44 protein-coding genes and 2 pseudogenes (1 of these 46 running past the window's edge) are annotated in these 57,671 nt (G+C 60.0%); 12 read left to right on the plus strand and 34 right to left on the minus strand.

Features of this window, described 5'->3' with window-relative positions; all coding sequences use genetic code 11:
• The 4 genes from IPI01_12040 to IPI01_12055 all read right to left on the minus strand — a co-directional run.
• On the minus strand, positions 1-205 hold a 205-nt coding region (locus IPI01_12040), incomplete at its 3' end, for an SEL1-like repeat protein (GenBank protein ID MBK7258507.1).
• On the minus strand, positions 169-1,782 hold the full coding sequence (locus IPI01_12045) for a sel1 repeat family protein (protein MBK7258508.1): 1,614 nt from the start codon (positions 1,780-1,782) through the stop codon (positions 169-171). The genes IPI01_12040 and IPI01_12045, both read right to left, overlap by 37 nt.
• Positions 1,783-2,037: 255 nt before the next feature.
• Entirely contained in the window at positions 2,038-2,679 is a 642-nt protein-coding gene (locus IPI01_12050) for an ATP-binding protein (protein MBK7258509.1), read from the minus strand.
• Positions 2,680-3,035: 356 nt separating this feature from the next.
• Positions 3,036-3,824, minus strand: a complete 789-nt coding sequence (locus IPI01_12055) for a hypothetical protein (GenBank protein ID MBK7258510.1) — start codon at positions 3,822-3,824, stop codon at positions 3,036-3,038.
• A gap of 561 nt (positions 3,825-4,385) precedes the next feature.
• Here IPI01_12055 and IPI01_12060 point away from each other — a divergent pair.
• Together IPI01_12060 and IPI01_12065 are read left to right on the plus strand one after the other, a co-directional pair.
• On the plus strand, positions 4,386-4,691 hold the full coding sequence (locus IPI01_12060) for a transposase (GenBank protein ID MBK7258511.1): 306 nt from the start codon (positions 4,386-4,388) through the stop codon (positions 4,689-4,691).
• 56 nt (positions 4,692-4,747) lie between these two features.
• Positions 4,748-5,640, plus strand: a pseudogene (locus IPI01_12065) (DDE-type integrase/transposase/recombinase).
• Between the two features lie 98 nt (positions 5,641-5,738).
• Here the strand turns inward: IPI01_12065 and IPI01_12070 are convergent.
• The 3 genes from IPI01_12070 to IPI01_12080 are packed head-to-tail and all read right to left on the minus strand — an operon-like array spanning position 5,739 to position 7,897.
• On the minus strand, positions 5,739-6,383 hold the full coding sequence (locus IPI01_12070) for an ATP-binding protein (protein ID MBK7258512.1): 645 nt from the start codon (positions 6,381-6,383) through the stop codon (positions 5,739-5,741).
• Positions 6,361-7,170: a transposase gene (locus IPI01_12075; GenBank protein MBK7258513.1), complete on the minus strand. Its 810-nt coding sequence runs from the start codon at positions 7,168-7,170 to the stop codon at positions 6,361-6,363. Before IPI01_12075 ends, IPI01_12070 begins: the two co-directional genes overlap by 23 nt.
• Positions 7,171-7,228: 58 nt before the next feature.
• Positions 7,229-7,897: a transposase gene (locus IPI01_12080; GenBank protein ID MBK7258514.1), complete on the minus strand. Its 669-nt coding sequence runs from the start codon at positions 7,895-7,897 to the stop codon at positions 7,229-7,231.
• 760 nt (positions 7,898-8,657) lie between these two features.
• On the opposite strand from IPI01_12080, the gene IPI01_12085 reads away from it, so the two are divergent.
• Together IPI01_12085 and IPI01_12090 are read left to right on the plus strand one after the other, a co-directional pair.
• Entirely contained in the window at positions 8,658-9,275 is a 618-nt protein-coding gene (locus tag IPI01_12085; protein MBK7258515.1) for a hypothetical protein, read from the plus strand.
• Complete coding sequence (locus IPI01_12090; GenBank protein ID MBK7258516.1) at positions 9,272-10,054, plus strand: nucleotidyl transferase AbiEii/AbiGii toxin family protein; 783 nt, start codon at positions 9,272-9,274, stop codon at positions 10,052-10,054. The genes IPI01_12085 and IPI01_12090 overlap by 4 nt, the downstream gene beginning before the upstream one ends.
• 32 nt (positions 10,055-10,086) lie before the next feature.
• Here IPI01_12090 and IPI01_12095 read toward each other — a convergent pair whose 3' ends face one another.
• From IPI01_12095 to IPI01_12140, 10 genes are all read right to left on the minus strand, one after another.
• Complete coding sequence (locus IPI01_12095; GenBank protein ID MBK7258517.1) at positions 10,087-13,098, minus strand: family 78 glycoside hydrolase catalytic domain; 3,012 nt, start codon at positions 13,096-13,098, stop codon at positions 10,087-10,089.
• Between the two features lie 55 nt (positions 13,099-13,153).
• A complete protein-coding gene (locus IPI01_12100; protein MBK7258518.1) occupies positions 13,154-14,239 on the minus strand; it encodes a hypothetical protein in 1,086 nt (361 codons plus the stop codon).
• Positions 14,240-14,450: 211 nt separating this feature from the next.
• The gene (locus IPI01_12105; protein ID MBK7258519.1) at positions 14,451-14,759 is read right to left on the minus strand and encodes a hypothetical protein; all 309 of its coding nucleotides are present in this window, start codon (positions 14,757-14,759) and stop codon (positions 14,451-14,453) included.
• Positions 14,760-14,773: 14 nt separating this feature from the next.
• A complete protein-coding gene (locus tag IPI01_12110) occupies positions 14,774-15,595 on the minus strand; it encodes a hypothetical protein (GenBank protein ID MBK7258520.1) in 822 nt (273 codons plus the stop codon).
• A 179-nt stretch (positions 15,596-15,774) separates the two neighbouring features.
• Entirely contained in the window at positions 15,775-16,338 is a 564-nt protein-coding gene (locus IPI01_12115) for a helix-turn-helix transcriptional regulator (GenBank protein MBK7258521.1), read from the minus strand.
• Positions 16,339-16,341: 3 nt separating this feature from the next.
• The gene (locus IPI01_12120) at positions 16,342-17,073 is read right to left on the minus strand and encodes a hemerythrin domain-containing protein (GenBank protein ID MBK7258522.1); all 732 of its coding nucleotides are present in this window, start codon (positions 17,071-17,073) and stop codon (positions 16,342-16,344) included.
• 113 nt (positions 17,074-17,186) lie between these two features.
• Positions 17,187-20,639 (minus strand): T9SS type A sorting domain-containing protein, encoded by a 3,453-nt coding sequence (locus IPI01_12125; protein ID MBK7258523.1) that lies wholly within the window; start codon positions 20,637-20,639, stop codon positions 17,187-17,189.
• Between the two features lie 432 nt (positions 20,640-21,071).
• Positions 21,072-23,255, minus strand: a complete 2,184-nt coding sequence (locus IPI01_12130; GenBank protein ID MBK7258524.1) for a T9SS type A sorting domain-containing protein — start codon at positions 23,253-23,255, stop codon at positions 21,072-21,074.
• Between the two features lie 350 nt (positions 23,256-23,605).
• A complete protein-coding gene (locus IPI01_12135) occupies positions 23,606-24,643 on the minus strand; it encodes an NAD(P)-dependent oxidoreductase (GenBank protein MBK7258525.1) in 1,038 nt (345 codons plus the stop codon).
• Positions 24,640-25,698 carry a hypothetical protein gene (locus tag IPI01_12140; protein MBK7258526.1) on the minus strand — a complete coding sequence of 353 codons (1,059 nt, stop codon included), beginning with the start codon at positions 25,696-25,698 and terminating at the stop codon, positions 24,640-24,642. Before IPI01_12140 ends, IPI01_12135 begins: the two co-directional genes overlap by 4 nt.
• Positions 25,699-26,019: 321 nt before the next feature.
• On the opposite strand from IPI01_12140, the gene IPI01_12145 reads away from it, so the two are divergent.
• Both IPI01_12145 and IPI01_12150 read left to right on the plus strand, forming a co-directional pair.
• A complete protein-coding gene (locus IPI01_12145; protein ID MBK7258527.1) occupies positions 26,020-27,174 on the plus strand; it encodes an iron-containing alcohol dehydrogenase in 1,155 nt (384 codons plus the stop codon).
• Positions 27,158-28,276, plus strand: coding sequence for a PAS domain S-box protein (locus tag IPI01_12150; GenBank protein ID MBK7258528.1), 1,119 nt, complete (start codon positions 27,158-27,160; stop codon positions 28,274-28,276). Before IPI01_12145 ends, IPI01_12150 begins: the two co-directional genes overlap by 17 nt.
• A gap of 69 nt (positions 28,277-28,345) precedes the next feature.
• Here the strand turns inward: IPI01_12150 and IPI01_12155 are convergent, their stop codons facing one another.
• From IPI01_12155 to IPI01_12165, 3 genes are all read right to left on the minus strand, one after another.
• Positions 28,346-29,170, minus strand: a complete 825-nt coding sequence (locus tag IPI01_12155; protein ID MBK7258529.1) for an OmpA family protein — start codon at positions 29,168-29,170, stop codon at positions 28,346-28,348.
• A gap of 89 nt (positions 29,171-29,259) precedes the next feature.
• Positions 29,260-30,138 (minus strand): lamin tail domain-containing protein, encoded by an 879-nt coding sequence (locus IPI01_12160; GenBank protein MBK7258530.1) that lies wholly within the window; start codon positions 30,136-30,138, stop codon positions 29,260-29,262.
• A 185-nt stretch (positions 30,139-30,323) separates the two neighbouring features.
• Entirely contained in the window at positions 30,324-30,686 is a 363-nt protein-coding gene (locus IPI01_12165) for a hypothetical protein (protein ID MBK7258531.1), read from the minus strand.
• A 245-nt stretch (positions 30,687-30,931) separates the two neighbouring features.
• On the opposite strand from IPI01_12165, the gene IPI01_12170 reads away from it, so the two are divergent.
• From IPI01_12170 to IPI01_12190, 5 genes and pseudogenes are all read left to right on the plus strand, one after another.
• Entirely contained in the window at positions 30,932-32,365 is a 1,434-nt protein-coding gene (locus tag IPI01_12170) for a hypothetical protein (GenBank protein ID MBK7258532.1), read from the plus strand.
• The gene (locus IPI01_12175) at positions 32,362-33,120 is read left to right on the plus strand and encodes a hypothetical protein (protein ID MBK7258533.1); all 759 of its coding nucleotides are present in this window, start codon (positions 32,362-32,364) and stop codon (positions 33,118-33,120) included. The genes IPI01_12170 and IPI01_12175 overlap by 4 nt, the downstream gene beginning before the upstream one ends.
• Positions 33,121-33,283: 163 nt before the next feature.
• On the plus strand, positions 33,284-34,441 hold the full coding sequence (locus IPI01_12180) for a T9SS type A sorting domain-containing protein (GenBank protein ID MBK7258534.1): 1,158 nt from the start codon (positions 33,284-33,286) through the stop codon (positions 34,439-34,441).
• 128 nt (positions 34,442-34,569) lie between these two features.
• A pseudogene (locus tag IPI01_12185) lies at positions 34,570-36,646 on the plus strand (hypothetical protein).
• Complete coding sequence (locus IPI01_12190; protein MBK7258535.1) at positions 36,643-37,881, plus strand: methyltransferase; 1,239 nt, start codon at positions 36,643-36,645, stop codon at positions 37,879-37,881. The pseudogene IPI01_12185 and the gene IPI01_12190 overlap by 4 nt, the downstream one beginning before the upstream one ends.
• Before the next feature lie 31 nt (positions 37,882-37,912).
• Here IPI01_12190 and IPI01_12195 read toward each other — a convergent pair whose 3' ends face one another.
• The 6 genes from IPI01_12195 to IPI01_12220 form a co-directional block, all read right to left on the minus strand.
• On the minus strand, positions 37,913-38,059 hold the full coding sequence (locus IPI01_12195; protein MBK7258536.1) for a hypothetical protein: 147 nt from the start codon (positions 38,057-38,059) through the stop codon (positions 37,913-37,915).
• A 14-nt stretch (positions 38,060-38,073) separates the two neighbouring features.
• Positions 38,074-39,531: an FAD-dependent oxidoreductase gene (locus IPI01_12200; protein MBK7258537.1), complete on the minus strand. Its 1,458-nt coding sequence runs from the start codon at positions 39,529-39,531 to the stop codon at positions 38,074-38,076.
• 124 nt (positions 39,532-39,655) lie between these two features.
• Positions 39,656-40,570 carry a ribose-phosphate diphosphokinase gene (gene prs / locus IPI01_12205; protein MBK7258538.1) on the minus strand — a complete coding sequence of 305 codons (915 nt, stop codon included), beginning with the start codon at positions 40,568-40,570 and terminating at the stop codon, positions 39,656-39,658.
• Positions 40,571-40,574: 4 nt separating this feature from the next.
• Positions 40,575-42,500 carry a bifunctional metallophosphatase/5'-nucleotidase gene (locus tag IPI01_12210; protein ID MBK7258539.1) on the minus strand — a complete coding sequence of 642 codons (1,926 nt, stop codon included), beginning with the start codon at positions 42,498-42,500 and terminating at the stop codon, positions 40,575-40,577.
• 104 nt (positions 42,501-42,604) lie between these two features.
• Positions 42,605-44,440, minus strand: a complete 1,836-nt coding sequence (locus tag IPI01_12215) for a hypothetical protein (protein ID MBK7258540.1) — start codon at positions 44,438-44,440, stop codon at positions 42,605-42,607.
• 107 nt (positions 44,441-44,547) lie between these two features.
• A complete protein-coding gene (locus IPI01_12220) occupies positions 44,548-45,618 on the minus strand; it encodes a carbohydrate-binding family 9-like protein (GenBank protein MBK7258541.1) in 1,071 nt (356 codons plus the stop codon).
• 40 nt (positions 45,619-45,658) lie between these two features.
• Here IPI01_12220 and IPI01_12225 point away from each other — a divergent pair, with 40 nt between their 5' ends.
• A complete protein-coding gene (locus IPI01_12225) occupies positions 45,659-46,099 on the plus strand; it encodes a transcriptional regulator (GenBank protein MBK7258542.1) in 441 nt (146 codons plus the stop codon).
• On the opposite strand, the gene IPI01_12230 is transcribed toward IPI01_12225, so the two are convergent.
• From IPI01_12230 to tkt, 8 genes are all read right to left on the minus strand, one after another.
• Positions 46,029-46,388, minus strand: coding sequence for a carboxymuconolactone decarboxylase family protein (locus tag IPI01_12230; GenBank protein ID MBK7258543.1), 360 nt, complete (start codon positions 46,386-46,388; stop codon positions 46,029-46,031). The two genes, IPI01_12225 and IPI01_12230, sit on opposite strands and share 71 nt — an antisense overlap.
• An 8-nt stretch (positions 46,389-46,396) precedes the next feature.
• Positions 46,397-50,440 (minus strand): PAS domain S-box protein, encoded by a 4,044-nt coding sequence (locus IPI01_12235; protein MBK7258544.1) that lies wholly within the window; start codon positions 50,438-50,440, stop codon positions 46,397-46,399.
• A 1-nt stretch (position 50,441) separates the two neighbouring features.
• A complete protein-coding gene (locus IPI01_12240; GenBank protein MBK7258545.1) occupies positions 50,442-54,140 on the minus strand; it encodes a PAS domain S-box protein in 3,699 nt (1,232 codons plus the stop codon).
• A gap of 68 nt (positions 54,141-54,208) precedes the next feature.
• Complete coding sequence (gene kaiB / locus IPI01_12245; protein MBK7258546.1) at positions 54,209-54,496, minus strand: circadian clock protein KaiB; 288 nt, start codon at positions 54,494-54,496, stop codon at positions 54,209-54,211.
• A gap of 481 nt (positions 54,497-54,977) precedes the next feature.
• Complete coding sequence (locus IPI01_12250) at positions 54,978-55,733, minus strand: ROK family protein (GenBank protein MBK7258547.1); 756 nt, start codon at positions 55,731-55,733, stop codon at positions 54,978-54,980.
• Positions 55,730-56,851 carry a transaldolase gene (gene tal / locus IPI01_12255; protein MBK7258548.1) on the minus strand — a complete coding sequence of 374 codons (1,122 nt, stop codon included), beginning with the start codon at positions 56,849-56,851 and terminating at the stop codon, positions 55,730-55,732. Before tal ends, IPI01_12250 begins: the two co-directional genes overlap by 4 nt.
• A 12-nt stretch (positions 56,852-56,863) precedes the next feature.
• A complete protein-coding gene (rpiB, locus tag IPI01_12260) occupies positions 56,864-57,313 on the minus strand; it encodes a ribose 5-phosphate isomerase B (protein MBK7258549.1) in 450 nt (149 codons plus the stop codon).
• Positions 57,310-57,671, minus strand: the 3' portion of a protein-coding gene (gene tkt, locus IPI01_12265) for a transketolase (GenBank protein MBK7258550.1). The gene runs 1,663 nt beyond the window's last position; only the last 362 of its 2,025 coding nucleotides appear in the window; its start codon lies off the right edge, out of view; it ends in the stop codon at positions 57,310-57,312. The genes rpiB and tkt overlap by 4 nt, the downstream gene beginning before the upstream one ends.

Here is a 57,671-nt window from a genome sequence, read left to right on the forward strand (position 1 = left end):
TGAACATCGCCCTAACATGTTCATTCTCAGCCGCCATAAGGTAGTATTGCTCAGCCTTTGGAATGTTCTTGAACTCGAGATGATATAACAATGCAAGGTTGAACATGGCTACAACGTCTCCAGCCTCGACTGCCTTCAGATAATACTCTTCCGCCTTGTGAAGATCCTTCAATTCACCTTTGTACAGATTCGCAAGACTACCCATGGCGTCAGGGCTTCCTTCTCAGCCGCCATAAGGTAGTATTGCTCAGCCTTTGGAATGTTCTTGAACTCAAGATGATATAGCAATGCAAGGTTGAACATGGCCGCAACATCTCCAGCTTCGACAGCCTTCAGATAATACTCTTCTGCCTTCTGAAGATCCTTCAATTCACCTCTGTACAGATTCGCAAGACCACTCATCGCGTCAGGGTTTCCCTTCTCAGCCGCCATAAGGTAATATTGCTCAGCCTTCGCGATGTTCTTGAGCTCGCGTGCATTCATCAGAGCGAGATTGAACATCGCTCGGTCATGCCCCCGCTCAATTGCCATTTGGTAGTATTGCTCCGCCTTCAGCAAATCCCTAAACTCACTTCGATACAAATTCGCAAGATTAAACATCGCGTCGACATTGCCGTTTGCGACAGCCATCAGATAGTACTGCTCTGCCCTTTCGGTGTTCTTAAACTCGCGCTCACACAATAATGCGAGATTATACATTGCATCGGTGTCCCCACGCTCGACCGCCATGAGGTAGTATTGCTCCGCCTTCTGCATATCCTTCATCTCGACACGATACAGATTCGCCAGGTTGAACATCGCCTCGACATGTTCCCTCTCAACCGCCATGAGGTAGTATTGCTCTGCCTTCTGGACATTCTTCAATTCAGTCTCGTAAAGAAGCGCGAGACCGAAAAGCGCCTTGGTCATTCCTTTAGCGGCTGCCATAAGGTAGTATTGCTCAGCCTTTGGAATGTTCTTGAACTCGAGCTCACACAGCATCGCGAGGTTGTACATTGCGTCGGTATCCCCACGCTCGGCCGCCATCACATAGTACTGCTCCGCCTTCTGAAAGTGCTTGAATTCCATATCATATAGTAAGGCGAGATTGAACATCGCACTCGTGACTCCCTTTTCGATTGACTTCAAATAGTATTGCTCAGCCAAACTGAAGTCCTTGAGTTCCCCTCTCGCGATATTGCCAAGGACGAACTCCAAGTTTGAGAGACTAATACCATCATCGAGAAGCCGTTTCCTCGCCAGATTGTACCTTGACGCCCTCAAATCGTCGACTACTTCGCTCCTAACCTCCAAGTGTGACTTTTCAATTTCTAACGCGTAGTGGCTCCCTTTGGCTTTAAGATAGTCCCTTGCCCCGGTAACCAGTCTATGTTGTAGTCCTTCAGGTATACTTGAAGCCTTTGCTAGGGCTTGGGAAAAATAGAACACGTGTCGTTCATCGAGTGATCTAATATGCAATGCCTCAAGATGCTTTTCTGCTCTCTCTGCAAGCTCTTCATCTCCACACCATATTTCCAAGAATCTTACAAGCCAAAGAACCTTGTTTCTATTCTTTCCTTTCCCCAAACGCATGAGGTAGTAGATATTGAAGAATCGTTCATTAACTTGGTAAAGGTAATTCTTTGTTGATGTAGGGATCTTCCTGATCAGTTGAGCCTTTACGAGTTGTCTCAATTGAGAAGCGACCGCCTTGCTCTCCAATCTTGTTTTTTTTGCTATCTCACCTGTGCTAATTGCATCCCAATTCTGGGCTATGGCATCGATGATCGCTTGCTGTTGCACTGAGAGACTATCAAGTCTGTGTTTGTACAAGGGGGTAACTCTATCCAAAATAACTTCGAGGTCTTTGAACGCACTCCCATCAACATCGTCAATGAAGATCTCAAAAGTAACACGATGGTTCTCGGGACTCCGCCGGTTAACCTGCGAAGCGCTTCAACCCTTGCCGGTTGCGTATCAATGACCCGGCCGATAGCCTCAGCGTGATATGTCTCTCCGAGTTTTCTCAGAAGGAGCTTTGTCTCGTTGCTGTCAAGTTCATCGAGAGTAACAACCTTGAAGAAGTCGTAAAGCGGCTCCTTGTAGTGGTGGTAAAACCTCGGGGACTCTGGACGATGCGCCAATTATCCGAAGCTGGCTGCATGTATTGAGCACCTCTCGCAGGCGTTGGTTCTCCGTCCGTGTGAACTTCTCAATTATGTCTCCAAAATTGTCGATAAGAAGGACTAATTTCTTGTTCTTGTCCTTCAACCACATCAGAAGGAGATTGAATATTTCTTCCTCAGGATGCTTCTTGTCGTAAAGTGGATCAACCAACTCTGATAGTCCTGCGAAATCACTGTAACCCGAACTGAGCGTGTCGATAACTACTGCCCAAAGTTTAGCGAGGGTGCGGACACTGTACTGCTCCTCATCAAACAACAGGGGAATGAGCCAGGGACGAAGATCAGGGTCGTTCTTGATCTCAATATTCAACCTCAGAAGGAGCGTAGTTTTGCCATACCCCCTTTGTCCCTGGATCATGAAGTGCTGAGGGGGAACAGACATGTTGTCTCTCTTGATTGCAGCCAACAACTCCTCAAATTCTCGAAGTCTGATGACGAAATTGTCTACAAGGTCATCTGAGGATTGAGATCCTGGATTGAAGATCTTCGGTGATATGAAATTAGTTGGCGACATTTCGCCTCCACCATTCACGCAATAAGGGAGAATTGAACCGGTAAGTAGATGCATTGGTTTCGTTGTTAAGATAGCCATCATACTTCAGCACGTTGAGAAGGGACACATATGAGTCTTCGACCTTGTACTCGATCGCAATATTCATGATCTCAGCAGAACTTACTGATACGCTACTCGAGGCTAGGTTCAATACCTTTTTCACGAAAGAAAACCCATTTCCCTTGTATGCTTTGCGTAGCCGGGGTGAACCAATATTCAAGTATGTTCTGTTTTTCAGGGCTTGGTTGACAGCCTCGTCAATTGTACGCGCATCAATGACAGGCATCTTGGTGCCCTGAACAATATTATATGACTCATCAAGAAGGATCTGAATATAGTATGGAATAAGCCACTCCCGTCACAGATAGTAGTCGTTCCAGGCCTTCAGGGGAAAGCGTCACGGAGGAACCTGACAAGAGCCTCTCGATTAAGGTCTGCACCTCGTCTTTGCTGAATGGGATTTGCACCGAAACGAGATCGTTGATTAGATTGGTGCAATTCAGCTCGCTTACGATATTTTCAATTCCAATAGACCCAGCATATACAAACTGGACCTTTTGCAGGAGATGCGGTGACTGCCTGAGCTCCCTCATTGTTTGAAGCAGATGTACAGCCGCTCTTTTGTCCTTGTCCTCTCTTATATTCTCCACTGTCGACGACACTTCGTCATTCAACACAACAAGCCGTTCTCCCTTCAAATCTATTGATTCAAAGAGCGACTGGACTTCAGTCCGATAGTTGATCTTGCGTTTCCCAAGCTTGATAGTCCCATCCAGCCCTAACTCGTCGATTCTCGATGTAAAGTCCTTTATCAAGGTCGTATACTTCTTGAGAGTCCTTAGTCGTTCGGTGACGTGATTAAAGAGCTTCTCATAGTATTCATTTTCGGTATTGACGGACTCACTGGTGTAGTAGATGACGATCGTATGCGCGGGGGGGTTATCAAACAGGTCAAATAGAGTTGATGACTTCCCAACTCTGCGTGGCGCCGCGAGCAGGGCATGTGATCCCTTTGTCAGAATACTCAGGATACGTTCTCTTATTAGCGGCCTCCCTAAATAGGCATCGCCTCGTGCGGCTTGACCTATGATTCCTGACGTGAGCATAGACCTCTCCTTCTCTAATTTTCACAAATGTAGACGACAAAATGATAATTGTCAAGTTATTTAGCAAATTGTCCATTGCCACATTGTATCTCGCCTGCAACTTATTAGAATACAATATATTACATGATAGCAAAGAGGCGACAGGCCAGCTTCTCTAGTTGCACATTCCTATCCGTGTCAATTCACTATCAGCGCCAAACTCAGGAAGGCAAATAGTATTCGACGTATAGACTCAATGGCCTTACCTTTCCGCTTCTCACCCAAACATAAATTCTGGCCGGAGCCCTCCCCATACCCACGAACGGCCCAATAATCTGGCCCAGGTACTTTTCACTTGGCTCTTCAGAAACGTGTTCAGATTTCATTGCAAGCCAAGACGGACTCGTTCACCTTCGACATGTATCATTATCGCCAGGTCATTGAAAACTGACATCACCGGCTCCAAAAGAACTCACAGCTACCGAAACCGTGAATAGCCCGCAGCACATTTTGTTCCGCTTCAGGTGAATTTGGACTTTTGGATGGGTAGACTATAGGAAACCCAACCAGAAGGAACTCGGTATGGAACGCAAGATCGTGACGGCTGAGGTGAAGGCAGAAATACTCTGTGAGCTTCTTGAGAGTCAGGTATCTGCCTCTGATCTCATTGAGCGCTACGGCGTGAATATCAACTCGATCTACAACTGGCGGAAGCAGCTCTTCGAAGGTGCCGCCGCCGTACTGGGGAACCGCCACGAGAAAGCATCAGAGAAGACCCAGACCGAGATCGCCAAGCTTCAGCATCAGCTTCGGGAGAAAGACGGCCTCATTGCCGAGCTTGTCCAGGACAACATCACGCTAAAACAAAGGACGATTGGTCCAAGATAACCGGATCCTGTATAGAACCTGAGGTCCGCGACGAGATCGTTCTCTTCGTGGAGAGGATTACGACACGGACCAAGATCACGCAGAGGCGAGTTCTGGCCTGGATCGGGTTGAAGAAGAACAAGTATCACCACTGGCGAGAGCGTCTCAAGGAACAGAACCACCATCGTGGAGCGGTTCCGAAGGGGCACTGGTCTCCCCACTGGGAACGAGAGGCGGTGATTGCCTTTCGCAAGGTATATCCTGATGTTGGCTATCGATACTTGTCCTACATGGTGCTTGATCAGAATGTCGTGGCGTTGAGTCCGTCGACCGTATACCGGATACTGAAGGCAGAGAACCTGCTCACCGCCTGGAATGGGCGGAAGACATTGAAAAAGAAGGGTTTTGATCAACCGGTGGCGATTCACGAACACTGGCACCTCGACATCAAATACGTGAATTTCCATAGCGCGTTTCTGTTCCCGATCAGCGTCATCGATGGGTTCTCGCGAAAGTGTTCACCACGAAGTGCGCATGACGATGCTTGAACATGACGTACAGATAGCGATCGAGCGGGCGCTGCTCAAAGCCCCCGGGTATCACCCGAGGATCATCAGCGACAACGGGTCGCAGTTCATTGCCAAGGATTTCTCGGGGTACATCACGGTGAAGGGTCTTCATCACGTGCGCACGTCGGTGAATCATCCGCAGAGCAACGGGAAGCTGAAGCGCTTTCATCGGACGATCTCTCAAGAGTGTTTGAGAGTAACGAGCTCTTTCGCTCTCTGATGCACGGGAACAAATCGGAGAGTACATCGCGACCTACAACACGAAGCGATTGCACAGCTCGATTCACTTCCTGACGCCGGAAGAGATGCTCACAGGGCAAGCTGCAGAGCGTCTCACCGAGCGCAAGGAGAAGTTGGTGCGAGCAACGAAGGTCCGTCGGGAGATGCGCAAGGCTGCCTGATATAACCGCACCTTGTGCAGCAAGCGTGTCATGATCGTGGATATGCGGGATGCACAAGGAGCCAACGGCGCCGATTCTCAGGCCACGACGGCAGGTGTTTACGATTGACAAAGAACATCACAATCAACGCTACCCCAAAAGTCTAATTCACGCTGAACCGATACATTTCTTCCGTGCCGGTCTTCCATGATTTCCAGGAGATCGCGCCGTTGTTCATCCGTGAGCGGCGAGAGCCCCCAGTCATCGAGGATCAGGAGCTCTACCTGCGCCACCAACTTGAGCCCCCGCAGGTACCGTCCCTCTCCTCGTGCAACGCCCAGTTCACTGAAGAGACGGCCGAGCCTGTGGTAGAGGACGGAGAGTCCCTCGCGGCATGATTGATGACCAAGTACGCAGGCTAGATAACTTTTCCCAACACCCGTCGGTCCCGTGATCAAGACATTGTGGTGTGATCGGATCCACTGGCAATGCGAGAGCGACGTCACGAGCGAGCGATCCAGACCGCGGTGTGCCTTCAGGTCCAGATCCTCGATGGCTGCCTGTTGCCCCAGACGGGCACGGCGCAGCCGCGCGGTCAGCGACCGATTCTCCTGTTCTATGCGCTCCCGGTCCACAAGCAGACTCAGCCGTTCTTCAAAGACCAGATCATTCCACTTCGCGCTTTGCTGGTGTTCCTCCAATGCCCTCACCATGCCGAAGAGGCGCAATGCTTTGAGCGATTCAATGGTTGGATGCAGCAGCATGGCGCTCCTCCTCCGTACCCACACGGTAGTAGTCTCGGCCACGCAGATTCTCATGCTGACATGCAGCCCGAGGCTCGGCCACGGTCATCGGCGCATGTTCCTGACCCCATTCAAGGATGTTCCTCACGCACCGGTAAGACGGGCCGCCAATGTGCAGTGCCCGGTGGCAGGCGGCATCAAGGCGTTCATCGCCCACTTTCTTCCCCAGACGCATGATTCCCAGACACGAACGGAAGCCTTGCTCCGGATGGACTTTCGTCTTCATGATCTCTTCAAAGCCCTTCGCGATATGCTCGCCGTGCTTGCGTCCCCATTCAATGATGCACACGGGCGTCCATTCACTATACCTGCGGTGCGAGGCCGGCATATGCTCCGAGAGCGTCGTGTGGCGGTAACGCTCGTGACTCCGCGCGTGGATGGCCACACGCTGCCCTCGATGCAGCACTTCCACGATCGTCTCCGTCACACGCCGCCTCACCTCGTCCTTGACCAGCTTGTGGGGCACCCTGTAGAAATGGTCATCGAAGGAAACATGGTAGTCGATGTTCACCGTGGCTTTCTTCCACTGGGGGCATTCGAACGGCTGCACGGGGAGGGGCTTGAGCGCGGGTTTGTCCAACTGCTCGTAGAGCGACTGCCGGCTTCCGGGGAGCTTCTTGAACGGACGCTGGTTCAGGATCACCAGCAACTCGGCGATCGCCTCGTTGAGCTCGCCAAGGGAGAAGAATGACCTGTTACGCAGCCGGGCCAGGATCCACCGTTGAACAAGAAGGACGGCCGATTCCACTTTGGCTTTGTCCTTCGGACGCCTCACACGCGCCGGCAGGATGGCCAGTCCGTGGTATTCAGCAAAACTTGATACGTCGGGTTGATCTCCGGTCGTAGTAGCACGGTTTTGTCACCCCGGTATTGAGATTGTCCGGCACAATGGCACACGGACAGCCCTGAAAAAAGTGCAACATCCGCACATGGGAACCGATCCAGTCGGCCAACTCTTGCGTCCATGTGGCCTCGGCATAGGAGTATCTGCTCGCGCCAAGGACGCCGACGAAGATCTCTGCTCGGCGGATCTCTCCCGTTGTGCCATCGACGACGCCCACACCATCTCCGCTGTAGTCGACGAACGCCTTGTCGCCCGCCCGGTGCGTCTGCCGCGTGCTCACTTCAAGCGTGCCGGCGAAGTGCTGATAGAGTTCACAGAACCGGCTGTAGCTGTATCCCTCCGCGTGCTCATGCCGGTACTCCTCCCACAAGAGCTGCAGCGTCACGTGCTTGCGGTGAAGTTCAGTGTGGATGGTGCCCCAGTCCGGCATCGTTCTCGCCACCTCTGCCGGCGCTTCCACGGGGAACAGCAAGCGCTCAAGGCGGTCATCGTCCATTGCCTGGACATCAGACCATGTCACCGACGCACGCCGGGCACGGAGCAGATAATCATGCACCGTGGTCTTCTTCATGTTGGCGCCGAGGGCGATCTGGCGCTCGCTGAGCGCCTCAAGGTATGCCAAGCGGAGCACTTCTTTGATCCTTCTCACGGGTTCTCGCTTTCTGGACATCGTGACTCCTTGGGTGGGGGAAACTCCAATGACATGACTTGGTACGCGAAAATCCATCGAAAGCCCGCTCCGCGTGCGGCCTCTCCCCCCCGGTCCAAACCGGCGCCGACCGGGGGCGAGCGACGATTTCGACAATCCGACCAGCAGTCCGACCGGGGTCGATTTCTGGTCGGATTTCGCCGGAATCACTGGTCAGATAACTTCGGAATACTCACCACACTCTCGATCCAGGACATCTTCGGGGCGAAGAACCCCCCAGACTGGCGCTTGGGAGGTGCTGGCCGTGGCCGGCGATCAGCTCCATAGCCTGGCGCGGGAGGTTCTGCGAATCGAAGGGCTCACTGCCACTGCTATCCCGGACCGGCCGTTTGACCGGCCCGTGAACACGGTGTGTTCTTGCCGGGAGAACGGTACTGCGTGGCTGGGGCGGGGCTGTACCAGAAGGCGAGTCTCGCCGATTCCCTGTGGCAGGGCGGACTGTTCGACGTGACACAATTCCTGCTAGAGCACATTCGTGGCACGGCGGCCAACGACGTCTACGCCGTCGGGCACTTCGGCGAGGTCCTGCACTGGAACGGAAAATCGTGGCGCTCGGACCAGAACGAGGTCGGGATCCCCGGGGGCATCCATCGCGGGGATGAGATTCCGAAAAGACACAGTAAGAAATCTATTGCATCTATTCCCGATATGCACTATATATGGTGCATATCGGGAATCAAATATGAATTGGCACCAATTCAGGACCAGGATGCTTGAGCAGGGATGCTTCAGCATTCATGAGATTTACGCCTGGGATCCAGATTTTGACCGGAACAACTTTGTACGGTGGAGCCAAAAGGGCTACCTGATCCGCTTGCGGCGGGGGCTGTATTCATTTGCCGAACTCCAGTCGGTCCCTGAGATGGCAACGTACTTTGCGGCGCGGATATACAAGCCGTCCTATATCAGTCTGCATTCTGCGCTTTCCCACTACGGACTCATTCCGGAATCGGTCTCCCGGATTACGAGTGTCACTTCGCTGAAGACAGCAGCTTTCAGGAATGAGTTTGGGGAGTACGCGTACAAGAGTGTCCGCGAGGACCTGATGTTCGGCTATGAGCCGCGGAGACTGGCAAATGGACGCGTAGCACCCTGTGCCACCCGCGAGAAGGCCCTGCTCGACCTGCTCTATCTTTATCCCTTCTACAAGACCGAGCAAGAGCTTTCGGATCTGCGCCTCGATCGGGATATCCTGCACGAGGACCTGGATCGAGCCCAATGGGAATCGATGCTGGGTCGTTTCCACTCTCGCGCGCTTGAGAGGCGCGCCCGGTTGCTTGCAAAGGTATACGAGATATGATCTCCATTGACCACATCAGGGCATTCTATCCGGACTTCATGAGTCGGAGTCAGGCATTCTCCGTGCATGTCTTGAAGGAGTATGTCCAACTGCTGATCCTCGACTATCTCGCCAGCACGCGTTACGCACGAAAGATTGTCTTCATCGGCGGGACGAACCTGCGCCTGGCAAAGGGGATCGACAGGTTTTCCGAAGATCTGGACTTCGACTGCAAGGATCTGGGCCGGGAGGAATTCGCGGCGCTGTCAGGGGATGTCGTAGCCTTTCTCCGGCGCAATGGCATGGAAGCAGATGCAAGGGAAAAGGATTCGTCCCGGTTGACCGCATTTCGTAGCAGCATCCACTTTCCCGGATTGCTCTTCAACATGGGGCTGTCCGCCCATAGGGAGGCGCGCTTCATGATAAAACTGGAGGCTCAAGACCAGGGAGTTGGTTATGAGCCGACATCTGCCTTCATCAAGGGCTGCGGACTCTTCTTTTCTTTCCCGGTGCCGCCGGACAGCGTGCTCTGTTCCATGAAGATCGCGGCCATGCTGTCCAGGGCGAAGGGGCGGGATTTCTATGATGCCATGTTCCTCCTGGCGCAGACACAACCAGATTATGACTTCCTATCGGCGCGATGCGGCATCCGCGACCTGTCAGGATTGAAATCGGCGGTTGAAGATCGCCTGCGTTCCGTCGATCTCCGGCAGAAGCAACGCGATTTCGAGCATCTGCTGTTTCATGGCGATAACAGCAAACGTATCCTGCAGGCGGGAGAGTTCTTCAAGTCGCTCTAAATTTCAAATGCACTTTCGTAGTGGGCGAGCCCCTATCCCCCCAACATCGGTTCCTCCCTGCTGCGAAACTCATACACACCCGGTTCAGGAACAAGGTAGACCGTGTACCCGCGGTCGCCCACATGCTGTTCCGGTACCCATGGCTTCCCCTCTCCTCCGACGACCCTCGTTACGACAGCTGTGCCAGGCCCCGCCAGCCGAACCCTGCTCGGCGCCGGAACATCGATGCGCACCATCAGCCCATTCTCCTGTTTCCACTCCACCGTGACCGTACCACGAGGCGTCGGCACGGTCCCCCGCGCCCACGCGAGGCCAGCCGGATGCGGCTCGATCGTGATCTCCTCCCACCCCGGTGTGCCCGGCTTTACACCAAGGATCTCTGACTGGAGGTAATATGTCGGGCCGGCGGACCAGCCGTGACAGTGACTCACATTCGGCTCCCATGTTTCCCACCACGTGGTGGCCCCCCATTCCAGCATCCGCGTCCAACGCTCCCGGATGAAATCCAGCATCGCCCTGTGCTCCCCGGCCCGCGCGAACATGTCGAGCATGTAGAAGGCAAAGTAGGGCGAACCGGTGACCACATTCGCCTGCCCATCGTTCCTGACCGCGTGCAGTAGCGTGACTGCATCGTCACCTTCGACCACGCCGAACGCCACCGCCCAACAGTTCGCCTGCTCGCTGACGTCCTTGCTCAGTACACCCTCCTTCCAGTTCTCCCGGAAGCACTTCCGTTCCTCGTCCCACAAGATCCGCTTCATGCCCGAGCGCACTTCATCAGCGATCGCTGCATATCTGCCGGCGACAACCGGTCGGCCAAGGTACCGCGCGATCCCTTCAAGAGCACGCAACGCTCCAAAATACAGCGCATTCGCCGCAGCGGATTCGCCCGTGGTGTCGATGCCTGCAGCCCAGTCCACGAACATCCAGTGCGGCATGTCCCGCAGAAGTCCATGCTCCGCTCGATATCGTTCACACGCTTCGATGACGCGCTCCATCTCAGCGAACACCTCCCCGGGGAGCGCGCGGTCACCGGCATGCTGAATGTAATCGTGCACGGAGATGATCCACAGAAGACTGAAGGTCGGCAAAATGGCGTAGGACCAGTCGGTGGGATAGATCCCCCGCGTCCACCCCTCCGCATCCTGCGATTGCGCGACACTGCGTATCCCGCGGCCGATCAGCGCAAGATCACCGAACGCGTAGTAATTCACGAGGGCCTGGATGCGCGCATCTCCCCACCACTGTCCCCGCTCTCTCCACGGACAATCCGTATACGCATCCTCCATATTCAACTGCACGGTCCAGCGCCCTACGTCCCAGATCCTGTTCAGCACTGCATCCGAGCATTCAAACCCTCCTGCATACTCCACCGGATAGGTCGAGAGGATGAGCCTGACTGCCCCGAGGCGAAGGGGTTGCTTCAGCGCACGAACGTCCACCTGCATGAAACGAAATGCACGCTTGTCAAATGTCCGGAAGCTCTGCGGTCCCGGCTTGCAGATGTACCGGTCCGCATAGTGCACCGCACCTCTGTCGCAGTTCACCACCCCCGTCAGTCCCGCCGCCGGCGAGAGCACGGTGCCATCAGGCCCCGAGAGAAACTCACTATACCCGATATCAATGATCTCTCCTCCGGCTGCACCGGAGATCTCCAGCACCGGGAACCCGGCGACCTCCTTTCCAAAGTCGAGCACCACATAGGCACCAGGTTCGTCACCGGGCACGAACGTTGCACCCGCACCGCCACCGGTCAACCCCGACGCATCGATGATGCGTGGATGCTCCGGTGCGATGCGCGGCTCCCGGCTCATCATGATCGCGGTCACCTGCGATTCCCTCGAGACCCCGGCCGTGATCCAGGGGAGAATGGTCCCGTCACTCAAGTGGACCGCTGTTGCGGGATCCCAATGATGTTCCGGCGGGTACACGGTCTCGAAGCCCAACGTCATCGACTCCGCATGCACGGGACCGAGAAGCCACCAGGGCGCCATATCCTCCTCGGACGGAGGTTCCTGACCCATGGACCGCGCGTACACGCACCGTTCGCTCCCCGGCCCCTCGAGCCGGAAGAGGAAATGCCATTGCCCCTCGTCCTGCACGACCTTGGCAAGGACAACGTTCCATCCCTGGCGCAGACGCACAGGGGCGGACTCCTGATCGGGTGCCGGCTCCCGTTTCACCAGGTGGTCGATCACAAGTCCACCGTTGAACCATACTTTCACGGCGTCCTGACTCCCCGCCCGAATTTCCAGATCCATCTCGTCCGGCGACCAGATGTATGTCCCCAGATACGCCACCCCATATCTCGCACACCAGACCACACGATGGAGGTCGACATAATGTCCGGTGACCGGCTGACCGACACACCCGGTGTCGATGACACGCACCGGGTCCAATGGAAGCTCGGTCATCGCCGGGATGCCGCGGGGCACGAGCTGTGGCCAGGGTTCCATGCCGGGGGGGCCGAGAACAACGGCGTGTTCCCACCCCGCGTCATCAGTTTCTGCCAGGGTCCACCCTTCGAGCTCCTTGCGCGCATCATACACCTCGGCAAAGCCGAGCTGGATGCTCATGCGCGGCAGCCGCCGGTCCCACGAGCGCGCAGGGCACACCCGCCATGAGGCATCCGTGCCGATGCGGATGGTCTCTCCTCCTTCATGCGTGACCGTGATGTCGGCGAGAAAGCCGCCGCGGCCGAGCATGTACGAGAATGTCCACTCCCCGTAATGATGCACGAGTGCCGCGATGACGTTCGGACCGGGCCGGAGATAGCGGGTGATGTCCCATTCATCCACGCATTGCCACCGGCGGTCGCTCCGCGCCGGCCCGAATGCGACACGCGACCCGTTCACGAACAATTGATACCGGCTGTCGGCGGTCACCGCGATGACACCCTGCCGGATACCCGCCGGAAGATCGAACGAGCGGCGGAGGTGCAGATAGAAGTTCTTCGGCTGTTCTTCTCCTGAGCACCAGATCCATTGTCCGGCAAGAGCGGCATGCATGGGACGTTGCTTCGGGCCTGCGGTCGCGTCTGTCACAACACTCTCCTCACTGAATGGATAGGGATCTTGCATGTGCTTCCCGGCTCGTCGTTCAACGCGCCGTGAGCAACAGTTCCTTCTTGTCCAGGTAGTATCGATAGTCCTCCAGCGATACGTCCGCCGGCACCCTGTGGTCCACGCATGGAATGAAACGTCCGCTCCGGACCAGGGGGAGAAGGCGTTCCAGCTCCCGGTCGATCTCCCGCTTCCCGCCGATCAGCGCACGCTTGTCCACGCCACCGAGGAGCAGCAGTTGATCGCCGAATTCCCTGCGCAGGCGAAAGGCATCGGTATGGGCCACCTCGAGCGGGAACATGCAGTTGATACCGGCTTCCAACCAGTGGGGAACGAGCTGATGAATGCTGCCGTCGCAATCGAGGATGTTCGTTGTCACTCCATGTTTCCGGAGCAGGGCGGTGATCCGTGCATACCGGGGGACCATCAGGTCACGGAACATGGCCGGCGACATCAGGGAACCGCGGTTGTAGCACATATCCTCCCACCACCACGCCATATCCACGGGGGTCACCGGCAGAACACGTTCCAACAGTGACAGGGTGAGGCACGTCAGGTGCTCCATCATCTCCTCAACCCAGTCCCGGTCCGTCACCAGTGCGCACGAAAAGTCTTCAACCCCCATCCAGTTCCGCAACCATCCGTACAGCGATCCCACGTGGACGAAGACGGGCATGCCGGATGCTTTCGCCTCCATGGCAGCCTGCACAAGGTTGCCGATCCTTCCCGGCGCTTCAGGATCGAGCCGCTCTGCTTTGAGCCGTTCCCAATCTTCCCTGGTCTGGAGGCCGAATCGCACGTAGCGCGGCATGCTTGAATCGTCGGCAAGGACCTCACACGTATTCCCCTCATGATCCAGAATGAGGGTCTTGTCCCCGCGCTCTTCGAGCACCGTATACGGGAACCGGGGGTGCAGGCCGTTGATGACCGGCACTTCGGCAAAGATGGTGGTGCCTTCCAATCCAAAATACCGTTCGGCACCGGCATCCGACGTGACCGTGCCGGGAAGCCCTTCGCCGTGCCATCGGTGTAATGTCGTTTCCCAGTACCCGAATTCAACATTGGGCAGACGGTCTGGTTGGCCGCCCGCAAAAACGGAAAGCACCCGCTCTCGGGTTGTCATGCTGTTGGAGTTCTGATGTGAGAAGAACTGTGCGGCCATTCATTGCGCCGGCCGGTACACCGTGATCGGATCTCACGGTGCGACCATAGACCGGCGAGAAGGGGCTGTGCATCGAGAGGTGGAACCACAATGAAGCAGGGTAAAGATAGGTCTCGTGAGCTACAAATTCAACTGGCACCGCACGGATACCTGGGAAGATGCGGATACGGCCCTAGCGCATCCGTGCGACAAAAAGGTACGTGAGGATCTTCTCCTTTTCTTCGGGGCTCACCTTCGCCCGGGACTGCATGGAGTCCACGGCTCGTTTCCACTCGGATTCCGTGTATTCGGAGGGAAGATGAAGACTGTGACACCCCCCGCACCGATCAACGTATTTCTGACGGCCTTCTTCCAAGGCATCCTGCGTGACCCCCGGCCATCGGGCCTCCGCCCGGCGCACATCCTCCCGCGTCACGACCGGCAACATCGATGAGCACCCTGCGAGGAGAACAAGCAGCGCAAACCCCATCCGATTCATCATATGTGATCTCCTGCTCAAAGGTGGAAGGACACCAGCAGACGGACCTGCGCCCGCTCGGATTCCTCGAGGTCCAGGCCGTCCATGGTCGCCCCCTTGAACGCCGTTACCTGGGGCAACACGGACAGCGTGGCCCACCATTCTTCCGTCGCATAGGAGAGCACCGGACCCGCGAAGAGCACGGCGTGTTCGATGCGCCCTTCCTTGAGGACGTTCCACTCCACCACTTCGAGACCGAGAGAGAAGTGGGCAGACATGCTGTAGGAGACACCCCCGCTGACCTCGAACTTCAGCTCGTTCTCTGTCTCGAGGACCCCATCCTCGAGCTCGTCCTCCCATTCCTGCTCGCCGACGAGATTGCCGGCAAGCAGGAACCGCCCGAGTTGCTTATCGAGGATCACTTTGAATTCCAACTCCCGCTCATACAGGCCCAGGGTGTATTCTCCATACAGCGCCAGGCCCAGTGGATCCGCCACACGGTCCAATACTTTGTACTTCCATTCATTCGAAATGCTTGCACTCTGCTCCGTCGTACGTCCACCCCCCGGCGCGGAACCATTCGCGTCACCCGCCTTCCACTCATAGTTCAAATAGAATGCCGTCATCAGCCGCTCCGCGACACCGAACTCCAGTTCGATCCTCTGATCCAAACGGCGGAACGAGTATGCTTTGCCGCTCCTGTACGTGTTCCAGACCTCAAGCTCCCGTGCACCCGGCGACAGCACCGGCGTCTCGTAGACATATCCGAATCGACGCTCGTTGGCCGATCCCATGCCAGGAACCATCACCGCTACCAGGCCGCCGAGTACCATCGCCCGCAGCATTCGATCGGACAACACCCTTCCCACCCTCCTGCTCCTGCCGGATCCCATCTCTCCCTCCACAATGAATGTCGTTGTATGAACTTGCTGTGGAGAATCTACGAAGCGCGATGGGGGCGAATCAATCCCCATTTGTGGGGATTCGGTGACGGGAGAGATACGTGGAGAGCGGGGAACGACCGGAGAGCAACAAGCGGTCAGCCAATATCTTTCGATGACACCAACCCGTTCAACACCGCATACATCGTGAGGCCTGATACGGTCTTGATGCCGAGTTTGCCGGTGATGTTCTTCCGGTGGGAGATCACAGTGTGAAGGCTGATCGACAGCGCATCAGCGATGTGCTTGTTGATATGACCGCCCGCAACGAGCTTCAGCACTTCGATCTCGCGCGAGGACAACGTGCTGGTCTTCGCGTTGACCGTCGAGCGGGGCCGCCTCTGGAGCTTTGCGAGGTCTTCCATGATCCCGGCCTCTTCCTGTGCTGTCCACAGGATCAGCGGATAGCGATGCTGGTCGTGCTGGAGGTTGTCCCGGGTCAGGATGATGATGGGCGCTTTTGTGGCCGCAAGGAGGGCGTGGTGGCGGATATACACGTCCGCCGAAAGAAAGACATAGTCGTACCGTGTCAGACGGGCCGGGTCCAGCATCGACGAGACCATCACGGTTGCCGGGGCGAAGCACGATTCAAGGACGGACCGCAGGCCGATCCCGGTCAACCGATCCGGGGTCACGATGAGGACCTTGCTGCCGGAGAACATGCGCTATCTCCGAACCCTGCGGAGCGCATGCTCCAGCGCTGTAACGCGTGGCATCAGGATCGTCTCCTCGATCCGCGTATGGTCCCGAATGTCCTGCTCGAGCCGGAAGATCTCGCAGATCACCGCATTGCGGACCACGGCATCCACGGTACCGGGGAGATACTTGATCAGGATGTTCTTCAGGTCCCAGAGCTTCTCATCAACGTTATTGTGCTCGCTCTCGTACGCCTCCATCGAATACGCGTGCGCGTTGCTGGGTTTCCGCGCCGCCCGGCGGGTCTGGTGCGCCCGGTACACGTTGCGAATGTAGGGAAAGGTGATCCGTTCCTCGCGGTTGAGGTGGGCGAGGAGTTCCCGTTTATACTCCTGAAAGAACTTCCGCACGACCAGGAGATCGCCTTTCTCCTTGCCGGCACGGCCGATCAGCTGGCGGAGCTGGCGTTCGATGACCGGGATCTGGATCTCCCGATAGTACGCATGGGTCTTCTGGAGGTAGGAGAGAACGACGAGCGGGTTGAACGTCAACAATGTCTTCTCCGGGAAGTAATGCGGATGGCTGAAGACATTGATGATCACGAGGAAGAACTTCTCGTCGATTCGATGGGCCCGGCACACCTCTCTGATCGTGCGGTCACCAAACCCCAACGAAACCCCGAAACGGTTGATCACCGGGATCAGGAGGTAGTTGCTGTGGATCGCATCGGCGAGCCGGGTATCGCGGGTGAACAACTGCATGTCGTGGAAGGCCTCCGGAGATGGCGCGCAGCCCGGAAGGGCATCTCCCGGGCCGCGCAAGGTTCTTTCCACTTGACAACTCTATCGCGTGACCGAAGGTTCCCGCAACGGAGTCACCGCATCAGGATCATCTTCCGGGTTTCGACAATGCCATCCGCATGCAGCCGGTAGAAATACGCACCACTCGGCAACCCTTCCCCATTGAACCGGACCGAATGCTCCCCCTCCTCCTGTACTTCATCCGCCAGCACGGCGACCGCCGCGCCGAGGGTATTGTACACGATCAGACTCACATGCGTCGCACCGATCAGCCGATACCGGATCATGGTTGCCGGATTGAAAGGATTCGGATAGTTCTGATCGAGCTGGATCTCGAGCGGGAGATCCGGGCGCTTCCCCGGCGTATCCCCCTTTGCGGCAGTGGTGAACGTCCCGGGGCTTGAGAAAGCTCCCGCCCCGCCAGCGTTGCTCGCGCGCACGCGACAATAATACGTCGTGCTGTTGAGCAGAGAGGCAGCAGAGACCAGCGTATCAGCCACGAGCGTATCATACACGGTCGTGGAGAATCCGGCGTCCTTGGCGACCTGGACCTGATACGTATCGGCACCATCGGCCTCGGTCCAACGGAGCGTGACCATCGTCGGCATGTCGGTCGCCCCCGCGGACGGGCCAACCAGCTTCGGACTTGTCGGCGCAGGCACGGAACTCACCCGCTGCAACGTGACCCCATCCAGCCAGTACCGGTCCCCGGATGCCGCATACGGCTGAAATGCGAACTGAAGACGCGCATCACTGACCGTTGATGTGAAGTTCTTCGTCTGGAAGTACACCGTGCGGGTACGCCACCCTGTCGACATCGGGAACTTCCGTCCGGGCACGCCATAATTCGTGAACGGTGCGACGTGCTGCAGGACGCCGACCGACAGGTCGTGACCGGTGGACGAATACGCCGAGAACGTCAGCTTATAATAGGAAGATGCTGCCAGAGTGATCCCCTGTTGATACAGCTGCATATTGTTCGAGACCGATGAGATCGTGACCCGTGCGGCAGCCGACCCGCTGAAACCCGGATTCGCCGTCGCGAGGCTGCCGGTGCCGGTGCCCATCGCAAGCGTCCAATCCTGGGTGCCACTTTCAAAATCATTGTTGCGGACCGCCTGTGTTCCCGTCGCATCACCATCTCCGGTACCGCCCTGGGTCGTGAACGATCTGGCCGCAGACCACGGACCGTTCCCTCCTGCATTGGCGCCGCGCACTCTCCAGTAGTACAAAGTACTGGCGGCAAGCGATGCGGGGGTATAGGTGTTGTTGGTCAACCCGCTCACATCCACGGCCGTCGTGGCGAACGACGATGCCGTTGCGATCTGCACCTGATAGGTCTGCGCCGTCGTGAGCGACGTCCAGGTGAGCGCCGGGGTGAGCGCGACACCGGAGGTACCGTTCGCAGGTGATGCGAGCTGGACCGTACCCGGGGCACTGACCGTAGGGGTGCCCTGCGTGGTGAACGACCTGGTCACAGACCACGGGCCCGTTCCACCCGTGTTCGTCGCACGGACCCGCCAGTAGTACACCGTACCGGCGGTGAGTGAGGCGAGTGTATAGGATGTCCCTGTCAACCCACTCGCGTTCGCAACGGTCGTGGCAAAGGATGAGGACGTGGAGACCTGCACCTGGTACGACTGTGCGGAGGTGATCGCCGTCCATGCGAGCGCGGGCGCCAGTGATGCGCCGGTTGCCCCATCTGCCGGCGAAGCAAGCACCACCGCTGTTGGCACAGCCACCGGTGGGATGACCGGCGGAGTGCCGGTGCTACCGAACTCGAACGCCCCGATGTCCGGAGCATTGCCAGTATAGGTGAGACTGACGCCGGCACCCGCAGTCCATGTGCGCGGTTCACTGAGCGTTATGCTGTTGCGCGCATGGTCAATGGACACAATGCGCACGGGCGCCCCACCCCCGATACGGATGGTGTCACCCCCGGTGACATCAAAACCGTCGCAGAAGAAGTACGCATCCTCCACGGTGAGCACGGTCGCGTTCGTACCGCCCGAGGTGGTCGCGGTCAAAGCACCCCCCGCGTCGATCGCCGGAGACCCCGCGGCCAGGGTGAAATCCCAGGCCGGATCGTATCCGGAGGGATAGGCGGGAACGTTGGTGAACCGGGGATCCGCTTCCACGGAGGCTGCATCCTTCCCCTTCATGTACGCATATCCACTGTGCGTCGCGAGCACATTCTTCCACTCCGCCAGCCCGACGGCCGTCACACGGTTACCATTCATCCGGTGATAGAACCTGGTCAGCGCGCCCGAGTCGAAGTAGAGATTGTTATTCAGGTCGAATTTGTCGCCCCAATCCATCAGCCAGTCGTAGACCCCGACGTTCGGCTGTGCCCCCACGATGTTATTGATGAATGCACGATCGTATGCCGGGTAGTTCCATGCCCTGATCGCTGTATGCGCGGTACCAGTCTGGTTCGGTCCCTGCCACGTCCGCCGGTTGTTGAGGATCGTGTTGCTGAAGTAGTGGTCCCCCTCCGCCATCTCCATGCCGGTCGAATGATCCCAGATGACGTTACCGCGGATGATCGTGTATCGCGTGGGAGTGTTCGGGTTCGATGTCACCCCCCCGCCGCTCCCGGCATCGTGGCCGCCGATGGGACCGTCATCATCCCCCAACGAACTGTAAATGAGATTGTGTTCAATGATGGTATGTCCGGCACCCTTCAGATCGATCGCATTTTCAGCGGCATTGCCCATCCGGTTATAGCGAACGATCGTGCCCCGGTTGTGCAGCACGCTGGTCGGGTCGCCATAATCCACCTCGAATTGGATATTGTCCTCGATGAACGAGGTGTCCAGCTGGCAGTATTCGATCAATGTCGCGTGATACTCCGTGTCGCCACCCGGGGCACCACCCACATCAAGATTGTTCTGCCCGGTCGCGTGCACCGTATCATAGCGCAGCACAACGTACCGCGGCGCAGAGCCGGCGAGCACGATGCCGAACACCTGGCCACGCACGTAGCAATGCTCCAGCGTCACGTGATGCCCGCCCACCGCGATGCCCCGCGAAATGGCGTTCTTCACGTAGATATTGTCGAACACATCGCCGTACGAGACCACACGGTTGTACCGGAAGGTGATGTAATCACCATCCAGCGTGACCCAGTACGTGGAATTGCCGAGGATCCTGAAATTGTTCTGGTTCGTGATCAGGAATCCCTCGATCACGACATGACTCGTAGGCACATCCACCACATTCAGGCCGCCCGTCGGGGACCCGTCGATCTCCGCCTGCTCGCCCGGATAACTCTTGTAGACGATGGGGTTCCCCGGACTCCCGGCATTGGAGGGGATGAACCGTTCATGATAGACACCGCCGCGAACGAGTACCGTATCGCCCGGCTGCAACCCGGAACTTGCCCGGCCCAGGGTGCGCCAGGGAGCCGCCAGTGTACCCGCGCTGCCATCGTTCCCGGACGTGGAGACAACATATGTGCGTGCCGGTGACACACTCTGCATCGCCATGAGCAATGCTGAAACTGCGATAGTCCGTATCCAGCGCATAGCCTTCCCTCCTCGATACCTCTTCGAATGCCCACCGCGTCGGACGGATCCCCGTTGGTCCACCTGAATTCTGAAACGCCGGCGATGCCACACTCTGATCGAACGCTCATGAGAATCAGTACTCCCGGATCACTTCTCTGATCCCGCCCCGACCGATCGCCGTTCGAAGAGAGGGCAACAGCTGCTGCCGTTCGCCGGTCCTTGGTAGGTGTCCTGCACACGAGTGCCCGGAACTATCAGGAAGTATTGCATAGTAGGTACGAACTGAAAGACCGAGGGGCAATCAGGACTTCGATGTATTTGACGGCTAGAGCACAGTGCGGATAAGGGTACTAGATGAGAGGGGGAGAGAAGGGAGGGATATCCTCTTCTTCCGGGTGGCGGCCACCCGGAAGAAGAGAGGATCGATCAGGTGCTACACAGAACATCCCATCAACGCAGGAGGAGCATCCGTTTCACATCCGTAAAACCGCCGTTCGCCGAGCGCGCATCCAGACGGTAGAAATACACCCCCGACGCCATACCGGCCGCATTCCATGTCGCACGGTGTATGCCCGCAGGGCGGTCCTCATCCAGCAGCACAGCAACTTCCCGCCCGAGCAGGTCGAATACGGTGAGCCGTACCCTCGCAGCCGATGGTACATGGAAGGTGATCTGCGTCGATGGATTGAACGGATTCGGATAGTTCTGTTCGAGCGCGAACTCGCCGGGGACCGATGGTTCCGCATCCGCCACGCCTGTCGCCGTCGCGTTGTTGAATTGCAGGCCCCATGCGGTCAGCCTCCCGGTATTGAAATCCTGGTCATCCGTGATGTGCAGGATCCACCGGCCCTGCGAACTCCTGCCTCCGAAGGTCTTCGCGAACGCCCCATCCGGTCTGATGCGCGGAGCGAATGTCGCGTGTATGCCGATCGCCATCGATGAATCGGCACTCTCATCGAAAATGGTGGTTACGCCGTCCGCATTATCCTCAAGGAGCCAGTCCTGATAGAACATGTGCATCGTGCCATCCGGCCCTTCCAGCGCCATATCCAGATCAGGTTCGCCCATATGATCAAGGGCCAGAAAGAGATTCACGTCACGGATGGTCACATTCTCGCCGATCATGAGGGTATCCGGGACCATATCGCCGAACATGCCCGATGCGGGGATCAGCCTGTTGGAGGATTTGATCGTGAATGCCGCGGGGAAGGCCACCCCGGTCGATCGCAGCAGAGGTGACACCGGCATATCGAATTCGCCCCCTCCGTGCGTGAACCGGGCGTCACCTCTGAACGCCAGCTGGGGACCACCGTCGGCACAGTTGTCCGTCAGCAACCCATCGAGATTGTATGCCACATTGGTGCTTCCGGAATTCGGCTCATTCCCATTCTCGATCGACTGATAGAGGAATTCGCGGATCTCCCCGGCGGTCTTCACGTACTTCGCGATGCGCACCTCATCGATATAGCCGTTGAACCCGGCAAGGGCGAATCCACCGCCTATCGTCAGGGAGTCAGTGTTCGCGGGGATCGCACCGACAGGCCACGAACCCGTCCTGACCGGTTCCCCGTCGACGTAGAATATGTAGACGCTGTCCGCAGCGTTGTAGGTGAAGGCGACATGTGTCCACCGGCCCACTTCGATATTCTTCGACGCCGAGACGAAGGTGCCATTGATCGTGGTGCGGAGGGTGTTGTTCGAGCCGCTCAACAGGAAGCTGAAGTTGGGCGTGATCCCCGGCCCTTTCGCCAGGATCGTCTGTGTCCCGGTAACGAGCGGGTGCACCCAGGCTTCCAGGGTAAGAGCCGTGGTGGGTTGCACGGCAGAGGCATGAGGACCGGCGATGTAGTCGTTCGTACCATCGAACCGCACCGCTTCATTGTAGGATTGCGTCACGGAGGGCCCGGCGCCCATATCGACGGCGGTCACGCCACGATTCATCGGGGTGTTGCCGCGCCCGGACCAATCGAAGACCGAGAACGGATCTCCGGCGGAATCGTCATCCTCGAATGTCAGAGAGAGCACGAGATCGGCATACACCCCCGACGAGGTGCCGAGCGAACTGAAGCGGTAGTGGCGGATCTCCGTGGAGGTCTGTGGCCCCCGCCAGATCCTGACGTTATCCAGGTCGCCCTGGAACGGGCCGTTGAACCCCGTACCGACGATCACGGAATCGGCGCTCGGATTCGGATCGGGAACCGTTGCTGCGGAGGACGTATCGAATGCTCCATTGAAATAGATGGTCGCGACATGCAAGACGGAGTCGTACCGCGCCGCGATGTGCGTCCAGACACCATTGGTCAATGGACGCGTGCTTACGAGGTAGGTGAGGTTGTTATTGCGGAGTGCGATCGTGCCATCGGAGTCGAGATAGATCGTGTATCCTTCCGCTGCCGAGCCGTTCCTGCGCTCGACAAGTGTTTCGGCATTACCACCCCTGGCACGCTCGGGACGTATCCAGAACTCGATCGTGTAACTGCCGGTCAGATTCAGGGTGGGGTCGGGCGGAATGGCAAGATAGCTGGATTCAGTCCCTGCGAAGTGCGCCGACCTGTTCCAGAACAACTGGGCCGATGCAGTATGGTTGAGTGTCACAAGGGCGATCACGAACAGCGTAACCGTACGAAGGCGCATGCGTGTCCTCCGGCAGATGGGATGTTGGAAAGAACAGGTTATGAGTACAAGTCAGAACCTGACTTCCTCCGACGAAGTTCCCACCCCGGAACGCACAGAAGCCCCCGGAGGGGCCTCTGTGATGCAGATCACACCATGGATCGCGGCGTCACACCCGTTTGGTCACCCCCGGTATGGCGACCTCCAGTGCCGGAAGCTCCTTCCACTCGAAATGCGGCGGCGTCAGGTCGAGTCGCGACCCGGGGCAGCACGAACACCCTGGCAAGAAGAGCCGGGATCAGAACGTATCGATATTATCGAGGAGTGGATGGAGTTGTCGCCACGCCGGGGGTATCCTCTACCCGGACGGATCAGTACTGCCGCTTGACCTCACCGAACTTCGTCGGCTTCCCCCAGTACGTCCCTTCGTTCTTCACCCACGTGACCGCCGCGGTCATGATATCGTCCACCGCGTCGATGTACGGCCCGAACCGGCGCACGCAGAAGTCATCGTTGATCACCTGGGAATATTCCGGCTCATCGCCGACCAGGATGGGTTCTTTTCCGAGCATTGCGCCAAGGCGGGATGCGATCTCGCGCACCGCATAGGGGCGCCCGGAGACATTCAGCATCGACGGAGGGTTCTCGCAGATCTCCAGCGCGCGGATGGCGCGGTCGTTGGCATCGCGCTGCGACAGCAGGTTCACATACGGGATCGAGAGCGAGATCTCTTTCCCTTCAAGGATGGACCGCACCAGATCCACCACCACGCCATAGGCCAGGTGCTGTGCGTACGCAAGCCGGTAGTAACATGCGCGTTGTTCCGGGTGGCGCCGCGCGGTGATCGCGAAGGCATTCTCCCGCGCAACAATGCTCCACCCATAGATACCCTTCGGATCGAGCGGATCCCCCTCACGGGAACCTCCCGAAGCGAACGTTGTGAATGCATAGGGATTCGCGGAGGAAAAGACGACGATCCGCGATGCAGGATACCGCTCGCCAACCAGGTACGGGAGAATGCAGTTCACATGCACCGCTTTCTCCCAATTGTCGGACGAGCCGAACTTGAATCCGGGCATATAGATCACATTCGGCATCACGGGGAGCGTGCCGAGGAATGCCGGGTCCGTGAGCTCGCCCTTCATCACCGTCACGCCGAGTTCCGCGAAGAGTTCGGCGGTCCGTTCGCGGGGATTGCTGAACGTGGAAGCGACCGTGATCTTCCGTGAAGTGCCGGCGATCGCATCAGCACGGACGATCATCTCCGTCAGCTCCGGCCCCATCTTGCCGCTCCCTCCCAGGATGAGGAGGTCGCCCGGAATGTTCCTGACACAATCGATGACGCCGGGCGTCGGCGTGGTCATGAACTCGCGCAACTGCGCGTTGGAGGTGATCTGCGCAAGGGTCACGGATGGAGTCCTACCTCTCTTTTCATGGATGCAAGGGTTTCCGACACGAATGCCCGATCACTGATCACGGGATGGTACCCGTAGGCGCGGTCGATCTCTTCCGCGAGGCCGCTCCGGCCGTTCTCATGGAAGCAGTGCGGGCCGGGTAACAACCCCAGGGACGTCAGCCGGTATTTCACACCCCACACGGAGTTGGCGAAGTCCATCCGTGCATCGAACAGCGCCCCGTTGCACATGTTCACGATGTGGGCCAGTTCCTTCTCGCTGACCGCCAGCCTCCAGCGCTTGCCTTGTTTCCCTGCGAGCACGGCACCCGCCCAGCGCACGGCAGCATGCGTGTCGGTGGCAAAATGCCCGAGCAGTCCACCCGCATAGTGCATCGTCACTGTCCGGCGCCCGACCTTGAACGGAAAACATCCGCCGAGGTCCGCAACGATCCTGTCGTCGTTCCCCGTCACCATGACGAGGTCCTTGCTGCGCGCACTGTGCGCGGCGGCCTCGAGCATCACCTGCGCACGATAGGTATTGAAGGGCGCCGCCTTCGCGCCATACACGATCGCGAAGATCCGTTCCCAGAGGGACGCATTGAATTCCCGGCTCCCCGGAACAAGCTTCTGCAGTTCGAATCCGAACACCGGGATGATGCCCGCAACATCCCGGAAGATCCGGACGACCTCGTCGTCGGAACAGTTCGTGAACGCCGTCGGCGCGAGCATCACGATATCGTACCCGGCAGCGGCTGCAAGTTCGGCCTGCTGCATGTACTGCGGGCCGCTCACCGCGGACATCAGGAACATATCCTTCGATCCGTACTCCTGCACCATCTCTTTGATCAGGCGCAGCCAGTTCCGATAGATCTCCAGGTTGCCGCCGGAGAACTCGCCCGTGTGCGCTCCGGGAACAACAGCGCGTGCGCCGGCCCTGATGTAGTACAACGTCAACAACCGTTGCCATTGCTCCGCGGGGCGCTTGTCGCCATCCAGCGCGAGTGGACTCGGGATCCACACGCCGCCCTTCTTCAGTTTTGCATGTGCCGATGCACTCAGTCTTTTCATTGACAATGTTCCATGGACTCGCGGTACTTCGTCTGGCGTGATACAGCGGAAGGTGAACCGGGGGGCGGCATGGTTTCACCCATGGCACACGACCGCCACCCCGATGATTCTGCCTAAGGTAGCCAAACAGATCGATGAAACCAAGCCCTGGCACGCAGAAACCGGTCACAGACCTCTCCAGGGCCACCAGGCCTCACATGATGCCACCGCAACCACTGTCCGGCCCCTTCTTTGCTTTTCCCACAACGGTTCCGTAAGTTGCTCACCAGAGGGGGGCAGTCCACGAGAACGCACTTCGAAGAGGCACACGTGGTCAGCTCGATGACTGTTGCGCTACGGAAATTCGTAGCACCCGAATTCATCTTTGGCAACGGAGCGCTCGAACTGGCGGGACAATACGCCAGCAATCTTCATATCCGCAAAGCCCTCGTCGCTACCGATCCCGGCGTGACCGCCGCCGGATGGCTCAGCAAGGTCACCGCAAGCCTCGCCGCACACGGTATCCCCTACGCGGTCTTCGATCAGATCTCACCCAACCCCCGCGTGGAAGAGGTCATGAACGGGGCAGAGGTATTCCTCACGGAAGGGTGCGACGTCATCGTGGCCGTTGGCGGGGGCAGCGTCATCGACTGCGCCAAGGCACTGGGGATCGTCAGCACGAATCGCCAGGCGGTCCGCACGTTCGAAGGGGTTGACAATGTTGCGGAGCCAGGACCACCGCTCATCGCCATCCCCACCACCGCAGGAACTTCCGCAGATGTCTCGCAGTTCGCGATCATTGCGGATATGCAGGAGCGCCTGAAGTTCGCCATCATCAGCAAGACGGTCGTCCCGGACGTTGCTCTGGTGGATCCTGCAACGACCGTCACCATGGATCCCTATCTGACGGCGTGCACCGGCATGGACGCCCTCGTCCATGCGATCGAAGCATATGTCTCCGAGGCACATTCGCCCCTGTACGACCTCCACGCCCTCGAGGCCATCCGCCTGATCACCCGACACCTTCAGACCGCAATAGAACAACCGGGCGATCTCGAAGCCCGTGCCGGAATGATGCTCGGCAGTCTCGAAGCAGGCCTCGCGTTCTCCAATGCCAGCCTTGGTGCAGTCCACGCTATGGCCCACAGCCTGGGCGGCTATCTCGACCTGCCCCATGGCGAGTGCAATGCCCTCCTGCTCGAACATGTCGTCGCGTACAATTTCGATGCCTCGCCTGAACGGTATACCGCGATCGCCACGGCGCTCGGGATCCCGCCCGGCCTCACGGAATCATCGTCGATACGGACGGCGATCCGGACACGCATCAACATGATGCGGACAACGGCACGGATCGGGGGTTCACTCGCCGACCGTGGACTGAAGAGCGGCGACATCCCGGTGCTCGCAGAGAAAGCGGTGCGGGATCCCTGCCTCGTGACCAATCCGCGGCGGGCCGCGAAACGTGATCTGGAGGTCATCTATGCAGACGCCCGATGACGGCGATGAGGAGCGCTCGGCCCTCCGCGACCGCATCATCGGACTGGGAGAGCGGTCATTCCGCAAGAGTTATTTCCCTCAACTTCAGACCCAACTCCTGAGGTTGGAACGGTTCCGCATGCTCTTTGATCATACGCGCGAAGGGCTCTACCTGATCGATGGTGCAAGCGGGAACATCCTCGACGCGAACAGGGTCGGGGCGGGATTCTTCGGCCGCGGGATGGACGATCTCCTGCATTCGAACTTTCCCGACCATTTTCCGCCAGCACAACGCGCGCTGCTCGCCGCTCTCCTCGCGAAGGATGCTCCGGCTGAGGACAGCACACACGCGATCACCCTCCACCGGGAAATGGCCGACGGCACCGATGCCGTTCTGGAGTTCACGATCAATGCCGTGGGATTGCAGGGCCAGCACTTCCTCCTCGTCATCGCACGTGACGTGACGGAGCGCCACCAGGCAGAACTTCAATTGCGGAGCTCGTTGCGCGAGAAAGAGGCTCTGCTCCGCGAGGTCCATCACCGCGTGAAGAACAACCTTCAGGTGATCTCAAGCCTCTTGCATATGCAGGCCGCGGAATCCACGGACCCGCACACACAAACAGTATTCCAGGAAAGCCAGACACGCGTCCGGTCGATGGCGCTCGTCCATGAGCGGTTGTATCAGTCCGGCGACTTCTCGGGTATCAACTTCCGCGACTATCTCCCCGCGGTCGGCAAGGACCTGCTCTTCTCCTACGGTCGCACGGACATCGCATTGAGGATCGATGCTGAAGACATCCACTTCGCGATCGATTCCGCAATTCCGTGCGGCCTGATCGTGAGTGAGCTCCTCTCGAACGCACTGAAACATGCGTTCCCGGATGCCCGACGGGGATCGATCACCGTGGCATTGCATGCCGTGGGAGAATCGATGGTGCGCCTGGTGGTTCGGGATGACGGTATCGGATTCCCACCCGACAAGGAACTCGCCGATATTCGTTCGATGGGGATCACACTCATTCTCGGGTTGACAGAACAATTGGACGGGACGGTGACCCTCGACCGTTCGAATGGGACAGGGTTCATCCTGGAGTTCCCCCTCACACACCGAAGGCCGGCATAGCCGGCCTTCGATCCCTTTCCACTGCGCTCTCCGCAGAGATCCCGCTCTATCCCCGCACACCTCTGGCGGTCACTGCTCCACCAGCTCCACGCGGCGGTTCTTCCCCCTGCCTTCTTCCGTGCGGTTCGTCGCGGCCGGACAGTACTGTCCGACGCCCGCCGCTTTCAGCCGGGTTGCAGCCACCCCCTGCCCCTGGAGAGCGCGGACGACGGCATCAGCACGTTCCGCGGAGAGCTTCACATTTGCGTCAGGATTTCCCTGGTTGTCCGTATGCCCGACCACATGGAGCTTCAGCCTGGTGTTCTGCTTCAACAGCTTGCCGATCTCTTCCAGCGTCGGGGCCGACTCCGGCTTGAGCACCGACTTCCCGGTATCGAAGTAGATGCCATACACCGCGACCCTTCCATCCGTGGCAATGCTGGCCCCCATCGCCGCGGCATCGGCCTGCACGTCCTGTTTCATCGCCCCGATCTCGACGATCACAACACTGTATTGCGATCCCTCGTTGACCGGCTCCACGTGCACATAGCACGTCGCACCCCCTTTGACGATCTTTCCGCCGTAGACACGGCCATCCGTATACAGCTTCTTTCCTCCGATCTTCGTCAACGCAACTTCGTAGTTGCGCTCGATCTGCGTCATGCTCGCCTGGCTCGCCCCATCCTTGATCTTGTAGCTGATGCGGGTGGTCTTGCCCTCCCAGGTAGCTTCCGACTCCGGAAGGTACGGAGAGACATAACTATCGAAGTCCTTTACTTCGTACCCTTCGATATAGTATCCCGGCATGCGGGTGAGGAGCGGATGGTCCTTCGCACCCTGGAGGTCCGTTTGTGACAACACGGGAGCGGAACAGACAAGAAGAAGCACGAGAGTGGAGATGGATCTGCGGATCATGGGGGGCCCTGTGCTGTGAAGAATGGTGTCTTGCCCCAATCTAGCAAAAACCACCGACAAACGACAGAAAAACCCGGTCCGGATGCCGCTCACCGCAGGAGAAGAATGCGTTCCACGACCCGGATCCCCTCTCCCTGGAGGACGCAGAAATAGACCCCCGACGGCGATGAGCCTGCATGCAGGATGAGCCCGGTCGTGCCGGCACGCTGATGGCCACGGGCAAGCACCTGTACCTCCTCCCCCAGCACGTTCATCAGAACAAGGGTGTAGGTGCCGGCACGGGGAAGGGTCAGACGGACGCGCGCAGTGCTATTGAACGGCGATGGATAGCATTCGATCCGTGCCTCAGCGGGAAGCGCCAGGCCCGACCCGACGGGCCTGACGCCCAGAAGCGTGGACGCGGAGGTCCGCGGTACCGGCGACCCCGTCTCGAAATCCGCGCCGTTGTTGTTCGCATCGATCATGCCACCCCCTCTGCGCAGGAGTGCCGTCTTCGTCCCCGCCGCAGGCGCGGCGGAGTCCCCCTCAAAGCACGTCGCCGACGTCCCGTATCCTACCAGATCCACGACATCGCTTCCTGTCGGACAACTCCCGGAGACCGGTGCCTGCGTTGACATGAGCACGACCTTTCCCGCCGAAGCGCTCATCGCGATCGTGCCCACCACATCCGGCGTAGGCAACGGCGTCGTCCCCGCACCTCCCGCGCCTTCCTGAACGAGAAAATAGTGCTTCGCGGGGATACTCCCGGCGAGTGGCGTCATCTGCCAGGTCGTTCCGGCCCCCGATGCATACCGGAGGCTCCACCCGGAAAGGTCGACGGCTCCCGCGCCTGTATTCACGAGTTCAATGAAGTCGTGCGTCCACACCGAACCGCTGTTTCCACCCCCTCCGTAGATCTGGCTGATACGCACCTGGGCGGTCGCAGGAACAGTGAGACAGACGAGAAGGATCACGACATTGGTCCGCATTCCACACCTCATATGGACGATCGGTGGTGAAGCACATCCCTTTGAGGCGCCTGCACGTCCGCCCCATCACTGATAGTACATGGCCACGGCCTGCTTTCCGATGGCACGTGCGATCGCCGGTGCTCATCACATGTTGCATCCGCCCCCTCAGGTCTGTACATTCCACATGCATGACCACGCGCCGCTCACGTCCCCATCTCCATTCGCAGGAGCTCACACATGCCGGCCATGACCCCACTCCGCTTGATTCCCTGGCCCCACCGCAATGCACCGGGGGCGTTCCGCCTGATGTTCCGGCGCCGGCCCGACAGTCCAACCCGCGCGATGAGCGCAGGTGCGCTGTGTGCCTCGCTCTTGCTCTCGATCGTGTCTGCTCCCTCATCGTTCGCGCAACACATGCCTGATCCCGCGATCGATACACTCGCGGAAGAAACGGTCCTGTCGATGATGGAGAGCCGGGTTTCAGCCGGAGTGCTCGGCACATTCAAGGCGGGCACGCCTGCCCCGTTCTGGCTGTTCGGCGAACACCGGCGATTAGCCGTGCGCAACAACATCGTCCCGGCGCATTGGTTCGTGAACGGCACCCAACACCACGGCATGTTCACAGGAAGCGCGCATCCCGGCGAGTTCTCTACATTCCAGATCGCACTGGTGGCAGACAGCGTTGACCTCCACGGCTGCACGGTCACCTTCGGCCCGTTACGCTCTGCGGACGGCACTATAATAGAGAGGAGCGCCTTGCGTTGCCTCTCTCGGCGGCATCACGAAGGACGGACTGCCATTCCAGAAACAAATGCTCATCCCCGCCCGCCATGTCGTCCCGCTGTGGATCGGGGTCACCATCCCCCCGGAACAGAAGGCCGGAACCTACACGGGAACCTGGAGCGTCAGGGCCGGAGAGAGCACCGTACCATTCTCGGTCCGGCTCGATGTACGTGGAGAAGCGCTCGCCGAAGGCGGCACACGGGATGCCTGGCGCCTTGCCCGGTTACAGTGGCTCGACTCTCGGATTGCGCAGGGCGATTCTTCCGTGACACGCCCCTTCACGCCGATCGTGGTGAACACCGCAACCCGGACACTCGATATTCTCGGCCGCCGGATCACTCTCGGGCCCAATGGCATACCTGAGCAGTATGCATCATTCTTCTCCGGGAGCAACACCGCGATCCTGTCGAAAGCACGTACAGCCTTCGCCGCACCGCCGGCATTCACATGCAGCGGCGTTGCGGACACACTCTGGGATCCCGGATCATTCACGTTCACGCGGACAACGCCCGCGGCGGTTTCCTGGCACGTGGTGAGCACGTCGGGTTCTCTGTCGCTCATCGTGGATGGAACACTGGAGTATGACGGCTTTCTTTCATTGCGCATGGGGCTGCGGGCCGGCGAGGCGGTCACCCTCCAGGATATCCGGCTGAGCATTCCGTGGAAAGGAGAAGTACCGCGGTATGCGATGGGGCTCGGCCTGACCGGGCGGCGCCGCCCGCAGACCATCGACTGGCGCTGGGATATAACGAAGCATCAGGACGCACTCTGGCTCGGCGATGTGCAGTGCGGCGCGATGGTACGCCTCAAGGATGAACACTATGAACGTCCGCTGATCAACCTCTACTACGACTACAAGCCCCTGCTCCTCCCACGGTCGTGGGGCACCGGCGGGGTCAGGGTGACCACACAGCCGGATGCGGTGGTGTACACGGCCTACACCGGCCCGCGCACGCTGGGGGTGGGAGACACACTCCATTTCGATGCCGACTGGTACTTCACGCCGTTCAAACCGATCGACCCCCATACACATTTCACGGACAGGTACTACCACCCGAATCAGGGCACGGGCATGGAAGACCCGGCGTGGCTCCGTGCCAACGGCGTCACAGTGATGAACATCCACCACAACAAAGAGGCGAATCCGTTCATCAACTACCCGTACAGCGACGCGTCGCTCGGCGTACTGCGGGACTACATCAGCCGTGCGCACGCTGAAAGCGTGCGTGTCAAGATCTACTATACGACGCGGGAACTCACACAGAACCTCCCCGAGTTCTTCGCCCTCTACAGCCTGAATGGCGAGATCATGATGCCGCGCCGCCCTGGCATCCCGTGGACGATCATCAATCCCGGGGGCCTCATCCCTGGCTCCGGCAGCATGTCGGTCTGGGGATCATCCCGGCATGGAAGGAGACGATCACGTTTCCCCGTTACGGAGGAAAACTCGATCTTGCCGTGATCACAACGCCCGATTCGCGCTGGAACAACTTCTATCTTGAAGGGCTCCGGTACCTCGTCCGATCGGCGAGGATCGACGGCCTGTACGTCGATGACACGGCGCTGGACCGCGTCTCCATGCGCCGCGCGCGGCGCATCCTGGATGAGGACGGCGATCCGGGCCGGCGCATCGACATGCATTCGTGGAACCATTTCAACGCCATGGCGGGCTACGCGAACTGTTCCATCGTCTTCATGGAACACTATCCGTACTACGACCGGTTGTGGCATGGCGAGATGTTCGATGCCTCCAACCCGCCGGACTACTGGCTGGTCGAGATGTCCGGGATACCATTCGGCCTGATGAGTGAGATGTTGCAGGAGGGCGGCAATCCGTGGCGCGGCATGCTGTTCGGCATGACCCAGCGCTGGCCGTGGAGCGGGGATCCGCGGCCCCTGTGGAAAGCCATGGACTCCTTCGGGATCGCCGATGCAACGTTCACGGGGTGGTGGGACCCGGAGTGCCCGGTAACGACGGATAACCCTGATGTCCGGGCGTCGGTATATGAACGCAACGGCCACATGATGATCGCTCTTGCGAGCTGGGCACCTGCAGTGACCACGGTACATGTCCGTGCTCGCGCAGGAAGCACTCTCCCCGAAGTGCTGATCGCGCCCCGGATTGAAGGATTCCAGGCGGCCGGCACCTTCGACCCCGGGGCGCCATTGACCGTGCCACCCGGCCAGGGCTTACTCCTTCTCGGCCAACGGAATTGAGAGAAGGCCTGTTCCTTTACCAAACCAGGTCAGCTTGACTTTTGCCGCCATCGGTGGGATATTAGTGTGATCGTAAACAGCGGGGGTTCCCTACCACCCCCCCCGCGATTCATCGTCGTTCGCACGACGCTCACTACTTCCTCACACCACAGGAGGATCCCGTATGTCATATCGCCACAGTGTGTACGCGTTGGCCCTGCTGATTCTCATCGCGTGCCAGATCTCCGTCGCAGCCCCCGGCTACCAGGTGAGCGTGACGCAGGCCACCAGCAGCAATACCCTGACGCTGACCTTTTGGATCGGCAATGCGGCCCCTGAATTCGTTCTGGGCACTGCAGGGTTCAAGATCGCCTACAATACGTTTGCCATTGGCTGCCCGACCAAACTCCTTGCGGAGGACGGGCCATGGGACCAGCAAACAGACCAGGACTATCAGAATATGACGCTCACGCTGCATGATGGCGGCGTCGTGGAACTCCACACACACTTCATCGGCGGCGCAGATTACAGCGGGATGCTTGTACCTGCGGGATCACTGAAGAAGATCGGCGCCATCCGGTTCGAGATCCTGAGCACCTCGGAACCTGCCCAGCTTGCGTGGGCCTCACCCTATCTGTACCGGCTGAACAGCCCGGGTGCCCAACCGTCGTATGAAGTGGCCTATACCGCCGCGGGGGATTTCATCCCGCCTGACGAGCAGCCCCTGCCCATCACGCTCTCGTCATTTACCGGAATGCCGCTGACCGACGCGGTGGGGGTATCGCTGACCTGGCGGACACTCAGCGAGATCAACAACTACGGCTTCACTGTAGAACGCCGTCCGGCAGGCGCCGGCGATTTTGTTGCGGTGAAGGACGCGTTCTTCGCCGGAGCAGGAACGACGACCGAACCGCGGACGTACGCGTTCATCGACCGGACCATTCCGGCTCCCGGCACGTACGACTACCGGCTGAAGCAACAGGACCTGAACGGCACGGTGTGGTATTCGCCGGTCGTCAGCGTGACCGCAACGGTCACCGGCCTCAACGACGTCGAGGTCCCGATCGATCCGACGCTCGTCCAGAACTATCCGAATCCGTTCAACCCCGAGACCCTGATCCGGTACGGCGTTGCCGAACGGTCGCCGGTGACGGTGGAGATCTATACGCTCCTCGGACAGAAGGTGCGCACGCTGGTGAATGCGCTCCAGGAATCCGGACGGTATCAGGCGGCGTGGGACGGCAGGGACGATGCCGGACGCGCCCTCACAAGCGGCACATTCATCTGCAGGGTCACGTCGGCCACAGGAATAGCATCAGTGAAGATGCTCCTGCTCCGCTGACCTGCGCTGTCCCATCGGAGAACGCCGGAGCAAAGAGTACGCTGCATCACTGACCCGGCATGAGACCGCTCTGTGCGTTCTCCGGTCTGTTCCTTTCCTTCATCTCTTCCCACTCAGGACCACGATCCATGAAAGCGTTCCTTCGCATCATTGCGTCCGTTGCTCTCGTACTCCTTCTCCCGCTCATGCTCCATGCCCAGACGGGGCCATCGCTGGACGGGTCATGGGAACTGATCCCGGCACACAGTCAGGACATGGACCATTTCCGTTCGTTTGCCCTGACCCTCCGCACCGCAGGCCAGCCTGTTACCATTGTGCAGGTCTGGCGCGCACGCCAGGTCCACCGCGACTCCGTCACCCTGATCCCCGGGGCCAAAGAAGTGACGCTCCCTGTACCCGGCTGGGTGAATCCACCCAATGTGTACATGGGCATGCGCCGGCCCGAAGGCGGCACCCGACAGATGGCGGCTCGCTACGAGGACGGAGGGAGAACGTTGATCGTCACCGAGAAACTCCAGCACGAGGGTTCCCAGGGACCGAAACCGGTGACCATCGAACACCGGTATGCCCTGACGAAGGAGAAGGACATGCTCGAGTACTCGATCATCCGCTCCACGAGGAAGACCGGCCCGCCGATGAAGTATACGTTCAAAAAGGCAGGCACGCGGCACGGATATGTGATCCGACTGAAGGACGATTTCACGATCCCGGGCGATCTTGCGTACAATGCGATGATGATCTCCCTCCAGGGGCTTGCCAATATCACCGCACCCAATGTCTATCTCCTCTATCCGACAGACTGGCCCTTCACGTATGTGAATTCGGTCTTTGATTTCTACAAGGACAAGCGCTTCTACACGTTCACGGAACTCCGGGCCGGCGCGGATGCCCTGAAGGCACTCGGAAAATTCGCAAAAGGCTACGTCGTCTGGGACAAGGAGGTCCGTACGTCACTGATCGTGGCATTCACTGTTGCAGGCCTCGAGCAGGCCGTTGTCGTGAGCAAGGATGAGATCCCGCTCGTCGAAGCCGCAGGCCTGAAGCCTGTCGAGGACTTCCGCGGGAAGTTCACGGGTCAGTCGGACATTCAGATCTACCAGTGGGCCTATGACAAATACTGGGCCCGGTGCAGCCGCGAATACATCATCTGGCTGGGTGGCGAGCACGGCACCATGATGAAACCCGCGGTCGCCGATTGGGGGATCAAACAGCGCGTGTTCTTCAACGACCTCTCCACCCGGAAGACCGACACTGCGGAGTACGCGCTCGCACGCAGGATGCTCTCGGAAATGAAGCCGATGTCGATGGTCATGGGATGGCATTCGTACAAGAAAGACCTTGAAGAAGAACATGTCGCTCTCACGTCGAGCTTCGGCCACAGGGTGGAAGGGCTCAACTCCCTGCCGAACCTCAGTTACAGCGCACAGATCCCGACATCGCCGGGGTTCGTCTTTAAGAACAACCACCACGTGAAACCCGGCGAGAAGATCCAGCCGAAGGAGAAGGTATACGTCACGTGCCTCCAGACCGACGGGATGGGCCTGGGTGCCTGGCTCAAACCTGGCCGGGGTGATATTCCCTATGCATGGGAATGCCTGATGAACTATACCTGGATGGCACCCGGCATGGCCGAGTACTTCTACGCCACCGCAACCCCGAACGACTACCTGATCGGCTGCCTCTCCGGGCCGGGCTATCTGTATCCGAAGGCGGTGCCGCCCGAATACCTGAAGAAGCTCATCGCCATGGCTCGCGAACAGATGAAGGTCCTCGACCTCCGCGTGTTCGAAACCATGGACTGGTCCGAAGGCGACGAGACCGAAGGCAACACGGATCTTCCCCAGAGCGTCATCGACATGTACTACGACGGCATGCCGGAGGCGATCGGCTTCGTGAACGGCTACGGAGGGGTACACACATACGATCAAGAACGGCCGTCCGTTCATGTCGTTCGACTATTATCTTGGCCCGCACAAACCGGAAGCGGATGCTGTTAACGATCTCAAAGAACTGGCCACGCTGAATACCCGCCGCCCCTATTTCCTGCTCGTCCACGTGCGCGAGTACAGCGATGTGAAACGGGTGAAGAGCATCCTCGACCAGCTCGGACCGGAGTTCGAGGTCGTTCCCCTGGATGTCTTCCTGAACATGGCCGGCAACCAGCCCACGTTCGAGAAACGTGTCCTCAAGGAACGCAAGAAATGACATCGCGCGAGCGCGTCCTTGCTGCATTGGACCACCGTACGCCGGACCGTGTGCCCCTTGACCTCTCGGGGCACCGGTCCTCCGGCATCCATGCGATCGCGTATGCGAGGCTGAGGAAGCATCTCGGCCTGCCTCCACGCCCGCTCCGGGTCTACGACATCATCCAGCAGATGGCTGTCGTGGACAATGACGTCCTCGACCTGTTCGGCGTGGACACCATCGAGCTGGGACGCGGATTCGCGCTCGAGGACAAGCACTGGCACGATTGGGTCCTCCCCGATGGCACACCATGCCAGATCCCCATCTGGATCACACCCGAACGGGACGGAGCACGGTGGGTCCTGCGGTCACCCTCGGGACGCATCCTCGCTCAGATGCCCGATGGCGCTCTGTACTTCGAGCAAACGTACTACGTCTTCATGGAGGGGGAGGAGAATTTCGATGACCTCGGAACTGCCTTCACGGAGTCCATGTGGACCGGCTTCGCCTCTCCTCCCGGCCCGCTGGTGGATGGGCCCGACGGCGAGCGCCTGCTTATCGAAGGCGCGCGCCGGCTGAGGGAGTCCACGGACCGCGCCATCCTCGGCCTCTTCGGCGGCAACCTCCTCGAGGTAGGCCAGTTCCTATACCGGAACGACACCTTCTTCATGATGCTTGCAGGTGAACCGGAGAAGGCGCACGACTTCCTGGATCATGTTGTGGCGTACCACCTGAAGAACCTCGAGGCCTATCTGCGCCGGGTCGGTCCCTTCATCGATGTCATCGTGTTCGGCGATGACCTCGGCATGCAGACCGGCCCGCAGATGTCGCCCGCCATGTACCGCGAATTCTTCAAGCCGCGCCATGCGATCCTGTGGAACCGCGCAAAGGAACTCGCGCACGTGAAGGTCATGCTGCATTGTTGCGGCGGCGTGCGGGAACTGCTGCCCGATATGATCGAGGCCGGGCTCGACGCGATCAATCCCGTGCAGGTGACCTGCCGGGGGATGGAAGCACACGGACTGAAGGCTGACTTCGGGTCACGTCTGACATTCTGGGGTGGCGGGTGCGATACGCGTGAAGTGTTGAGCCGTGGGACACCGGCACAGGTGAAGAGCCATGTGGCGGAGCAGATCGCAGCGTTGCATCATAACGGCGGATTCGTGTTCCAGCAGGTGCACAACGCACTGGCCGATGTGCCGCCGGAGAACCTGGTGGCGATGTTCGAGGCGGTCAGGACGTACACACCGACGTAGCGGCGGGCCGCGCCACGTGGGCCGTGGCCGGTCAGTGCTTACGCACCATCCGCAGGATCTTTGCGTTGATGATCACGAACCGCACGAATTGCCAGAGGAGATTCGTGCGGAAGTAACGGGTCATCCGTGTTGGCACAGGCGGATAATAGGATTGGCCAAACGGTGTTCGGGTTGTCATGGTCGGCTCAGATGTCATTCGGGAATGATGGTCCAGAACGGTTTTGCCTTGGCTTTGTAGATGAACGCGTGATGCAACAGGTGTTTGATCCAGTGACCCGCGAGACCGATCTCGCCTGTCGTATACCGCAGATCCCTCCCCGTATCGGGATACCGTTCGAAATCGGGGATGATGGGATACATCGTCATGGACACCGCTGTACCGCTGAACAGATTCGCCCCGGCCGAAGCGATGCAGGCGGCCCCCATATGCGCGAGCGACGCCCTCCGCGTCGGACCTTCCGCCTTCCCCTTGATCATATCCACGATATTGTAGGCCACCTGGCGCGCCATCACACCCGATGGCATGCCCGTCCGTGGCGGCGCAGGAAATATGGGTACACCCTTCGCGCTGATCATGGGTTTTGATATCGCATGTGGCGGTGCAAAGGCGATGCCTGCCGCGAAGACATTCCCGTACCTCGGCGACTGATATGTCTGCGGCCAATCCGACGGTTTCCATTCTTCGTACGGCTTCTTCGTATAGTCCCCATCCACCATCATGAAGCCGCTCGGCGCGAAGAGGGTCGAGGTGATGTCCGCACCCTGGCGGTCCATGGCGGAAAGACCGACGCCCGCGAATGGCGGGAGAAGCATCGAGAAATCCGATGCAAGCTCGTGCTCGGACCCATCAAGAAGCTCATATCGGATCCCCCGGTCCGTCACCTCCTGGACATGCGCCTGCGTGATCCATTCAATGCCGCGTTCTGTATAGAGCGACTCCGTGAACACCCTGCTGTGGGTCACATACCCGCCACGATGCAGGAACATACCTCCGATCCCGAAATCTCCGAGTTCCATCTCGTTGGAGATCCAGATCACGCGGGCCTTATCGCGGACCCCGTGCTGCCGGAGCATGAATTCAACATTGAAGATATACTCGAATGCCGCGCCCTGACAGGTACACGTGCCGTGGCCGGTGCCGATCAGCAGGGTCTTCTTCTCCCCCTTGCGCATCCGTGCGATGAGCTCATCCAGAGCAGCCGAGGTCTTCGACGCGTGATCGTGGGTACACACCGAGTGGCTGTTCTGTTCCGGGCCAAGCCCCTTCGTTGCCCCGAAATTGAGCTTCGGGCCTGTTGCATTGATCAGATAGTCATAGGCAAGGTCCGCCTGCTGCCCCTTCCGTCCGGGATCGGTGTATTCCACCGTCACGTACGGCGTGCTGCTCGCTGCATTTCCTTCAGGGTGGATGCAGACGGCTTTCGCCTGATGGAATTCGATCCCCGCCTTTCGATAGACAGGCTCGAGCGGGAACGTGACCTGGTCCGGGGTCATCAGTCCGACCCCGACCCAGATATTCGAGGGGATCCAGTTCCATTTGCTGTTGGGTGTGACAACGAGCACGGTGTGCGCGGAACCGAGCTTGCGCCGGGCATGGAGGGCCGCGGTTTGACCTGCAATGCCGCCGCCAAGGATGATGAGTCTGGCCATACGGGACCTTTCAGGGGCCGGAGAGGGGGGAGGAAGAACCGAGCCGAAACATCTCTACCGGATGATACCACAGTGCGGCGCGAGATTCAAGGGGAATTCTCGCCGCTCAACCCGCCAGCCCCCCTCACGCCAGGTCCGCCGCCAGCACGCGTGCAAGCGACAGTACTTCGAACGGCGCCCGCCCTCGGAGCGCCGCGATGCGGGTCGGACAGGAATCCGTGACGTAAAAGCGTGAGATGGGTCCACCCTCGAACCGCCGCCACGACTCATCGGGAAAGATGGCGTGCGTGACATAGGCCGACACGTCCGTGGCCCCTGCCTCGCGGATCACCCGCGCGCATTCCAGCATCGTCTCTCCGCTCATCACCAGATCATCCACGATGCACACGTTCTTCCCGCGCGGATCCCCTTCCTTGATCCTGATGATCCTCTTGTCCCCTTCGCGCACCTTCACGCAGACGATCGGGTCAAATGCTTCCAGGTCGTGCGCGAAGCGCTTCCGGGAGCCATCGTCGGGGAACGCCACCGTCACCGGTGCACTCCCCTCCCGCCGCAGGACCGTATCACGGAACATCGGCAGGGCCGAATGCAGGCGGACGCGCACCGCATCGCCGAAGTAGTACTGTTCCTGCAACGCATGGATATCGAGGATGGTGATATCCGTGCGGGTCGCCGGCGGAATGGCGGAAATGATCCTCGCCATCGCTTTCGAGGTGACCACCTGGCCGAACGCATCGGCCCGATCCATCATCCCCGCCGGGAAATACGGAATGAGCACACGGAGGCATTCGATGGGATACGACGCAAGCGCATAGAGCAGGGCGATCTGCCGGAAAAGCTCGTCTGCATTTCCTATGGAAGCGATGAACGCGACGCGGGCATTCTCCAGCGATCGCGCCTCATGGATGAAGATGTTCGGCATACCATCGGGAAACGTCTCCCAATCGATCTTCCCTTCGTCCCATGCCGGGAGCAGCGCCCGCACTTCAGCGGCAACGGACTCCATGTCGCGTGCGTGGAACAGGATGGTTCGGTTCATTGGGTTACCCTTTCGCTGACGAAGATGGTGGCCGGCGTCTTCCCGGCCGGACCACGAGTGTGATGAGCACGACGATCCCCACCAGCACGATGACACCGCCGGCTGCCCTGAGAGCGAAGCTATTCGGCCCGCGCATGATCATGAGCGGGTTCCATGAGGGTTCCCAGGCGTACCATCCGCGAAGCGTGCGATACGCAGCAGGAACCTCAGGGATGCCCCCGGCACCTCCCGGGGGGAACGATCGGAGATATGACACCAGCGCGATCCACTCTTTCACTTCCTGTACGCCCGGTGTGGCCACGTCCCCATCGATCATCACGGTCTCATGCATCGCCACCGGTGTCCCATCAGCATTGCGCGGCTGCACCCGGACCACGCCATAGCTCAGGTCACCCAGCATCTCGATCATGAACGCCGTGTAGTAGTTCACGCACACGCGGTACAGACTGTCAGGATGGATCTCCCGCACACGTCCGTTGTCATCCACAAGCTCGGCGCGGGTCACACGGTTGAGTGGAAGACGATGGGGATTGACGGCGAAGCGCACCCCCCTGTACTGTAAATGCACATCACCCTTCACGGCGGCCAGGGTGGGTCCGACCTCGAGGATCGTCAGCAGGTCTTCGCCCGTGACGTACGGTGCGACGAGCGGGTAACCCGCCTCACCATCAGGCCCCCGCCCCAGCGAGAGAACCCGGAAGGCATCATCAACGGTGATCGGCCCCGGGCCGAGGGTGTGCCGGATCATCCCCAGCGGTTGGATCACCACATCGACGGGACGCGCATCCGGTCCTTCAGCCCGCCGCACAGCATAGGCAAAGGCATCCGTGATAAGATCTCCGAGGCGCAACTCACCGCCGCGCGCATACCCGTACGCGACGCTCTCGAATGCGAATGGCGACCGTGCGATCACCTGGTGGAATGACAGCCCGTGTCGGCGGAGATAGGCCGAATCGATCTCCGTGACAAAGCCGGTGGCACGCTCCGCAACTGCGCGGTCATCCGGAATGGACGGGTCCAGCGGGACCAGCCTGTATCCGCTGACCGAGACCCCTCCCGCCCCGACGATGAGATCGAGAACGCCAAGGTTCGCGCAATTCGGCCCCGCCGAGACGATGACCGTGCTTCCGATCCGGAGCGGTTCGGTGAACGTCCTGTGCGTATGCCCGCTCACGATAACGTCGATCCCCGGGACCTGCTCGGCGAGGCGCACATCTTCGGAACGGGACCGGTTCGGCGATGTCCCGCTGTGCGACAGACACACGACAAGATCGACGTGCTCCTGTTCACGAAGGAGAGCGACCATCCGCCCCGCTGAGGAGACGCAGTCGTCGAATGTGACGCTGCCAAGAAAGGGGCAATCCCTGGCCGCATCGCTTCCCATCAGGGCAAAAAGCCCGATGCGGAGCCCGTTGCGCTCCAGGACCATACGATCCCGGACGCCGTACGCAGCGAGCTCTTCACGGAGCGGATCCAGCGATGGCTCGCCTGCGGGAACGTTCATGTTCGAAGCGAGCAGGGGGATGATGCGGTCGCCGGATGTCCTGGCCGCATGGAGCGAGCGTACGACCCCATCCCACCGGAAATCCAGATCATGGTTCCCGAACGTCCCCGCATCGTATCCCATGAGCCCGAGCATCCGCAGCTCCACGGCACGGTCCATGACCAGCGTGTGGAACAACGTCCCCATGCTGTAGTCGCCTGCATCCACAACGATCGTGGAAGACGGGCGGCGGGAACGTTCGCGTGTGATCGCGGTGGCGAGCCGGGCGAAGCCCCCGGTCTCCCGCACTGTACCATCATCGGCGATCGAGGCGTGAGGCAGGATCTGCGAGTGGAGATCGTGTGTGAAGAGGATGGAAACGGTCCGCCGGGATACCTCGCCGGCGTGAGCGGACAGGGTGAGCAGGGAGAGGGCCATGAAGATCATGGAACGTGCACAGGGACCCTCGCCCCAACGCCGGACAGGTCCGGCATGGCCCTCATATGTGAGCGATGGTCCGTTCATGAAGGCATGGGTTCCGGCAACCGCGGCTACGGAATGTCCTTCGGCCGGCCGGGATCTTTCCATTCCCAGAGCGGTGCAATGGTCGGGACAGCAGTGATCACGCCACCGAAGCCGATATAGCGGCGCGTGACCATGTTCGATTCGTTCACTTTGAGCGCACGCAGCCTCTCCTCATAGACCTTTGTGCCGGCCTTCTGAGCGAGGTCACTCACGGCATCGGTGACCACCTGCATCTGGCGTTCACCCCGGAGCATCCGCCGGCCGGCCGAGAGCAACGAATCGACGGGCGGGACGTTGGTGGTGGTATCTCCCGGGACGCGGCGTTTCCCCAGCACTTCAAAGACCGAGTATCCATGGTCAACCCGGACCGGGCCACCCACACGGCCGGAATCCGTGATCAGTGCAGTGATCCCCAGTTCCGGTATGGAGTCCACACGGAAGAACCCGGAGACCCCCCCACGCGCGGCCCATGCACGGCGGCCCGACTGCGGGGCCATCTCCGCAAGCGGCGTTCCACCCAGGGCGCGTTCGAGGATGGTGAGAGCGGCATGCAGACTGTCCGAAAGCACCTCGCGCACATTGACCTCATACATGCGTCCGAGCACCGCAGCATGGGTGATGAAATAGGCGACCACCTCGTCATCCTGCACCGTCACGGTATCCTGCAACGCGCGTTTCATGGCGGACGCGGTCCAGTACTCCGCCCACACGCGGACATCGTGTTGCGCGGCATCGGAATTCTGCAGGCGCTGTTTGTATGCTTCGCGGCTCATGAGTTCCGACCCGACCGCGTCCTTGATCATCACGTTCAGCCGGTTCCTGAACAGTTCCGGATGCAGCGTGACGAACTGGAATTCCCGGCTCTTGAATGCATCGATCACATCCCGCACGGAAAAAGAGCCGCTGGAGACGCGGACGAGCGGCTGGTGGACGTCAGCGCCCATGATCCGTTCGACCTCATCGAGGTCGTTCGCCCCGAAGCGGAAGCCGTTGCGTGTTGCCCGCGCTGCAGTATCCGTCAGTATCACCCCGTGCAGTGCGGCGGCAAAACGCTCGAACACCACCGGATCGGCCTCGGCGCGCTGGGGTGAAAGGATGGAGCCCATATACGTGCCGGCGCGGTCGGACTGCTTCCTCGCCCGCACGATATTCTCGACCTGATGGATCCGGTCAGGGATGGATTTCTTCTGGGCATCGGCGAAGGGCCAGGAATCGAGGTACGCCACCACGCCCCATCCAAACGTCTCGCTGCGGAAGACACCCGACAGTCGACGGTTCGCGGACAGGGCATAGACGGTGTCTTCGAGAACGCGGTCAATGATCCCGAACGTCACGTTCATGGAATCGACGCGGTAGAGCAATTCAGGGGAAAGGGTCTGCAGAAGGGAATCCACCACGCCGGGGCGGCGGACAAGTTGACGCATGCTGCGTGCCGCACCTTCGTCCGGAGAATGCAGGAAGAGCACGCGCACCTCGCGCGGGTACCGCTTCATGCCATCGCTCAGATCGCGGTCGGACACCTGGATGCGGCCGGTCACCTCGCGACGGTAGAGCACATCGCGGGCCATCAGGCGTTCGAGCGCATCGATCTGACGCAGCGTCGTGCTGTCGTTGCCGACGCCGCGTGCCGCCGCTTCCTGGGCCAGCAGACGCTCCGCCACCATGGAGCGGAGCGCCTTCACTTTTGCGCTGTCGTGTTCGGCCCGCCGGTCTTTCCCCGGCCAGGGCATCAGCTCGAATCGTTCGAGGAAATCCTTCGCCGTGATCACCGACGTCCCGACGGTCGCGAGCGTGTCGGCGGGCAAGGTCTTTCCCGGCTGGGCAACACCCTGTGCCGCTCCGATGGCGAGCACAGTCAACACATGGAGGATCCGCACTGCTTCGGCCTTCCCGGATGGATCAACGAAAGAGAGATGTCATGCAATATACGGACTCTCCGGGTCGAACTCCACCGCGCGGCATCCGATCATCACCGCACGCGGCGATGCATCCCCGACCGCTCATCGAGCGAGATCTCGTAGGTCCGCCCGCCGGACTTCCTGGTCGCCGTGATCATGTACCCGCTGTCGCTCACGGAGAATTGCGGGTTGAACCCTTCCGGATCCATTTTCAGTTCTGCCAGCGACCGGGCATAGGAACCGTGTGCCGTCTTGTGGTCGTTCTGTGCATACCAGATCTTGCTCAGATAGACATAGGCATCCCACGCAGGATCGGCGGGAGGTACCGGGCCCTTCTTCTTCTCGAACACCAGTTCACCCCAGAATTCCGGACGGTGCATATCCACCACCCACTGCGGCGACCACACCCAGTTGTCCTCGGGGCCCTTGAGCTTCTTGTACCCCGTCGGCGTGATGTCGTACTTCCACTCCACGCGCGAGAAGTCGATCTTCCACCTGTCGCCCGGAAGCGGCGCTCCGGTCACCCCCCCGCGCCGCAATGCGGTCCACGGGATCGCCAGCTCAACGCTCCACCCGCTGTCGATGTCCGACGGGTCATTGATCGTCCCGTACACATGGGTGGCCGTGCGCAATCCCTCCATGTTCCACGAGTTGTCCGCATCACCCTTCGCACGGTACGGCTTGGGCAGAAACAGGTCCCACACCGTGTTCAGGGCATTGATCTCGAACTCCATGTATGCCAGACAGTCGCCGTCCGGGTCCATGAACAACTCGAAGTCGTTGTCATAGAAGATCACCGTATCGCGCTGGCGCAGCGTGCCGATGACATGGGGTTCCTGCAGAAAGGCCCCGATATAGAGGCACTGGTCGTCCCACATCATCCGTGCGCGGGTCTGGAATCGCGGGAGGGGCTTCCGGCTCCCCTCGATGTCCACGAAGGAGGGCGTCCAGACAGCATCCTTCCATTCCTTGTCACTCACCACGCCATCGATCACAGGAGGGGTGCTCGTCACGAGGGCACGATAGACCCTGGGCGGAGGGAGCGTTGACGATGAACCGGCCTGCTGGCCCTGCCCGAAGGCGAGCATCGCGAGCGACGAAAGGAGAAGGGTGACACATGGCACAACTTTTCTCACGCGCATACGTAATAATCTCCAGTACGCATTGATGGTGGGGATGAGAATGACATTTACACAACACTCTGACATAGCAACATTGATGGCCCGGGTCCGCGACGACATGAAACGCGCAGGGATCACGGTGTCGTTCCTCGCCACCCAGCTCGGCGTGTCGCGACAGTACGCCTGGCAGGCCGTCCACTACCGCTCGCCCATCTCCATCGAACGTGCGCGGGAGATCGCTGCCACCGTGGGCCGCATCATCGCGCAGCGGTCCCACATCCGGTCGTTCGGCGAGCAGCTGCGTGCTGCGCGCATCGCTTCGGGGCTGACCCTGAAGGAAGTTGCGGGAATGATCGGCTACTCCTGGGTCGGCGTGGAACGCTGGGAGAAGGATATCTGCCGCCCCAAACCCGGCGTCCTCTGGCACCTGTTCACGCTGTACGGGGAGCCTTCGCGTTCCATACATCAAGGAATGCCACCGCTCGCCGCAAGTGCGGAATGACGATCGAACCACCGACGACCAGCGCCACGCTGAAGACCTCGAACAGCTCCGCGTCCGTCACCCCCTCTTCTTTGCACCGCTGAATATGATACGATATACAATCGTCACACCGCAACACCATCGATGAGACGAGCCCGAGCATCTCTTTGGTCCGGACGTCCAGGACGCCCTTCTCATACGTCAGCGTATCCACACCGAAGAATCTCTTGATCGCGCGGTTGTCCTCGCCGAGGATCCGCTCGTTCATTGCCGCCCGGAACTCGTTGAAATCGTCCACCCGGTCCGCCATATGTTCTCCTATCCCTTCTGCGCGTGCAGATTGTCTGCGAATGCGATCTCGAATTGCGTGCCATTGCCCCGACGGATCCTCAGGGAACCACCCAGTTGACGCGTCAGGGTATCCACCAACTGCAGGCCGAGCGACTCCGTGGTCGAAGGATCGACATCCTCCGGGAGCCCGACGCCATCGTCGCTGACCGCGAGAACATACACCGGCCCCTCCGCACGGAGCCGGATCGTCACGGTGCCTTCGCGTCCATCCGGGAACGCGTGCTTGAGGGCGTTCGAAACCAGCTCGTTCACCACCAGTCCGCACGGGATCGCCGCATCCACCGTCAGGAACAGTTCCTGCACGTCCACGACCAGCGAGATCGCCACGGGTCCCGTCTGATACGTATGGAAGAGGTTCGTTGACAGCCGCTGGATGTAATCGGCGAAATCCACACGGGAAAAGTTATCGGACTGGTACAGTTCCTCGTGCACGAGCGCCATGGACTTGACACGTGTCTGGGACTCGCGGAGGACCGACTGCATCTCCGGGAGGTTCACCTTCCCGCTCTGCAGGCTCAGCAGGCTCGTGATGATCTGCAAATTGTTCTTGACGCGGTGATGGATCTCCTTCAGGAGCACTTCCTTCTCCGCGAGCGACGCCTTGATCTGGTCTTCCGTGCGGCGGCGTTCGGTGATCTCCCGTGCCACGCCGACAAGCGCCACAGGCTCGCCCTGATCGTTGCGCACGGTGGAGGTCCACAGTTCGACGGGGAACTCGTCGCCGTTCTTCCGCCGGTTCATGATCTCACCGCTCCACCCCGACGCACGCGTTCCCTGCCGGATCCGGTCCGAAAGCTCCGCCGGCACGGAAGCAGAACGGATGATCATCACATCCTTGCCGAAGATCTCCTCCTCACTATACCCGTACGTGTCCGTGAACGCCTGATTGATGTACAGGACCGAATTCTTCAGATCGGTGATGACGAAGGCGTCCTTGGCGCAATTGAGGGTGAACGCGAGCAGCCGGAGTTGCCGTTCGGCCTCGACGGTCTCCTGGCGTGAGCGCTCCTGCTCGGTGATATCCTCGCCGATCAGCAACATCCCCTGGACCACACCGTTGGGTTCGATCTCGGGTGAGAATGTGAACCGGATCATCCGTTCGCGCCCGTCCTTCCGATTGAACGCGAACGACTCCTGAAGAGTTTCCCCCGCCCCGATGACGCGCGCGACGATATCCAGCAATCGTGATTGATCCGATTCCCGCACCAGGAAGCCCGCAAGGGCTTTGGTGCCAACGACCTCCTCCGCGGGGTGGCCAAGGATCTGCGCGGCCCCGGTATTCCAGAAGTGGATCGCCCCCTGCCGGTCCGTACTGATGATCCCGACAGACCGTGAACTCTCGAGCAGCAGGCGGAGAAAATGGACCGTGCTCTGCAGGGTTTCTTCGAGTTGCCGGCGCTCGGACACGTCGCGTGACGAGAATGCGATCCGCGTGGTCTTGCCGGATGCATCCAGCACCGGATGGAGCGTATGTTCGTAGTGTTTGCCGGCGTGACGGTCCTCCAGGCGGAGAGGGTTCCGGGTATGAAGGACCGTTTCCATGGCCGAGCGTCGCGAAACAGCCAGAGAAGACGGCAACATATCAAACAGCGATGTGCCTGCCACGGGAACCTCCGGGAGCATGCTCGCGGCCTGGTTCATTGCCAGGATCGTGCCGTCAGCATCCAGGAGATACGAGGGGTCCGCCGAGGCATTCAACAACGCCAACGAGGTCTGCTCACTCAACCGCAGCTCGAGCCGGTGATGCCGGTACCGCCGCATCAGATAGGACAGGAGCAGTCCGCTGACGATCAGCGCCAGTGCGGTCAGGATGAGCCCGACCGGACGCAGGTAGAATGGTGTGTAGGGAGCGAAGGCAACGGTGATGGGATCGGCGGCGACCACACCATCAGGATCCTTGACCTGCAGGGTGAATTCATGGTCTCCGGGAGCCACGGCACCGAGATCCACCTCTCGCACGGTCGACCATCCGCTCCACGGCCCATCGTCCAGGCGGAAGCGGTTCTCCAGTCCACCCTGCGGCTCCTCTCCCCACCACGCATCGACCTGCCAGCGCATGGCCACTCTGTTGCCGCTGAACACGGGTGGCGCGGCCGTGACCTGCGGTGGATGCGAGTGGTCGTCCTGGCGGTGGAGGATCGCAACGCCGCCGCCGACGGTACCGAAGAATGCATGTTGCCCTTCGATCAGAAGCGGCCAGAGCGCGGTGTGCTCCAATCCGGATGCGCTCCCGTACGAATTCCAGATGCCGTGAGCAAAGCTTGCGGCCCCGCTGCGCGTCGTCACCCAGACCATGCCCGCGCTATCCACCTTCACATCCCACACACCATCGCTGAGAAGTCCATCGGTGCTCGTGTAGTAGCGGACCGTGCCGTTCTCCAGCACGCCCAGGCCATGCGCCTGGTCTCCAAACCAGATGCACCCATCCCTCCCTGCGGCCACGGAAAAGACCCGTTCACTACGGAGTCCGTCGTGCGACGACCAGGATCGCCAGAGGCCCCGGGACCATTGGGTGAGTCCATTGCCCGTTGCGAACCAGTAACTCCCGTCCGGAGCTTCACAGAATCCATAGACATTCCGCTGCAAGGGGGCCTGGTCGCCGCCCCACACCGTGAACACGGAACCTGCGCGGCGGTACACCGCCGGACCGGGGGTCCGATCGGTGCCGGCCTGTGCACCATTCTCGAGGCCAAGGAACCAGAGACAGCCTGAACGATCGGCCGTGATGCGGTGATACGGACGCTCGCCAAGGCCATCGGCACCACCGAAGTGGCGCCAGCCCCTGCCGTCGAACCGGAGCACGCCCGTAAAAGCGAAACCGCTGGAGACCCACACGGCACCATCGGCATCTTCGGCGAGTCCGGTGATGACACGCAGCGGATACCCTGCGGCAGAGGTGATCATGGCCGACTCCCCATCCCGGGTGTGCACCTGGATGCCATCGCTTGTCCCGATCCACAGGGAACCATCACGCCGCCTGAGGATCTCCATGACAGCGGACGCGGGGTGTGAGATCATGGGTTCGATCGATTCCCATCGGTCGCTGGAGAGACGGCACAGATGAAGGCCGTTGCTGCCGCCGACCCACAGATCACCGTTGGGCCGGAACTGCGCAAAGGAGAATCCGGTGAACGCGGGAGGTGCAGGCAAGGAGAGCTCACCCAGCCCCTCACGGTGGATCCGGAGGACGCCGACCTCATCCACCTGCACGACCACGTCATCGTCGCACGCGATCAAATGGGGCTGCGATGGGGCGGCTTCGGCACGGACCCTTCGCGGTTCACTGTCTCCCTTCCAGACCCACAATCCGATGTTTTCGGCTGGCTGCACCACCCATGCCGCGCCGAACTGTTCCGCATTCTCCGCAAAATGTGCGGCCTCGAAGCGCCTGTCGCCGAACCCCAGAACCCGCGTCCACTCCCGCCCGTTCCCCGCATAGAGCCCGCGGGAGGTGCCGATCAGCACCCGCCCCGACGGTTGGGCCTCGATCCTTTTGATGGCAAAGGACTCCGCGGAGTTGATCGGAGAAGCGGAGATGAGCAGGTCACCATCACGGACGAACGCATGTCCATCACTGGTGAGAAGCAGTGCGCGTCCCGAAGGCAGTACCGCTCCTGAAATGAACGGCGTGTGTGCCGTATCCTGATCAAGACCGATCTCTGCGAATCCGTTCCGGTTGCCGGTGAACAGCCGCCGCCCCATGACCACCAGCAGACTGGTATCGCCTTCGGCGAGCATCAGCGTGATCTGGTCGGCTGGCAAGCCGAGATCGGCTCCCACGGGATGCCAGACGTAGCCATCGTACCAGGCCAGCCCGCGCGCCGTGGAAGCCCACACCACACCATTGGGTGTTTCCCGCACGTCATAGACGATGTTCGACGGGAGCCCGTTGCGGGTCGTGAAGGCGGTCCAGCGCCAGGCATCCTGCACGTTCTCGATCTGCGCTGAGAGAATGGACGGAACGGCAAGAAGGAGGCTCAACAGCATGACGAATGAACGATACTGCCCCATATCAATCCTCAAGCGGCATAGTGATGGTGAACGTGGTGCCGCGATCACGAATGAGTCCAAGTGACCCGTCGATCTGGGCGGTCAGCGTGTTGACCAGCTGCATGCCCAGCGTTTGCGTTGCCCGGAAATCAAGGTCGTGCGGGAATCCCACCCCATCATCTCTCACCATCAGCACCCCCCGTTTGCCTTCCAGGAGGGAGAACCCGATCTCGATCTCCCCACCCGTCCGATCCTTGAACGCGTACTTCAATGCATTAGAAACCAATTCATTGATCACCAGTCCGCACGGGATCGCGGTGTTCACCGGCAGGTTGCACTGGTCGATACTATAGATGACATGGATATTGGGAACATTGTACGAACGGAACAGGAACGCAACAAGGCTGCGCACATACTCGCCGAAGTTGACATGAGCGAGATTCTCCGACTGATAGAGGCGCTCATGAATGAAGGCCATGGAGCGGATGCGGTTCTGGCTCTCCCGCAATTGCTCACGCGCATGGGTGTCCGTGGTCGCACCCGACTGCAGGCTCAGAAGGCTGGAGATCACCTGCAGATTGTTCTTGACGCGATGGTGGATCTCCTTGAGCAGGACCTCCTTTTCTTTCAGGGAAGCGGCGATCTGCATCTCGACCTGCTTGCGCGCCGAGATGTTCGTCAATGTGCCGAGCATCCGCTCCGGTGCATTGGCCTGCGTCATGAGCAGAATGCCGTTGCCGGAGATGTCGATGTACTCCCCGTTCTTCCGACGTAGACGAAACTCCGCCAGGAACGGAGCACCGCCGGACACCGTGGCCCGATAGGTATCTTCCGTCTTCGCACGGTCATCCGGATGGACCAGCCCCCACCACCGCTGCGAATCGACAGCACTGAATTCCTCCGGTGTAAAGCCCGTGACCGCCTGGATGGCTCCCTGCCAGGAGATGACCCCGGTGCGCAGATCGAGATCATAGACCAGCTGTCCGGTCGCTTCCGCCGTGATGCGGTACCGTTCCTCGCTCCGGAGCAGATCGTGCTCCGCGATCTTCGTATCGGTGATGTCCCTGCCGATCATCTGATACTCATGAATGACCCCCTGGCCATCCACGATGGCCCCCGATACCCAACGCACCCATCGCTCGGATCCATCAGGGGCAATGAAGGAAACATCCTGCTCACAGGCCGCTCCGCCACCCTGACCCTTCCACAGGGCAGTGACGACCTCGTCGGGGCTCGTCACGGCAAATGCCGCGGGGAACCGGCGCCCGATCAGCCGTTCGGGTGCGGTCCGGAGCGTTCGACTTACCGCTCCATTCACGAACGATAGCGTGCCGTCCGGCAGCACGCGCACGATAAGTTCCGACTGCTGATCCAACACTGCCCGGAGCCGCGCATCGCGTTCGCGGAGTTCGCGCGAGTGCTGCGCTTTCCGGTGGATCGACAGCGAACCAAGAAGCAGCAACAACCCCGTGAGGACTCCGACGGGCACAAAGAAAGAAGGGCGGAAATAGAACGGCGGCGGGACGGTGAACTTCAGTGTCGTTCCCGCAGGATCCACCTGCGCAAGGGGCCCCCGTGCCTGTACCGTGATCGTGTGATCGCCGGATGACAGATTGCGGAGTTCCAGCGGACGCTCCAGGCCCCACGGAGACCAATCACCATCGTCAAGTCGGTACCGGGTCGGGATGTCGCGCTCGAAGAGATTGCCGGTCCTGCCGTACGCCTGCCACATGAGCGTGAGAAGGTCGCCCCGATCCACCGGTTCATGGAACCGGACCGCAGGCGCCGGACCTTCGAGCTGCCTGAGGTCCAATCCCGCTACGCCGGCGTTGGTCATGCCAACGTGCAACACACTATCGCGCATGAGCAACGGCCAGAGATTAGGATTCGGGAGGCCATCACGCAATCCGATGGTCGCCCACACCCCGCGGTCGTGCACCGCAAGCCCCTCGCGCGTGGCAACCCAGAGCCGGCCGGCATGGTCCACGAGGAGATCCCACACACCCGGGCTCGAAAATCCTTCTTCGGGAGTGACATATTTCGGCGCATCCGTACCATCGAGAGAGCCGAGCCCCTGGGTCTGGTGTCCGAACCAGAGCCGCCCGCTTTTCTCGAGCGCGAGCGTGAAGACCTTGTTCGTCCTGAGCCCCTGTTCGGTTGTCCAGTACGTCCACACGTTATCCCGTAACCGCCCGATCCCTCTTCCCGTTGCGAACCAGAGTGTGCCGGCAGAATCCTCCACAACGGCATACACCCGGCCGTCCGGAAGGCCATTCCTCCGGTCCATCCGCTCGAATCGTTTCCCGTCATAGATGAACGCGCCGTTCTCGCGATCCGGATACAGCCCCGGAGAGAAGAAACTGATGGTCAGAAACCACAACCTGCCCTCGCGGTCGCGTGTGATACGGTGCACGCCATTGTCGCTGAATCCCTCCGCTGCACCGAAGTGCTTCCACGTCGAGCCATCCCACCGGTATGCACCGCTGAACGATGAACCGCTCGCGACCCAGACATGTCCGGCACGGTCCTGCGCCAGGGCCGTGATGATCCCGAGCTGCTGCTTGCCGATCGACTGTATCATCCGGACCTTCGCGTGGCCTCGATAGACCAGAATGCCGTCGGAGGTCCCGACCCAGAGCGCACTGTCCCGCGTGAACAGCATGGCGTTCACGGTGTTCAACAGGCCATTCCCGGAAGCAAGAAGGCGCGTCCACAGGCGGGATGACAGGCGGCAGACATGGAGGCCATTGGTCTTCCCGACCCAGAGATCGCCGCGCGCATCGAACCATATGGTGGTCGCACCGATCAGCTCCGGTGGCAGAGGGTCGAGCGCGCTCCAGATGCCACGCTGACGGAGGGTCGCATTCCCCGATTGTTCAAGCGAGAGCACCGTCCCCCTTTCGTCACAGTCGGAGGTGAGCGTCGTGCCACTCGGCGTCAAGGGAGTCCTCGTCAACGTGCCGTCCGTTGACCACTCGATCCGGTACAGGGACCGCCCGATGCGTCCGCAGAACGTCCCGTTCCCGGCGCGATCGTCACTGAAACCAATGAGGGTCAGGAATTCACCTGGCAGAGGAAAGAACAGGTCCCATCGTGCGCCGTTCCACCGGTAGACCCCTCCCGGGGCATTGAGGATGGGGTACCCGGTGCGTGAGGCAAGGACGCCGTACGTGGCTTCCGGAACTCTACGGGCCACGGGATCATCGAAGGGCGAGGGAAAATGCTCGAGGGCGCCGTTGCGCAGAAGATACAGACAGGAGTCGCCCTGAATCAGCAACCCCCTGCCCCTCAGGGGAACAACGTGTCGGGCGCTTACCTCCGAAGGGCCGGCGCGCAACGGGAGAGGATGATAGCCCGCATGATCGACATGATACAGCCTGGAGCGGGTAACAAGATAGACGCCTGAAGAGTCCGCGGTCGCACTTGCACCCTGGAAGCTTGAAGGTTGAGCATCGTCTGGCGGAGATTGCCAGTAGTTGCCGTTGTACCAGGCCATCCCTGCCCGGGTGAGGACCCAGAGTTCTCCCGCAGGCGTCTCGATGATCTTGTCGATGGTGGCGGATGGCAGACCCGCTTCGACGCTGAACCACCGCCAGCGCCACGACTCACGCAACGCGGAGCCCGGGTCCTGGCTCAGGGCTTGTGGCCCTGAAAACCCGAGGACGCAGGCGATCACCATCAACCACCACCACCTGACATCGAACCGACGGGCCAGGGTCATGCAGGACCTCCACATTCGCACCATTGCTCAGCACCACTGGCCCGGATCACCACGGCACCATCACTCCTTCATGGCTTGGGGGAAAGGGGACGGACGTCCAGACCAAGCAAAACCTTTTCACGGTCGGACAGGTCACCAACGATGCGCCGGATGGGTGGAGGGAGTTCACGCACCAGCGTCGGCGTCGCCAGGATCTTCTCATCCTCGGCCAGCTGTGGCCGCTCGAGGACGTCGATCACCTCAAGTTCATACTCTGCTTCAAGGTCCTGTTCACATATGCGGCGGAGATTGCTGATGGCCGCATCCGATTGTGCGGTCCTGCCGGTGATATAGAGACGCAGAACGTAAGTGCGCATATGACCCTCCGCGACATGTCCACCTCAACCTCCGAAGCAATACCCCCGATAGAATGCCGCCGGATCCCCCATGAATTCAAGAACGAGCGATCGCTGGACGAGGAGGATATCATCTTCGTGTCTTCGACCAGAAGGATTCGCATCGAGCAAATACTCCCGGAGGTATGGCATCCCGTGGGACGCCACGGTGCGGCAATGCATGGCGTCCGCATCGCACGTGAGCGATATGGCGGATCCATCGGGAACGGCATCGGGGGTATTGTCAGGACAACGTTCCGGCAGATGGCCGGGCGTCATATGGTCCGCGAAGGGTTCCGGAAGGAGCTGAGAAACTCAAAGAACACCTCCTCCGCGCCATGTCGGAGAGCCAGAGGAGTGCGGCCAGTCAATGGAAGGTGCCTTCAGCGACCCCACGACCTCAGGCACAGGCATGCGAACCGGGGGTAAGGGTAGTGTATCAAACAGAGGTGACAAAATCAACCTAGGGGCGGCGCCGGGCGGCCAGGGCTGCACCCACGATGCCCGCCTCATTCCCCAGGGTGGCAGCCACGAGTTCAGCCCGAGTCTTCAGGGTTGGCAGGAAACGAGGTGCTTTGCGGCTGACCCCCCCTCCGATGATGAGGAGATCGGGCCACATCACGTTTTCCAGGGCCGCAAGGTACTCATTGAGACGTTTTCCCCATGCTTTCCAGGAAAGGTCCTTCACTTTGCGCACCCGGGCCGAGGCGAACTGCTCGGCGGGCTTTCCACGCAACTCCATCTGGCCAAATTCAGTGTTCGGCACCAACACCCCATCAACGAACACCGCCGTCCCGATGCCTGTCCCGAGCGTTGCAAGGACGACAACACCCTTCCGGCCCCGGCCGGCCCCGAACTGCATTTCTGCAAGGCCGGCAGCATCGGCATCATTCACCACGACCACAGGGCACCCGCACGCGGCACTGTACACCTCGTACGCCTTCACCCCGATCCAGGCCTTGTCCAGATTGGCCAGCGCCAGCACTTTCCCGTCTTTGATGGGCCCGGGCATCCCGCATCCGACCGGGCCGCGCCACTTGAAGTGCTTGACGATCCGTGCCACCAACCGGCCGATCTCCTTCGGTCCGGCGGTTGCCGGGGTCTTCAGTCGATACCGCTCGCTGACGAGCGTTCCGGTGTTCAGGTCGACGATGGCACCCTTGACGGCGCTGCCACCGACGTCAATGCCCAGCATGTGGTGTTGTGGAACCGCGCTCATGATGCCTTCCGCTTATTTTCAACATTGCGCAACAGTCCGTCAAAGGACCGTTCAAAGGAAGCCACGCCATCCCGCTCGAGGGCATCGAGCACCTCGCTCATCGAGATGCCTTCTGCCTGAAGCAGCCCGATCAACGCCGCTGCATCCGGTACCCCGCTCTCGATCGCCGGGACGGCCGTACCATGCGAGAGGATCGCCGCGTAGGTCGCAGGCGGTACCGTGTTCACGGTGTCCGGCCCGATGAGTGATCCGACGTAGAGCAGATCACTGTACGCCTTGTTCTTGGTCCCGGTACTTCCCCAGAGCGGACGCTGGACGGACGCCCCCTTCGCCTGCAGGGCTCGCCAGCGATCGGAAGCAACGATCTCTTTGAATGCCGCATAGACGAGCCGGGTATTCGCCACCGCCGCGCGGCCCGCGAGAGCGCGCAATCGCGCAGCGTCCTCCGCCGCGGCGCGGTCGGCCATGCCTGAGAGCCGTTCATCCACCATGGTGTCGATCCTGCTCACGAACACACTCGCCACCGACGCAACGCCGGCGACATCCTGCCCATGCTGCACCCGCTCCTCGAGTCCGCGCATCCAGGCATCCACCACCTGGCGGTACCGCGGTTCCGAGAAGATGAGCGTGACGTTCACATTGATGCCCGCGGCGATGGTCCGCGTGATCGCCGGCAGGCCTTCGAGCGTCGCCGGGATCTTGATCATGACGTTGGGGCGCTTGAGGCTCCCCCAGATCTCCGCGGCCTCACGTATGGTCCCCTCCGTATCCCGCGCCCTGGTGGGATCCACTTCGATGCTGATGTAGCCATCCTTCCCGCCTGTGCGGCGATAGACCGGCAACAGGATGTCCGCGGCATCACGGATATCTTCCTCCATCAAAGCGCGTATCAGCGCCGGTGTGGAGATCCCCGGCTGAGCGCGGACGAGCGTGGTGATCTGTTCGTCGTAATCTGTGCTGCCGGAGATCGCATTGTCGAAGATCGTCGGGTTGGACGTGACGCCGAGCAGCCCCTCGTCGACCATCCGCTGGAGCGTCCCGTTCCGCACCATGCTCCGGCTGATGTTGTCATACCAGATACTCTGCCCGAGGGCGGCGAGCTGATGGAGGATATGCATGTGATCCGCCCTTTATCGTTGCAGTTTTTCGATCTCGAGGATCTTGTTCAACCGCCGTACATGGCGGTCGTCATAGGAGAACACCGCACCGAGAAATGCGCGCACGATCTCCATGGCGAGAGCCGGGCCGATGACGCGCGATCCGATGCAGAGGACATTGACATCATCGTGTTCCACGCACTGATGGGCGGAATACGTATCATGACAGAGACCGGCGCGGATCCCCTTGATCTTGTTCGCCGCAACACATGCACCGACGCCACTCCCGCAGATCAGGATCCCTCGTTCGGCCTCCCCGCCGAGAAGGCTGGCACCCACTGCTCGTGCGAAGTCGGGATAGTCCACCGGGCGTGCATCATGTGTCCCGAGGTCCACGACGATCACCCCCTCTGCCTCCAGCGCTCCGGCGACGAGTTGCTTGAGCTGGAATCCTGCGTGATCCGCTGCGAGAGCGACCTTCATGCGAGTGTTCTCCGTGCGGCCTCGACAACGGCGTCGGCCGTGATCCCGAAGTGTTTGTAGGCGGCCTCATACGGGGCCGAGACCCCATATCCTTCCATGCCGATGAAGATACCCTTCGCGCCAAGATAGCGTTCCCAGCCCATGCGCACACCCGCCTCAACGGCGACACGGGCGGCGATGGAAGGCGGCAGGACCTGATCGCGGTACGATGCAGGCTGCTGTTCGAACAATTCCCACGAGGGCATGCTGACGACACGCGAGGAGATCCCTGCCGCGGCGAGTGTCGCATGCGCCGACAGTGCGAGGGCAACCTCGGAACCCGTCCCGATCAGGATCACCTTCGGCGCAGTGCCTTCGC

This window comes from Ignavibacteriota bacterium (assembly GCA_016707525.1).
Taxonomy (GTDB): Bacteria; Bacteroidota; Ignavibacteria; order UBA10030; family UBA6906; genus JAGDMK01.

Bases quoted from the DNA above. Each gene is read 5' to 3' on its own strand.
- IPI01_12050 (MBK7258509.1), bottom strand. From the start codon at position 2,679: ATGTCGCCAACTAATTTCATATCACCGAAGATCTTCAATCCAGGATCT.
- IPI01_12055 (MBK7258510.1), bottom strand. From the start codon at position 3,824: ATGCTCACGTCAGGAATCATAGGTCAAGCCGCACGAGGCGATGCCTAT.
- IPI01_12060 (MBK7258511.1), top strand. From the start codon at position 4,386: ATGGAACGCAAGATCGTGACGGCTGAGGTGAAGGCAGAAATACTCTGT.
- IPI01_12070 (MBK7258512.1), bottom strand. From the start codon at position 6,383: ATGCTGCTGCATCCAACCATTGAATCGCTCAAAGCATTGCGCCTCTTC.
- IPI01_12085 (MBK7258515.1), top strand. From the start codon at position 8,658: ATGAATTGGCACCAATTCAGGACCAGGATGCTTGAGCAGGGATGCTTC.
- IPI01_12090 (MBK7258516.1), top strand. From the start codon at position 9,272: ATGATCTCCATTGACCACATCAGGGCATTCTATCCGGACTTCATGAGT.
- IPI01_12100 (MBK7258518.1), bottom strand. From the start codon at position 14,239: ATGACAACCCGAGAGCGGGTGCTTTCCGTTTTTGCGGGCGGCCAACCA.
- IPI01_12105 (MBK7258519.1), bottom strand. From the start codon at position 14,759: ATGATGAATCGGATGGGGTTTGCGCTGCTTGTTCTCCTCGCAGGGTGC.
- IPI01_12115 (MBK7258521.1), bottom strand. From the start codon at position 16,338: ATGTTCTCCGGCAGCAAGGTCCTCATCGTGACCCCGGATCGGTTGACC.
- IPI01_12120 (MBK7258522.1), bottom strand. From the start codon at position 17,073: ATGCAGTTGTTCACCCGCGATACCCGGCTCGCCGATGCGATCCACAGC.
- IPI01_12125 (MBK7258523.1), bottom strand. From the start codon at position 20,639: ATGCGCTGGATACGGACTATCGCAGTTTCAGCATTGCTCATGGCGATG.
- IPI01_12130 (MBK7258524.1), bottom strand. From the start codon at position 23,255: ATGCGCCTTCGTACGGTTACGCTGTTCGTGATCGCCCTTGTGACACTC.
- IPI01_12140 (MBK7258526.1), bottom strand. From the start codon at position 25,698: ATGAAAAGACTGAGTGCATCGGCACATGCAAAACTGAAGAAGGGCGGC.
- IPI01_12145 (MBK7258527.1), top strand. From the start codon at position 26,020: ATGACTGTTGCGCTACGGAAATTCGTAGCACCCGAATTCATCTTTGGC.
- IPI01_12150 (MBK7258528.1), top strand. From the start codon at position 27,158: ATGCAGACGCCCGATGACGGCGATGAGGAGCGCTCGGCCCTCCGCGAC.
- IPI01_12155 (MBK7258529.1), bottom strand. From the start codon at position 29,170: ATGATCCGCAGATCCATCTCCACTCTCGTGCTTCTTCTTGTCTGTTCC.
- IPI01_12160 (MBK7258530.1), bottom strand. From the start codon at position 30,138: ATGCGGACCAATGTCGTGATCCTTCTCGTCTGTCTCACTGTTCCTGCG.
- IPI01_12170 (MBK7258532.1), top strand. From the start codon at position 30,932: ATGCTCATCCCCGCCCGCCATGTCGTCCCGCTGTGGATCGGGGTCACC.
- IPI01_12180 (MBK7258534.1), top strand. From the start codon at position 33,284: ATGTCATATCGCCACAGTGTGTACGCGTTGGCCCTGCTGATTCTCATC.
- IPI01_12190 (MBK7258535.1), top strand. From the start codon at position 36,643: ATGACATCGCGCGAGCGCGTCCTTGCTGCATTGGACCACCGTACGCCG.
- IPI01_12195 (MBK7258536.1), bottom strand. From the start codon at position 38,059: ATGACAACCCGAACACCGTTTGGCCAATCCTATTATCCGCCTGTGCCA.
- IPI01_12200 (MBK7258537.1), bottom strand. From the start codon at position 39,531: ATGGCCAGACTCATCATCCTTGGCGGCGGCATTGCAGGTCAAACCGCG.
- prs (MBK7258538.1), bottom strand. From the start codon at position 40,570: ATGAACCGAACCATCCTGTTCCACGCACGCGACATGGAGTCCGTTGCC.
- IPI01_12210 (MBK7258539.1), bottom strand. From the start codon at position 42,500: ATGATCTTCATGGCCCTCTCCCTGCTCACCCTGTCCGCTCACGCCGGC.
- IPI01_12220 (MBK7258541.1), bottom strand. From the start codon at position 45,618: ATGCGCGTGAGAAAAGTTGTGCCATGTGTCACCCTTCTCCTTTCGTCG.
- IPI01_12225 (MBK7258542.1), top strand. From the start codon at position 45,659: ATGACATTTACACAACACTCTGACATAGCAACATTGATGGCCCGGGTC.
- IPI01_12230 (MBK7258543.1), bottom strand. From the start codon at position 46,388: ATGGCGGACCGGGTGGACGATTTCAACGAGTTCCGGGCGGCAATGAAC.
- IPI01_12235 (MBK7258544.1), bottom strand. From the start codon at position 50,440: ATGGGGCAGTATCGTTCATTCGTCATGCTGTTGAGCCTCCTTCTTGCC.
- IPI01_12240 (MBK7258545.1), bottom strand. From the start codon at position 54,140: ATGACCCTGGCCCGTCGGTTCGATGTCAGGTGGTGGTGGTTGATGGTG.
- kaiB (MBK7258546.1), bottom strand. From the start codon at position 54,496: ATGCGCACTTACGTTCTGCGTCTCTATATCACCGGCAGGACCGCACAA.
- IPI01_12250 (MBK7258547.1), bottom strand. From the start codon at position 55,733: ATGAGCGCGGTTCCACAACACCACATGCTGGGCATTGACGTCGGTGGC.
- tal (MBK7258548.1), bottom strand. From the start codon at position 56,851: ATGCATATCCTCCATCAGCTCGCCGCCCTCGGGCAGAGTATCTGGTAT.
- rpiB (MBK7258549.1), bottom strand. From the start codon at position 57,313: ATGAAGGTCGCTCTCGCAGCGGATCACGCAGGATTCCAGCTCAAGCAA.